Source organism: Streptomyces sp. NPDC053750 (assembly GCF_044544295.1).
In the GTDB taxonomy this organism is placed as follows: Bacteria; Actinomycetota; Actinomycetes; order Streptomycetales; family Streptomycetaceae; genus Streptomyces.
Window position 1 is genome coordinate 1 of sequence record NZ_JBITXB010000032.1, and the last position, 40,731, is coordinate 40,731.

The 40,731-nt window shown below is 70.5% G+C and carries 36 protein-coding genes and 1 tRNA gene; 24 read left to right on the plus strand and 13 right to left on the minus strand.

From position 1 onward, the window contains the following. Positions 1–97: 97 nt before the first annotated feature. The 3 genes from ACIGO6_RS39300 to ACIGO6_RS39310 all read right to left on the minus strand — a co-directional run bounded on the left by ACIGO6_RS39300 (position 98) and on the right by ACIGO6_RS39310 (position 1,946). The gene (locus tag ACIGO6_RS39300; RefSeq protein ID WP_399885213.1) at positions 98–709 is read right to left on the minus strand and encodes a hypothetical protein; all 612 of its coding nucleotides are present in this window, start codon (positions 707–709) and stop codon (positions 98–100) included. A gap of 142 nt (positions 710–851) precedes the next feature. Beyond that, the gene (locus ACIGO6_RS39305) at positions 852–1,241 is read right to left on the minus strand and encodes a DUF6354 family protein (RefSeq protein ID WP_053760165.1); all 390 of its coding nucleotides are present in this window, start codon (positions 1,239–1,241) and stop codon (positions 852–854) included. Between the two features lie 72 nt (positions 1,242–1,313). Further along, entirely contained in the window at positions 1,314–1,946 is a 633-nt protein-coding gene (locus ACIGO6_RS39310) for a hypothetical protein (protein WP_399885215.1), read from the minus strand. 276 nt (positions 1,947–2,222) lie between these two features. Here ACIGO6_RS39310 and tap point away from each other — a divergent pair, with 276 nt between their 5' ends. From tap to ACIGO6_RS39345, 7 genes are all read left to right on the plus strand, one after another. Beyond that, positions 2,223–4,742: a telomere-associated protein Tap gene (gene tap, locus ACIGO6_RS39315; protein ID WP_399885218.1), complete on the plus strand. Its 2,520-nt coding sequence runs from the start codon at positions 2,223–2,225 to the stop codon at positions 4,740–4,742. Between the two features lie 21 nt (positions 4,743–4,763). Then, positions 4,764–5,342, plus strand: coding sequence for a telomere-protecting terminal protein Tpg (gene tpg / locus ACIGO6_RS39320; protein ID WP_030578356.1), 579 nt, complete (start codon positions 4,764–4,766; stop codon positions 5,340–5,342). Positions 5,343–5,379: 37 nt separating this feature from the next. Then, the gene (locus ACIGO6_RS39325; RefSeq protein WP_399885221.1) at positions 5,380–7,794 is read left to right on the plus strand and encodes a Helicase associated domain protein; all 2,415 of its coding nucleotides are present in this window, start codon (positions 5,380–5,382) and stop codon (positions 7,792–7,794) included. 128 nt (positions 7,795–7,922) lie between these two features. Beyond that, positions 7,923–8,597, plus strand: coding sequence for a hypothetical protein (locus ACIGO6_RS39330; protein ID WP_399885223.1), 675 nt, complete (start codon positions 7,923–7,925; stop codon positions 8,595–8,597). Positions 8,598–8,731: 134 nt separating this feature from the next. Beyond that, on the plus strand, positions 8,732–9,013 hold the full coding sequence (locus ACIGO6_RS39335) for an HU family DNA-binding protein (RefSeq protein ID WP_399885225.1): 282 nt from the start codon (positions 8,732–8,734) through the stop codon (positions 9,011–9,013). A gap of 200 nt (positions 9,014–9,213) precedes the next feature. After that, entirely contained in the window at positions 9,214–9,420 is a 207-nt protein-coding gene (locus tag ACIGO6_RS39340; protein WP_030578348.1) for a cold-shock protein, read from the plus strand. A gap of 55 nt (positions 9,421–9,475) precedes the next feature. Further along, positions 9,476–9,549: transfer RNA gene (locus ACIGO6_RS39345), tRNA-Met, on the plus strand. 147 nt (positions 9,550–9,696) lie between these two features. On the opposite strand, the gene ACIGO6_RS39350 is transcribed toward ACIGO6_RS39345, so the two are convergent. Further along, positions 9,697–9,903 carry a hypothetical protein gene (locus ACIGO6_RS39350; protein ID WP_399885227.1) on the minus strand — a complete coding sequence of 69 codons (207 nt, stop codon included), beginning with the start codon at positions 9,901–9,903 and terminating at the stop codon, positions 9,697–9,699. 475 nt (positions 9,904–10,378) lie between these two features. Here ACIGO6_RS39350 and ACIGO6_RS39355 point away from each other — a divergent pair, with 475 nt between their 5' ends. From ACIGO6_RS39355 to ACIGO6_RS39365, 3 genes are all read left to right on the plus strand, one after another. Continuing rightward, a complete protein-coding gene (locus ACIGO6_RS39355; RefSeq protein WP_399885229.1) occupies positions 10,379–10,882 on the plus strand; it encodes a serine/threonine-protein kinase in 504 nt (167 codons plus the stop codon). A gap of 2 nt (positions 10,883–10,884) precedes the next feature. Continuing rightward, entirely contained in the window at positions 10,885–11,916 is a 1,032-nt protein-coding gene (locus ACIGO6_RS39360; RefSeq protein WP_399885231.1) for a protein kinase, read from the plus strand. Between the two features lie 547 nt (positions 11,917–12,463). Next, on the plus strand, positions 12,464–13,990 hold the full coding sequence (locus ACIGO6_RS39365; RefSeq protein WP_399885233.1) for a hypothetical protein: 1,527 nt from the start codon (positions 12,464–12,466) through the stop codon (positions 13,988–13,990). A 60-nt stretch (positions 13,991–14,050) separates the two neighbouring features. Here ACIGO6_RS39365 and ACIGO6_RS39370 read toward each other — a convergent pair whose 3' ends face one another. Then, positions 14,051–15,076 (minus strand): hypothetical protein, encoded by a 1,026-nt coding sequence (locus ACIGO6_RS39370; protein WP_399885235.1) that lies wholly within the window; start codon positions 15,074–15,076, stop codon positions 14,051–14,053. A gap of 359 nt (positions 15,077–15,435) precedes the next feature. Between ACIGO6_RS39370 and ACIGO6_RS39375 the strand changes: the two genes are divergently transcribed. From ACIGO6_RS39375 to ACIGO6_RS39405, 7 genes are all read left to right on the plus strand, one after another. After that, entirely contained in the window at positions 15,436–16,359 is a 924-nt protein-coding gene (locus tag ACIGO6_RS39375) for a serine/threonine protein kinase (protein WP_266552025.1), read from the plus strand. A gap of 47 nt (positions 16,360–16,406) precedes the next feature. Next, positions 16,407–16,982, plus strand: coding sequence for an ABC-three component system middle component 2 (locus ACIGO6_RS39380; RefSeq protein WP_030578332.1), 576 nt, complete (start codon positions 16,407–16,409; stop codon positions 16,980–16,982). A 53-nt stretch (positions 16,983–17,035) separates the two neighbouring features. After that, positions 17,036–19,003: a DNA recombination protein RecN gene (locus tag ACIGO6_RS39385; protein WP_399885237.1), complete on the plus strand. Its 1,968-nt coding sequence runs from the start codon at positions 17,036–17,038 to the stop codon at positions 19,001–19,003. A gap of 241 nt (positions 19,004–19,244) precedes the next feature. Next, a complete protein-coding gene (locus ACIGO6_RS39390; RefSeq protein ID WP_399885239.1) occupies positions 19,245–19,976 on the plus strand; it encodes a phosphotransferase family protein in 732 nt (243 codons plus the stop codon). 195 nt (positions 19,977–20,171) lie between these two features. Further along, positions 20,172–22,235 carry a hypothetical protein gene (locus ACIGO6_RS39395; RefSeq protein ID WP_399885241.1) on the plus strand — a complete coding sequence of 688 codons (2,064 nt, stop codon included), beginning with the start codon at positions 20,172–20,174 and terminating at the stop codon, positions 22,233–22,235. Positions 22,236–22,270: 35 nt separating this feature from the next. Then, complete coding sequence (locus tag ACIGO6_RS39400) at positions 22,271–22,765, plus strand: hypothetical protein (protein ID WP_399885243.1); 495 nt, start codon at positions 22,271–22,273, stop codon at positions 22,763–22,765. Between the two features lie 232 nt (positions 22,766–22,997). Then, the gene (locus tag ACIGO6_RS39405; RefSeq protein ID WP_399885245.1) at positions 22,998–23,180 is read left to right on the plus strand and encodes a hypothetical protein; all 183 of its coding nucleotides are present in this window, start codon (positions 22,998–23,000) and stop codon (positions 23,178–23,180) included. 64 nt (positions 23,181–23,244) lie between these two features. On the opposite strand, the gene ACIGO6_RS39410 is transcribed toward ACIGO6_RS39405, so the two are convergent. From ACIGO6_RS39410 to ACIGO6_RS39420, 3 genes are all read right to left on the minus strand, one after another. After that, complete coding sequence (locus ACIGO6_RS39410; protein WP_399885247.1) at positions 23,245–23,649, minus strand: hypothetical protein; 405 nt, start codon at positions 23,647–23,649, stop codon at positions 23,245–23,247. 352 nt (positions 23,650–24,001) lie between these two features. Further along, positions 24,002–24,361 (minus strand): hypothetical protein, encoded by a 360-nt coding sequence (locus ACIGO6_RS39415; protein ID WP_399885249.1) that lies wholly within the window; start codon positions 24,359–24,361, stop codon positions 24,002–24,004. Positions 24,362–24,369: 8 nt separating this feature from the next. Then, positions 24,370–25,002, minus strand: a complete 633-nt coding sequence (locus ACIGO6_RS39420) for a hypothetical protein (RefSeq protein WP_399885251.1) — start codon at positions 25,000–25,002, stop codon at positions 24,370–24,372. A 339-nt stretch (positions 25,003–25,341) separates the two neighbouring features. Here ACIGO6_RS39420 and ACIGO6_RS39425 point away from each other — a divergent pair, with 339 nt between their 5' ends. Further along, positions 25,342–29,079, plus strand: coding sequence for an SNF2-related protein (locus ACIGO6_RS39425; protein WP_399885271.1), 3,738 nt, complete (start codon positions 25,342–25,344; stop codon positions 29,077–29,079). After that, positions 29,076–30,278: a hypothetical protein gene (locus tag ACIGO6_RS39430; protein WP_399885253.1), complete on the plus strand. Its 1,203-nt coding sequence runs from the start codon at positions 29,076–29,078 to the stop codon at positions 30,276–30,278. The genes ACIGO6_RS39425 and ACIGO6_RS39430 overlap by 4 nt, the downstream gene beginning before the upstream one ends. Positions 30,279–30,587: 309 nt before the next feature. Here ACIGO6_RS39430 and ACIGO6_RS39435 read toward each other — a convergent pair whose 3' ends face one another. From ACIGO6_RS39435 to ACIGO6_RS39445, 3 genes are read right to left on the minus strand one after another with little or no spacing between them, the layout of a single operon-like run. Beyond that, on the minus strand, positions 30,588–32,678 hold the full coding sequence (locus tag ACIGO6_RS39435) for a hypothetical protein (protein WP_399885255.1): 2,091 nt from the start codon (positions 32,676–32,678) through the stop codon (positions 30,588–30,590). Between the two features lie 41 nt (positions 32,679–32,719). Continuing rightward, positions 32,720–34,729, minus strand: coding sequence for a hypothetical protein (locus ACIGO6_RS39440; protein WP_399885257.1), 2,010 nt, complete (start codon positions 34,727–34,729; stop codon positions 32,720–32,722). Continuing rightward, complete coding sequence (locus tag ACIGO6_RS39445) at positions 34,726–35,430, minus strand: hypothetical protein (RefSeq protein ID WP_399885259.1); 705 nt, start codon at positions 35,428–35,430, stop codon at positions 34,726–34,728. The genes ACIGO6_RS39440 and ACIGO6_RS39445 overlap by 4 nt, the downstream gene beginning before the upstream one ends. A gap of 655 nt (positions 35,431–36,085) precedes the next feature. On the opposite strand from ACIGO6_RS39445, the gene ACIGO6_RS39450 reads away from it, so the two are divergent. From ACIGO6_RS39450 to ACIGO6_RS39465, 4 genes are all read left to right on the plus strand, one after another. After that, the gene (locus ACIGO6_RS39450) at positions 36,086–36,625 is read left to right on the plus strand and encodes a hypothetical protein (protein WP_399885261.1); all 540 of its coding nucleotides are present in this window, start codon (positions 36,086–36,088) and stop codon (positions 36,623–36,625) included. Further along, positions 36,622–37,584: a hypothetical protein gene (locus ACIGO6_RS39455; protein ID WP_399885263.1), complete on the plus strand. Its 963-nt coding sequence runs from the start codon at positions 36,622–36,624 to the stop codon at positions 37,582–37,584. The genes ACIGO6_RS39450 and ACIGO6_RS39455 overlap by 4 nt, the downstream gene beginning before the upstream one ends. 401 nt (positions 37,585–37,985) lie before the next feature. Then, entirely contained in the window at positions 37,986–38,282 is a 297-nt protein-coding gene (locus ACIGO6_RS39460) for a hypothetical protein (RefSeq protein ID WP_399885265.1), read from the plus strand. Beyond that, entirely contained in the window at positions 38,279–38,494 is a 216-nt protein-coding gene (locus ACIGO6_RS39465) for a hypothetical protein (RefSeq protein ID WP_399885267.1), read from the plus strand. The genes ACIGO6_RS39460 and ACIGO6_RS39465 overlap by 4 nt, the downstream gene beginning before the upstream one ends. Positions 38,495–38,526: 32 nt before the next feature. On the opposite strand, the gene ACIGO6_RS39470 is transcribed toward ACIGO6_RS39465, so the two are convergent. Then, positions 38,527–38,892, minus strand: coding sequence for a hypothetical protein (locus ACIGO6_RS39470; protein WP_027734645.1), 366 nt, complete (start codon positions 38,890–38,892; stop codon positions 38,527–38,529). After that, entirely contained in the window at positions 38,889–39,152 is a 264-nt protein-coding gene (locus tag ACIGO6_RS39475; protein ID WP_024127329.1) for a hypothetical protein, read from the minus strand. The genes ACIGO6_RS39470 and ACIGO6_RS39475 overlap by 4 nt, the downstream gene beginning before the upstream one ends. Before the next feature lie 120 nt (positions 39,153–39,272). On the opposite strand from ACIGO6_RS39475, the gene ACIGO6_RS39480 reads away from it, so the two are divergent. Continuing rightward, on the plus strand, positions 39,273–40,631 hold the full coding sequence (locus ACIGO6_RS39480; protein ID WP_399885269.1) for a hypothetical protein: 1,359 nt from the start codon (positions 39,273–39,275) through the stop codon (positions 40,629–40,631). Positions 40,632–40,731: the final 100 nt, after the last annotated feature.

Consider the following 40,731-nt stretch of genomic DNA (forward strand, 5'->3'; position numbering starts at 1 on the left):
CCGGTCCGGGAGCAACGGCTCAATCCGCGCCCACTGCGCATCAGTCAACGGCACACCCGGACCAACGACCGACTGATCCAAACGAAACTGCCTAGGGCTACGCGACGCTGCCGACGGGGACATGCCCGGAGACGTGCCAGTCCCACAGCTGGTGGGCGATGTCCAGGCTGGGGCACCAGGTGACCTTGCGTCCGTCGCGGCAGATTTCGCCGGCACCCGGCGCGCACCGGCACACCACCCGGAACTGCCCGGCGCGCGCGGTCACGACCGCCTGCACGATCCGGCCCACGTGCGTGCCGTGGACGACATCCAGACGGATGGCCGCGGCGAGCTGTTCCGCTGTGACCACCTCCAGCCGGTCGACCGAGTCCAGCGCCTGGCAGACACCGCCGTCAGGGAGCGTGTACGACTTCACCGCCACCCACTGCCCGAGCCGGACCACGGCGCCGACCACTGCGGCACGCTCCTGCTCGGGGTAGCGCTGCATGACCAGGTCGCCCCGCCGGATGTGAGGGGTATCCGACAGACGCTGGAGCGAGCTCACCGAGACCTTCGCACTGACGCGGCCCTCGAGCCGCGCGGACTCCACGGTCCACACACCCGGCCCGGGCTTCATCAGCTCCCACTCGCCCGGCCGGCCCTGCACCTCCACGATCTCACCGGCACTGAACATCCCGCCGTCCGGCGGAGAGTTGGGGGTCCAGAGCATGGCCTGAGTAGACGTCACCACTTCTTCCCAGCTTCCTTTCCGTATTCATTCGAGGGACCTCGAAGCCGCGAGCCGTCGGCCCGGCCCGCCTTCTTGGAGGCGGGCCGGGCCGCAATTGGGCAAGCGCGTTTCGCTGGGCCGGTCAGCCTTGGGCCTTCGCCGCCTCGGCGGTGAGCTCGTGGTGCACGCGCAGCGCCGCGGCCGCGTACGCCACGGGCGACGGGTTGGCACCCTGCACGCCCGTCATCGCCGCAAGGAAGCGTGCGTAGAGGGCCTGGTCGGCGTCGTCGACGACGTCCTCGATCAGCTTGAACGCGCTCGTTGCGAAGCGGCGGATGGCCAGCGGTCGGGCCTTGCGGCCGGCCGTGCCCTGCCTGTCGCGCTCCACCACACACTCGGCGTGAGTGTCCGTCAGAGCGAGCACGCGCAGCATCCGCTCGCGGTCGACCATGTCGGGGGCCATGTCCTGCCACAGCTGCCCGACCCGGACGGGTCCGACGGCGGAGGAGACGGGGGAAGGGCTGGTACTCATGAGGAACTCCTCAACAGGGGCGAAGGATTGGTGCCGGGCGGGCGCCCGGGGGCAAGCGGAGGATCGGGGGACTCAGGCCGTGGTCCCGGGGACGGGAGCCTTGAGGATGCGGAGGTTCTCCGCCTGGATCTCGGCGCAGAACCGGCAGATGAGCACCCACAGCGGCATGGACAGCCCGTCGAGCTGGTCATGGAGCAACCGGGCGGCTTCGTGCATGCCGTGCTGGGCGCGGACCACGTCCATCGAGTCCAGGCCGCGCGCTCTGCGCTCAAGGGACCGGCCGGCGCTGAGCAGGAGGTCGTGGGCCTCGCGGCTGACCGTCTCCAGCCGCAGCGGATGCGCTGGGGTGAGCCGGGACGGCGGCGGCGGGGCCGGGTCGAAGGAGGTCGGCCGGGCCGCGCTGTAGCGCGTCGCCCACAGCTCGACCATGTAGACAGCGGCGGCCTGCCAGGCCGCTTCGTCGTGCTCGCCGGTGCGCTCCTGGAACGTCGCGATCGCCCGGTCGAGGAGGATCTCGGCGCGCTCCAGTGCCGTGCCGTGGCCGAGGCGGAAGTCTTCCAGGGCCTTGGCGGTCTCGATCACGTGCACCTGGGCTGCGGGGGCGTGATCGGTGAGACTGCGGCGCATCAGGATGTCTCCGGCCTCCACGACGATCCGCGAGCCCGGCGCGGCGGGCTCCCCTGGTTCGGGGGACAGATAGGGCATGGCTGTCGTACTCCTCAGGTGTCATGTCGGTCGCGGGATGCAGATCCCGGCGGGCCCGAAGACGGGCAAGTCTCGGCGCGTGCCGTGTCGTTGCGGACAAGGCCGCCTTCTCGTTTCTCCTCCGGGCGGCCCCAGCCAACGCTTAGTGACAATACATCTTGAAATCTAATCAGGCAACGATCACAATACATACTGGAATCTAAACAAGGCGCTTGCCTCCGCCGGCTCGGTGCGTTAGATTCGCGTTAGATTTGAACTCTGAGGGTGGAGGTGGAGATGGGGGCCAGCGACCCGGTGACGGCTGTACTCGACCGGATCTCGTTCGACGGTCCGGTGCCGCCACTGCCGGAACCGGCGGAACGGGTCAGGCTCCGGGAGGCGTTCGGCTGGACCGTGACGCAGATGGGCCAGGCCAACGACGTCCGCCGCGAGACGGTGTGGACCTGGGAATCGGACCCGCCCCGCACACCGCGCGGCGAGAAGGGGCAGCGGTACGCCAGGATCCTCGCCTACTTCGCCGCCGAGCTCGCTCGCGTCGGTGGAGAGGGTGGCTCCGCCACCTTGGAACCCGAGCCTGAAGGTGAGCCCGAGTCAGCGCCGGATGCGCTCGCCACGGAGGCGACTCCTCTCGAGTTCGAGTTCGACATCGAGGACCCTCCCGAGCTCGTCTGGCCGGACACCGAGCCCGCCCCGGCCCGCGCGGAGACGGCGGAACCCGAGTTCGACGAGCCCGGCTCCTGGACCGACCTGCCCGAGGGCGTCACCCGGCTGTGCGTCCGGTGCGGACACCCGACGTCCAGCGTCGTGGACGGCCAGCCCCGCCACGTTTACCTCCAGGCCATGGCCGCCATGGGCATGCCCCGCTGCGGCACCCGGCCCACCACGCAAGCCGAGCCCGCCTCCGTCCCGCGCACCGAGACGGCGCCCACGCCCGCCGTTGCCCCTCCCGCCCCCGCGGCGCCGGCGGTCGCCGCACCGGTGGCCACCCCGGCACCGGCCCTCCCCGCTGCCGCCGCACCCGCCGGCCGTCCGCCGGCCGCACCGCGCCGCCCGGCCACCGCTCCGGCCTCCCGCCGTACGAACCGCACGGCGAAGAAGCCGGCCGCGAAGCCGGTGCCGCCGGAGTACGCCGACGGCCCTCTGGCCGTCCTCGGCATCACCGACGGCGCCCTGACCGCGCACCTCGCTGATGGCCGCACCGTTCCGTGCCCGGCCAAGACCCTCCAGGCCCTGGCCGCGTGGGCACTGGACAAGCGGAAGATCCGCCTGGGCGCGGCCAAGGTCCACGACAACGGCTTCGACCAGGACCCGCTGATCATCCTCACCGAGGGCGCCGTCGCCCACTTCGGCCTGCCCACCAACCTCGCGGACCAGGAAGACCTCCGCCTGCCCGCCGACCACAAGGCCCTCAAGAGCCTCACCAAGGCCGGATGGGAACTCACCAAGGCGGGGTTCGGCCCGTGGCCGCGGATCTTCAAGCGTCTCGACGGCAAGCGCCACTGCATCCAGCTCTTCCTCACCCCGTGGGGCGCCCTGGAGAGCCGCGTCTGGGGCCCGGCCAGCGAGCTGCCCGCAAGCGACCTCGCCAGGATGCTTGGCACCTACGCCCGCCTGGTCATCACCCCCCGCGGCACCGTCGCCGTCACCGGCGAGGAGCTCATGACCTCGCTGCGCCCGCCCACCAAGGCCGAGTGGAGCCAGGACGAGGGCAAGTACGTCTCGGCGAAGGTGCCCCACACCCTCCACACCCTCGTCGACCCCGCCCCGTGCGAGGCCCCCGACGAGCACCCCGTCGTCGCCGCCGACTACCCGGAGGAAGGCTCCCGGCCCGCCAGCGAGGCCCTCGACGAGGAAGCGTGCATCTGGGTCCGCCCCGCCGACCTGATCACCGACGCCGAGCGGGCGTGCACCCACGTCGCCGCCCTGGACGTGCAGGTCGCCTTCCTCGCGGCATGCCGCCGGCTGCACGTCGGCACCGGCCCCGCCATCCACTACCCCCGCAACCCCGCCTTCGACCCCGACCTGCCCGGCTCCTGGTATCTCGACCTCTCCCACGTCGAGACCGACCCGCGCCTGCCCAGCCCCTTCACCTCCAGCGGCGAACGCCCCGACGGCCCCGGCTGGTACGCCACCCCCACCGTCGCCTACGCCGTCGAACTCGGCGCCGACGTCCGACCGATGGAGGCATGGGTCCGCGAGACCCACAGCCCCTACCTCCAGCCCTGGTACGACACGCTGCGCGACGCCTACCTGACCGTGATGGCCGAACTCGGCGTCACCCAGGACCTCGACGACGAAGCCTTCCTCGCGGCCATGGCCGTCTACAAGGACGGCGACCCGCTGCTGGTGACGCTGGCCAACGCGATCAAGGCCACCGCCAAGTCGGGCATCGGCAAGCTGCGCCAGCGCCCCAACATGGGCGTCGACCACGTCTTCGGTGACCCGTGGCCGGCATTGAGGCGCCTGACGTGGCGGCCCGACATCCGTGCCATGATCCTGTCGAAGGCGCGGACCAACATGCACCGCAAGATGCACAACCTCGCCATCACGGCGGGCCGTTACCCCCTCGCGGTCAACAACGACTGCGTCGTCTACGCCATCGACGGCCTGTCGCCGCTGCCCCTCCTCCTCGGCCCCGACGGCGAGCCGATCCGCGGCGGGTTCCGCCTCGGTGTCAACCCCGGCTCCGTCAAGCACCAGGGCTCCCAGACCATCGGCTGGGCGCTGGACCTGCTCGCCGACGGAGTGAACATCGCCAACGAGATCAAGGACGCCTCGCTCGTCCGCGTGGCCTGAGACCAAGGAAGCTGACTGACCGTGGGACTGATCGAAGACCGCCTGGACGAGGCCGCCGAGACCGCCTACTCACAGCCGATCCCCAAGACCCTCGGCGCCCGGATCCGTTTCCTGCTCAAGCAGGAGAAGGGCGTCAGCCGTGCTGAGGCCGCCCGCGCGGTCGCTGAGAAGATCGGCAAGTCCCAGCGCACCGTGGAGCGCTACCGCGACGACAAGATCAAGTCCACGAAGCCGGAGACCGCCGCCCTCGTCGAAGCCGAGGTCAAGAAGCTCTGGCAGCCGATCGTGAAGGCTAAGAAGCTCCAGGCCGCCATCACCACCGGCGGCATCAAGGTCGACGTACGTGCCAAGTTCGGGTTCACGTCCCCCAAGGGCACCACCAACGACCCCCGCTACCGTCGCCTCACCCGCCGCCTGGACGCAGCCACCGCAGCCGCCCTCTTCGAGGCCAAGACGGCCGGTGCCTCCGAGGAAGACCTCGCCCAGATCGTCGCTGACGGACTGCGCGACGACTACTTCACCGACGGCGGCACCCGTGCCACATCCCTTCAGCAGGTCGAGCTGACCGGCATCGACCACATCCGCTTCAGCATCACCTGACCGCCGACCGCCCCCGGCTGAGAGGACCGGCCACCCCGTGACCGCGACCACCGCCACCCCGCCGCCCCGGATCAGGCTGCGCCCGCACCAGTCCAAGGCCGTCCACGCCGCGCACACCGCGCTGCGCCACACCGCCCGGACCTCCGTCGTGATGGCCTGCGGCACCGGCAAGACGTACGTCGCCGCGCGCACCGCCGCCCGCGTCGCCCCCCAGGGCACCCGGCTGGTGCTGCTGCCCACCCTGGAACTCCTCGCCCAGACCATCGACGACTGGCGCACCGCCGGCATGAACGGCCCAGTCCTGGCCCTGTGCTCCAAGCGCCCCAACACCGCGGGCGAGCCGGTCGCGTTCACCACCGACCCGGCCGCCCTGGCCGCCACCGTCCGCCAGAACCCCGGCCTGACGGTGTTCGCCACCTACCACTCCCTGCACCGCGTCCAAGACGCCCACCACCGCTTCGCCCTCCCCACTTGGTCGCTGATCGCCATCGACGAAGCCCACCGCACCAGCGGTGACCTGGGAAAACGCTGGGCCGCAGTCCACGACGACGAACTGATCCCCGCGCACAAGCGGCTCTACCTCACCGCCACCCCGAGGATCTGGTCGGCCGGCGAGCCCGATGACGACGAGGACGACTCGCTCGTCGCATCCATGGACAACCCCGACCTGTACGGCGACACCTGCTTCCGCCTCCCACTCGCCGAGGCCATCGACATAGACCTCCTGGCCGACTACCGCGTCGTCGTCATGGAAGTCCACGAGGCGACCATCCGCACCCGGCTCGGTATCTCCGACAAGGCCACCGAAGCCGAACTGCGCCAGGCCGCGCTCCAGATCGCCGTCCTGCGCGCCATGGCCGAGCTCGACCTGCGCCGCGTCGTCTCCTTCCACCACCGCGTCGCCGACGCCCACGCCTTCGCCGGCACCCTCCCCGAGACCGCCGCCCTCCTCCACGCACTCGACGAGACCGGAACCAGCTGCCCCGACCCGGGCGAACTGTGGGCGGCCGGCCTCGACAGCACCATGGACCCCGCCTACCGCCGCGAGCTCCTCGACCGCTTCGACGGCCGCCCCGGCGAGTTCCTCGAGCCGGCCCACCGCACCGTGATCGCGAACGCTCGCCTTCTCGGCGAGGGCGTCAACATCCCCAGCATCGACACCGTCGTCTTCGCCGACCCCAAAGAGAGCATCGTCGACACGGTGCAGGCCGTCGGCCGGGCGCTGCGGCAAAAGCCCGGCCAGGGCAAGAAGGCCACCCTCATCGTCCCCGTGTACGTCGCCCCCGGCGAAGACGCCGACGACCTCATGGGCTCCAACCTGTATCGGCCGCTCTGGCGGGTCCTCCAGGCTCTGCGTGCACACGATGACCGCATCGCCGACCGTCTCGCCGTCCCCCAGCAGCCCGCCCACCCGGTCCCGGAAGACGAGGACGAGGAGTCCGGCGTGCCCGTGGACGTCGTCTTCGACCGGCCCTTCCCCGCCGACACCATCGCCCAGGCGTTCCGGCTGCGTGTCCTCCACCCCCGCGAAGCGTCCTTCCGCCGCGGCCTGGAAGCCGCCACCGCCTACCAGCAGCACCACGGGCACCTCGACGTCCCCCGGCTCTACGACGACGAGAACGGATTCGCACTGGGCCGCTGGATCAACCGGGCCCGAAAGGCGTACGCGGCCGGCACCCTCAAGCCCGCCCAGATCAAGGCCCTCGAACACCTTGGCATCATCTGGAACCTCCAGACCCAGGCCGCCGAACGCGGACTCCTCCACGCCCGCAACTGGGCCGCCCGCCACGGCCATCTCGCCGCCCCCACCGGCGAGATGGCCGGCGACTTCGCCCTCGGCCGCTGGCTCACCAACCGCCGGGCCGCCGCCCGCACCCGCGCGGACAACGGACTCGAACCCGACCCCACCGACACCGCGCTCACCGAGATCGACCCGTACTGGAACCCCGCCTGGTCGATCACCTGGCAGCGCCTCTACTACACCGCCCGCACCTACGCCGACGCGAGCATCACCCTCGACGACCTCCCCGCCGACTTCATCACCGACGACGACGAACCCCTCGGCGAATGGGTCCGCGCCCAGAGCACCGACTACAGCGAACTTCACCCCGACCAGCTCCGGCTCGTGCGCGAACTGGGCATCACCCTGATCGAACCCCCCGAAGAAGAACCGCCGCAGCCCACCGGCCGCGCCGCCCGCCAGCAGCGGCAGCTCGACCACGGCCTGGCGGCCGTCGCCGCCTTCCGCGCCCGTGAAGGCCACGTCCACATCCGCCAGCGCGACACCGTCACCGTCGACGGCGAGGAGTTCAAGGTCGGCCAGTGGCTCAAGAACCTCCGCAAACGCTGGGACACCCTGCCCTCCGAGCATCTGCAAGCCGTCACCGAGGCCGGGCTGACGCCCCACCCACCACAGCCGTCGACCGAGGACACCGCTTCAGCTGGCACCTGACACGGGCGGCCCGGGGGAAACTTGCTCACCGATCCCCGGCTGGGCGACCGTGTCCAATCCGGCCGACGGCTGGTTGTCGGTAGTGACGCACTTCGCGTGCTCCTCGCCGACAGACCGGAAGGCCACTGATGACCGACCAGCACCCCGGTACCGGCGACGGCGTACGCACCGCCGCCGCACACCTGGTAGCGGCCTTCACCCACCTCGGAGCGGAGCACAAGGCCCTGACGGCCGAACAGGAACAGCCCGCCAACAAGGACATCAAGAGCACGGTGCGCCGAATGACCGGCGAGATCGGAGAGACAAGCCGCATCCTCGCCCACGCCACCACCGCGCTCGCCACCGTGCACGGGATGCGCACGCTCGGCATCACCGGACAGATGGCCCGCGACGAGACGGGCGCCCCCTACAGCCCGCTCGTCAGCCTCGCCGATCCCGACGAGCAGCTGTACGAAGCGCTCAGCCTCGTCCAAGCCGCCGCCCGGCACCTGGGCAGCGCGTACACCCCCACCAGGAAACACCCCGAACTGGCCGGCGTAAGGCAGCCCGCGCAGATGCGGACGGTTCTGACCCGCATGCGGGACGCCGTCACCGTACTGTCCGCGGAGCTCGCCGCCCGGGGACGTGGCGAGCCCACCGAGTTCGCCGAGTGCGTCAACTTCCTCGAGGACCTCGCCGAGCGGACGTGTCCCGGCCTTCCCGCCCAAGCAGGGCCGAGTGCCCAGGAGGTGACCGCCGCGATCCTCGCTGATCCCGGTATCGCCCGCGCAGCCGCCGCGGCGCTCGAGCACGTCCCCGGCTGACGCCAGGCCCGGGCCGTGAGCGACCCGCCGCGGCACCGGGGCGCAGCGTTGTCAGACCCCGGTGACAGGATGGCGCCAGAAGAGTCGTGGCCGCCCAGCGGGCACGGCACCCCGAGCATCACGGAGCACCGCCCATGAACCGCAGTGAGCTGATCGCAGCCCTCGCCGAGCGCGCCGAGGTGACCCGCAAGGACGCCGACGCCGTGCTGGCCGCCCTCGCCGAGACCGTCGGCGACGTCGTCGCCAAGGGCGACGAGAAGGTCACCATCCCCGGCTTCCTGACCTTCGAGCGCACCCACCGTGCCGCTCGCACCGCCCGCAACCCGCAGACCGGCGAGCCGATCGAAATCCCGGCCGGCTTCAGCGTGAAGGTCTCCGCCGGCACCAAGCTTAAGGAAGCCGCGAAGGGCAAGTAGGCGCCAGCCTCCCGCGGGCAGCGACCCGGCACCGAAGAGCCCGAGGCCCGCTGGACGGCACAACTTGCACGCCTCACCCGCGCGGGAGCCGGATTGGTGTCCCGCCCACGGGGTAGAACGGACGCCGGACGCCCTTCGATGACGGAGGGCACCACCCACAGACCGACCGGGAACACCCGGCGATTTCGAAGGACAGACGCATGGCCAGCGGCACCGTGAAGTGGTTCAACGCCGAGAAAGGCTTCGGCTTCATCCAGCAGGACGGCGGTGGACCGGACGTCTTCGCGCACTACTCCAACATCTCCGGCAACGGATTCCGCGAGCTCCTCGAAGGCGAGCAGGTCACCTTCGACGTGACCCAGGGCCAGAAGGGCCCCCAGGCCGAGAACATCGTCCGCCGCGGCTGACCCCGGAAGATGCGCGCCGCCCCGCGACGGCCACTGTGTAGAGTGGCGTCACCGACGCGGGGTGGAGCAGCTCGGTAGCTCGCTGGGCTCATAACCCAGAGGTCGCAGGTTCAAATCCTGTCCCCGCTACTGACCGAAGGGCCCGGATCCGTCCGGGCCCCTCGCCGTTTCCGAACCCCGCACAGCCAAGGGGGCCAACGGCCTCCTCGCCTCCTTCCGGCGCAGCTGCCCGGGGCCTCTCCCCACAGTCAGGCGTCATTCCGGCATCGGCGGAGGTCACAGGAGCCGGGCCCGGCCGTACCGGGCCCTGGCAGCATCCGCGCTCAGACCGTGCGGGCGCCCGATCTGCTCCCAGGTGGCGCTCACTTCCCGATCCGCGATCACCGCGCACCGGACCAGCTCGCTGGTCAGGTGCCGGAAGTCCGCGGCCGCAGTGCTGTGCATCCCCGCGTCGGCCCGCTCGTTGCCGACCGCGTCGGCCAATAGCAGCTCCAGGGCCTCACACCGGGCCCGGATCTCGCGCGAGATCTGCAGCAGAGCGATCCGGGCCCGGAGTGCAGCTGCCGCCCGCCGCCGCTCCCGGTACGCCTCTTGCCGGCAGGGACGCGGACGAGGGCAGTACCGGCGCCGCCGCCCGCCGGGAAGCCTGGCGCCACACCACGCGCATGTGTCGTCCATATCCGAAGGATCCCCCCGGAACAAGATGACAGCACCTGGCCCACCGCCTTCCGGTAGGCCCAGCGTGGCCCGCCGCACACGTGCCGCAATCACATTCGCATGCCGTTGACCTGCAAAGACACCAACTGGAGTGCGGGTCGCAGTCCCGCTGCCGGCATCGCTCCGCCCAGCCCCGGCAAGGCGTTTTCGTATGCTCCGCCGCACCGCGGGCACGCCCTCGCCTGCGGCGCGCCTGGAGCCGGCCGGCCCAGCGCCCAACCACGCAGGGCTGGAGGATTTGATGCGCGGCACGACGGTCGCCGGCCGGTACCGGCTGAAGGAGCCGATCGGCAGCGGAGGCATGGGCACCGTGTGGCGCGCAGAGGACCTCCACGAGAACCACGACCTCGCCCTCAAGATCATTGCGGTGGGGGAGGGGGACCCGGTGCGGGAAGCGGCCTTCCGCCGCGAGGCGCAGGTCGCCGCGCGCCTGTCCCACCCGCACGTTGTCGCCGTCCGGGAGCACGGCGCCGCCGACCTCGACGGCCGCCGGATCCTCTTCCTGGCCATGGACCTCGTCGACGGACGGCCGCTGAACACCCTCACCGGCCGCCCGCTCCCCGTCGCCCAGGCCCTGACCTGGGCGATCCAGATCAGCCAGGCCCTGGAGGCCGCCCACCACCGCGGTATCGTCCACCGCGACCTCAAGCCGTCCAACGTCCTCGTCGACCAGGCCGCCGGCAACGCCGCGAACTGTGCGACTTCGGCATCGCGCGTCTTGCCGATGCCACCCACCACACGCTGACCGTGACCGGCGTCGCCATCGGCACCCCCGCCTACATGTCGCCCGAGCAGGCCCGCGGAGACACCACGCTGAGCGCACCCAGTGACCTCTACTCGCTCGGCTGCCTCCTCCACGAGCTGCTCACCGGCCACGTCCCCTTCACCGGCACGGGCTGGCAGGTCCTCAACCAGCACGTCCACGACGCGCCGGCCCCGCTGTCCGCCCTGCGCCCCGGTGTTCCCCGCGAGCTCGAGCAGCTGGTCCTGGAGCTCCTCGACAAGAACCCCGACCGCCGGCCGACCGCGGCCGACATCCGCATGCGGCTCACCCGGCTGAACACCGCGCTGGTCGCCTTCGCCGACGCACCCACCGCGACAGCGCCCCGGCGCACGCCCACGCTGGTCGCCACCACGACCTCCGTCAGCCGCCATCGCGAGCGGGGCGTCCGCAGCAGCACCGTGTGCGCGGCCGGCCTGACCGCGGCCGCCGTCACCGGCGCCCTCTCGCTCACCACCACCGTGCCGACGCCCTGGACGACCAGCCTGGGCACTCTCGCTGGGCTGTTGCTCGCCGTCCTCTACCTTCTCGATCCGCCCGAGCCACCGCACCCCGGGCAGCTGAGGATCACCACGGCCGCCCTCATGACCCTCCTGCTCCTCACCGGCGGCGCGGCGCTCGCCGTTCTCGTCACCGACCTCTCCTTGTGGGCGTACGCCCTGGCCATCAGCGTCCTCGGCGGGCCCACCCTGGTCGCCTGCACCAGCGGTGTGCGCCGCCTGGTCGAGCACACGTTCCACCGCTCGGCCTGGCACGGCGACCTCGCGGCGACCGCCGGTGGCCTGCAGACCGCCGCCGTGCTGCTCGCCGCCGACCATGCCGGCCTTCCGCCTTTCACCCTCATCGCCGCCGGCGCCGTGCTGTGGCCGGCAGCAGCACTTCTCACTGCGGTACTCACAACGCGCCGAACCCGCCACGACCCTCTTGCGCCGGCCCGGAGCGGAATTGCCGGGACCCGGCGTGTCACCGGGCCTCGGTCCGCCGTTACCCGCACATGACCGACGCCACGACCTTCAGCGGCGAGACGATTCCCCGCGCCGTGATCGACCAGCTCCTGGCCACCGCCGACTGCGCCACCGGCGTCCGCGCCCTCGCGAACACGACCCTCACCGAAGAAGCGGGCTACAAGTACGGCCTGGCCTACGGACTGTCCGGGGGCCGCGACCTTCTCGATGATGCCCACGGCGCCAGCATCGACAACCTTCTCGGTCACGCGGCACCGGCAGTCGTGGCCTTCGCGCTGCACCACCTCGGTGCACTGCTGCCCGACCTGACGAGCGAGCAGTGGGAGCGGCTCGATGCCGCCGCCATCGCCCTGCACTCCCGGATCTGCGAGGACCTGACCGGAGCGAATGGCACCGGTGAGGATGCATCCCAGCCCCTCGCACCCGAACCTGATGAACTCCGGACCGCCGGGCGGAGGCGGGCACCGGCTCCCACCAGCGGCCAAGCGATCACCGGCATCAATGTCAGTGGTCGCCCTTATGCTGCGCCGCACAGCGAGGCACGACCCCGCTCACCCTTCACGAGCGGGGAGTTGGACCCATGGCGCGCATCGGCCGACCGCGGAAGGACCCCCGCGAGCCGGAAGAGATCATGCGGGCGGCGGGACTTGAGCCGCTGGAGCCCTACCCCGGCAGCTCCGCCCCGTGGCGGTGCCGCCATACGGCGTGCGGGCGGGAGGTCACCCCCCGCCTGAGCAACGTCACCAAGGGACAGCGCGGCTGCGTCTACTGCTCCGGGAGGGCCCGTATCGAACCCGAGGCCGCGGCCAGCGTGATGCGGGCGGCCGGCCTGGAACCTCTGGAGCCCTATCCCGGCAGCGACCGCAAGTGGCGGTGCCGCCACCTCGCATGCGGACGCGAGGTCACACCCACCTACGTCCGGATCAACTCCGGTACGGGGCCCTGCCGGTGGTGCGCACCGAACGCGCCGGTCGACCCGGACGTCGCCGCGGCCGACATGCGGGCCGCGGGCCTGGAACCCCTCGGCCCGTACCCGGGAGTGGACACGCCGTGGCCCGTCCGCTGCCGGACGTGCGGGGCGCCCGGGGCACCCACGCTGGGCTCCATCCGGCAGGGACAGGGCGGCTGTTACCCCTGTGGCCGGCGCAAGGCCAACGAGTCGATGCGCCACGACGCCGAGACCGCGGCCGCGGTGATGCGGGAAGCGGGCCTGGAGCCGCTGGAGCCGTACCCGGGGACCGCGTTCCCGTGGAAGAGCCGCTGCGCCACGTGCGGGTCCATCGTCTCCCCCCGCCTGGGTTCCCTGACCGGCCAGAGCCGGCGTCCGGCCTGCAAGCGGTGCGCCGACCGGGCCAACGGCGAGGCGCAGCGCCACGACGAGGACCTGGCCGTCGCCGAGATGCGCGAGCACGGATTCGAACCCCAGGAACCGTACCGCGGGGTCAAGTACCCCTGGCGGTGCCTGTGCCATGGCTGCGGCAGTATCACCTCGCCGACCTTCGGATCCATCCTCGCCGGCCAGAGCGGATGCCGGCGCTGCGCCGACCTCCGCGCCGGCGCCGCCCGACGGGAAGACCCCGAGCGCGCCGCCGCCTCCATGCGCGGGGCCGGCCTCGAGCCCCTGGAGCCCTACACCACGACCATGACGCCCTGGCGCTGCCGCTGCACCACCTGCGGCCGCACCTCGACCCCCACCCTGGCCAAGATCCGCAGCGGCCGCGGATGCAAGTACTGCGCCCGCTTCGGCTTCGACCGCGCCGCGCCCGCCCGCGTCTACGTCGTCACCCACGCACAGCACGGCGCCGTCAAGATCGGCGTCGCCGGCGCCCTTCAGCGCAACGACCGCATCGCCCAGCACCGCCGCCTCGGATGGACCCTGTTCTACGAACACCACGTGCCCACCGGCGACGATGCCCTGGCCGTGGAGCAGACGATCCTGCGGCGCCTGCGCGCCGCCGGGCACGGCGTCTTCCTCACCGCCGTCCAGATGCCCAACGGCTGGACCGAGACGTTCGACGCAGCCCGCGTCACGGCCGCCCAGCTTCGGGACGCGATTCGAGAACACCAGCCCACGCCGACCCCTCCCGAGCCGCTGACCCTGTTCTAGCGGCCCAGCCGGGCCGGGGAGCAGGCCAACCTCGGCGGGTCGGGGCGGTGATGGGGCGGGCTATGCCGCGCCCTGGAGGGGGAGGGCCGCCGCGGCGGCCTGCTTGGCGGACTCCAGCGCCTTGGTGAACGTCGAGGCGACGACGGCGGCCTCGTCGGTCAGCGCCGCAATCTCGGCGACCGCCAGGTCGTCGACCGTGGTGCGGGCAAGAAGGTCGAGGAGTTCGTCGCTGCCCGCGTCCAGCCGCTCAATCTCCCGTACCTCGGCGTAGCGGGCGTCGGCCTCGGCGACCTGTGAGGCGTAGGCCTCCAGCGCCGCCACCCGCCGCTCGATGCCCTGCAGGCTCGTCGCGAGCACACGCCGGCGAGAGGCGAGCAGCTCGGCCACCGTGGCGTTGTCCGTCTCCCGGGGCGCCCCGTTGTCCTTGCGGGCCACGCGGCTGTAGTTCCGCAGGTCTTGGGCGATCGCCCACTCCTGACGGGGGAATGCCGCCTTGTTGCGCTGGGCGTCGAGCCACTTCTCGCAGTGCACCCTGGAGTCGAGCACGGCCGTCATCGCCCCCCGCGCACGTGCCAGGAGTTCCTGGGCCTCGGCGGTCAGCTCCCTCGGATGAACGAGGTGCTGCTGGACGGCGGCGAGCCGGCGCAGCTGCCCGTTGTAGAGCGCCCGATCGGCGATCAGACCGGAGCAGAGCACGGCCACGACGCCGGCGGCCAGCGGCCACACGGACAGCAGCGTGTGCGCCAGGTCGACGGCCTCCTGCAGCTTCCGGTCCAGCGTGCCGACGAGGGTGGAGGAGTCGGCGGCGGGATCCGCGATCTCGAGGCCACCGGTCCACCACCACACCACACCGGCAACCGCGACGCCCACTCCGCCGCGCGCAAGAGCGGGGACGGCCGCCCACAGCGGGTTGGACGGGCGGCCCACATAGCGGCGAGGGTCCTCCAGGGCCTGCCGCAGGACCTTCCGGGTAGCGTCCGAGAGCTCCGCATCCGGGTCAAGGACCGGGCGCGTCGCGCTGTCCACGGGCTTCTTGGACTCCGCCACCGCTTCCTCCCCCTGCACGAACACAACCCGCTCGGCCATGCTCCGCCTGTCCCGCGGCGACCGCGCGGTCGCGGGCCGACCTATCAGTCGGCGCCACGGTACGTGATCGCCTTCCGGCGCCAAGGCGATTGGACTTTCAAGTGCTTCACGCTGGCCCGATCCCAGTGGACTGCCGCCGTCTATGCGCGCCAGCCCCATCCACCGAGCCACTGCCGGGATACCGACCGCAAGCACCTTGATCGCATGATTCCGTAACACGTACGCTGACGGCCGTTACTGTGTGTGGCGCAGGGTGAACAGTCCGCTGAACGCGGTTCGCTTGGGTTGCCTGCGGGATGCGGGGGTGCAGGTTGGACAACTTGCCGGTGGCAGCTGGTGTTCCGCCCATCCATTTCGGAGTGCACGAACTGCGGACCGGAAGCGCGGACGGGGCACGGGCCGACTTCGAGAAGATGCTCGCGCAGCTCGCCAGTGCGACCAATCCGAACGTCCGGATGATCGCCGCGAATCCTGGCGACTGGGGAATCGACGCTTTCGCCGGTGACCTCGGCGGCGCCATCACGGTCTGGCAGTCCAAGTACTTCATGCCGAAGACCACAATCAGCCAGTCGCAGCAAATTCGTGAGTCCCTCGCGAACGGGCTGAAAGCCGCGGCGGCTAACGGTCACACCATCACGCTCTGGATCCTGTGCATCCCCTCCAGCATGGACGGGCCGGCAGCTCAATGGTGGGATGGCTGGAAGAAGCGGCAGGAGAAGGCGCATGGCCTCGTCATCGAGCTGTGGGACGAGACCAAGCTCATGAAGAAGCTGTTGAGCCCCGAAGGTGACCAGGTACGCCGTGCCTATTACGAACCCTTCACGGCGCCTGCCGCCCCCGCTCAGGAGCAGATACGCCTCGTGCTGGACGTGGAGGAGGACAAGGCGGCGGCGCTCGACTCGGCTCTATTCGTGCGCCAGATGACCGAGGCCGGCCACGTCGAACTGGACTCGGCGAAGCGGCAGTTCTTCAACGCCGACCTGGTGGCGCGCGAAGTCGCGCACAAGGGTGTGCCGGCTGAGGTTGCCGCACTGAGCTCTGCTGACGCCACCCTTCACGGGGTGTGGGAGATGCAGTTCAACGAGTGTTCGGCCGAGGGCACCCTCGCTGCTCTGCACGGCCGGGTATGGCGCGAGGTGCGCGGCGAGCACGACAAACTGCCCAAGGTGCTGCGTCTGGAGGTGACGCACAGCTGGGGTCTGGTCCACCGGCTGGTCGACAACCGTCGGGCAGGGTGGGTCACGCACTGGCGGCAGATCGCGAGCGGTCATGCCGACGATTGAGGTTTCGCGTCCCTCCGTACCGCTCGACCACTGATGAGGAGCATGCCGTGCAAGCAGACCGGCCGGTTGTGATGCCCGAGGACGAGGTACCTTTCCGTCTCGCTCAACTGCTGCTGCTCCTTGACGCCGTTGCCGCGCAGGACGCAAACGGGGCCACCCTGGAACGCATCGGGTACTACGACTTCCTGTCCGCGAACCCCTTCCTCGTAGTTCCCTCCGAGGGCCGGGACGCGAGCCTCCTCCGGCTGGCCGGATTCGACCCGCAGGTCCTTGCCTACGCGTCCTCTTCGCAGCGATTCACGAGCCGGCGAGAACGGATCCAGCACGACTTGGCGCTCCTGGTGGCCTATGGGTGCTGCCAGGTCCGAAACCGCAACGGCTCCCTCACCTACTCGATCACAGAGGCCGGTCAGCACCTCGGTGGGCAGTTCACCGCCACGTACGCCACGTCCTTTGCTACCGCCGCAGACATCGTCGTCCGGCAGCTCCGCAAACTCAGCGACAAAAGGCTGCGCGAGCAGACCGCACGGTGGCTCAGGCCGGACGGACCCGACGGGCCCGCGGCTGCCCTCATGAGCGTCCTGGGGCCAGGCCCGTTGCTGGAAACGTCCTGGGAGGGATGATCACCATGGAGCCGCTTCCCGGCATCCGGATCCGCCGTCTGCGCCTGGTCGGCATGGAGCGGTCCTACGACGTCGACTTCACCGCCGAACAACGGGTACGGAACCTCTCCGTCATCGCCGGGGCATTCAGCTCCGGCAAAACAGCGGTCCTGGAATTCATCGCCTACGGGCTCGGCGCGAAACGGCACCCCCGTCACCAGGAGGTGCTGCGAAGGGTCCGTTCATGCCTTTTGGAGGTCGAGCTCTCCGGTGAGCCGCACGTGATCGAGCGGTCGGTCGGAGAGCCCTCGAAGATCGCCTTCGTACGCCGCGGAACGCTCGACAGCAGGCCCACCTCCAGGGCCGAGAGCAGGCCCATCGACCCGCCCGGGGCACCGGAGAGCCTGTCCTCTCTCCTCCTGAGTCACTGCAAGCTCGAAGGCGTTCAGCTACGCGAAGCGCCCACCAACAGCGAATCCCGCACGGACCCGCTCAGCTTCCGCGACTTGATGTGGCTCGCCTTCCTGCCCAACGAACGCGTCGCGGACAAGAACTTCCTGTTCGAGAACGACTACATGCGCAAGCACAAACTGCGACAGGTCGTCGACGTCGCCTTCGGGGTCCACGACGATCGCGCCGTCGAACTCGGCCAGCGCATCCAGGAACTCGGTGGCCGGCTCAACCGCGCCAAAGCCGAACTCGCAGCAGCCCGTGCCTTCGTCGTGGAGCAGGCTCCCACCGCACTGGACGGTGAACCCACACCTGCCGTCCACGAACAGGAGCTGGCTGACATCACGAGCCAGCTCACGGAGTTGGACCGCCGGGCGCAGGCGGGAACGGAATTCGCGGCTCAGCTGCGCCACCAGCACAAAGAGGCGGCCCAGACTTCTCACCGGGCGGCAGCGGTCCTGCGGGACTGCGAAACACAGCTCCAACGCCTGATGCCCCTCCGCGCACAGTACGCCGACGATCTCCTCAAGCTCGGCATGCTCGGCGAGGCACAGCAGATCTTCGACCCCCTGAGCGTCACCACCTGCCCCGCATGCCTGAACCGGCTGTCGGCTCCCCCCACCGCCGAAAACGGACGTTGCAGCCTCTGCCGCCACGAACTAACAGCTGCGAAAGGGGCGTTGGTCCTGGGCGCTGCCGACACCGGCAGTCAGGCTGGAGGCAACCGGGTGGACGTCGCAGCCGAGACCCGGTCCACCAAGGCCCGCCTCAAGGAGATCACCACCTACATCGACGAGCTCGGCGCCTCGCTCGTCACACTCAAACTTCGAGCGGAAGAGGCGGCCGTCCGGGAAGAGGAAGCCGCCGCCGCGCTGGACGCCGCGACGTCGCCCTCAGTCTCACCGTTCCTCGCCGCCCGCGACGAGCTCCACCGAAGGCGCGAACAGGTCCTGCGCCAACTCGAACAGGCCGAGAGCGCGGTCAAACTCCGCGAAGGACTTGCCAAACGGGCCGACGCCGTGGAACGCCACGAAGCCCAGATCGCCCGTCTCCGCGAGGAACTCGCACGACTCGGAGACGCCTCCCACGACCGCGATCGGGTCATCGCCAAGATCAGCGGCCGATACGGCGAGCTCCTGCGAGCCTGGCGCTACCCCAAGGTCAGTACGCCCTTCATCAAGACCGACCTCACCCCCTTCGTGCGCGGTGAGCCGTACCAGGAAGCCTCCTCCGGCGCCCGCACTCTGCTTACCCTCGCCTGGCAGCTGGCCGTATTCGAAATCGCAGTCGAAGCAGGGGCCGCGCACCCGGGATTCCTCATGATCGACAGCCCCCAGAAAAACCTCGGCCACGGCGGCACCCTCGATGCCGTGATCGCGGACGCAGTCGCCATCGACGACTTCTACCACCACCTCTCCCTCTGGCTCGCAGAGCGCGGTAGCCGAGCACAGCTCATCGTCGCCGACAACAGCCCGCCACCGCTGGTGGAAAGCAGCGTAGTGGTGCGCTACAGCCGCAACGAGGACCGTCCGCCGTACGGGCTGATCGAGGACGAAACCAGTGCGGACGAAGAGGCAGAAGCCGAGGCGTGAAACGCCCTCCCAAACACGGGTCCTGTCCTCGATAGCAGGCTGACCCCAAAGGCGCAGCGTCGCGGATCACTCACTCAGCAGTTGAAGGGCGGGCTCGACTCCGACATCCGCCCGACAGCCGCGTGTCGGTCGGCATCAGTGGCTGCCGGAGCTCGGACGGGTGGGCGGACCCTGGCGGGGGAGAATCGTGGTCTTTTGCCACTGACGACTGACCGAGGGCCCGCGCGTGCAGGATGTAGCCATGAAGAACGAAGTGCCCTTGTCCGGTGGACGCATCACTTCGGGTGTGGTCAGGATCGGCGATACCGTCCGTCGGCCAGTCACCGCGTCGTCCGCGTTCGTCGCCGAATTGCTCGGTGACCTTCGACGGCAGGGCTTCACTGGCGCTCCGCGTCATCTCGGGTTCGACGAGGCCGACCGCGAGATCCTCAGCTACCTTCCCGGCTGGGTGCCCGCCCGCTTCCAGCGCTGGACAGACTCTCAGGTGGCTGCTGCCGGCTCCCTGCTCCGCGCCTTTCACGACGCCACTGGCGCGAGCCGCTTGGCGGGTAGGCACCCCGTCGTCTGCCACCACGACCCGGGGCCGAACAACACGGTCTTCGCAGACGACGTTCCGGTCGCCTTCATCGACTTCGACACCGCCGCCCCCGGTGATCCGCTGGAAGACCTCGGCTACATGGCATGGACCTGGTGCATTTCCTCCAAGCCTGACGCTCCACCCGCCGCCAGCCAGGCCGCACAGGTACGCATCCTCGCTGGTGCCTACGGGCTCGACGACGCCTCCCGGTCACGTCTCATCGATGCCGCGCTCGACCGCCAGATGCGCAATGCCCGGTGGTGGCGCCACCACCTCATGCTCCCGTCTCCGCACGTCGCTGACGACCACGAGATCGCCGAGCGCATCCGGTGGTCCGAACGGGAGCACGCCTACACCTTGGCCAACCGCACGACCTTCGACGCAGCCCTGCACTGACATCCGACACGAGTCCGACCCGCCTGCGCGATCAAGGCACGCTGGCACACTCCCGCGTCCGCCAGGTCGGTGACACTAGGGAGCCTTCGCCCGGCGTCCGAACGATCCCGGAAACTCGTCCGCTCTGACTGTCACACCGCGCGCCGTCCGCACACCTGTACCAGGTGACAGCGGACTTCACAGCGGGAGCAGCACGTGACCCACACCAACACCCTCACCCCGAACGCGCCCCGGCGACAGCAGGGCCTTCGCACGACCGACACGGCCGTCCCCCCGGTCGCCCTGCGCCAGATGGCCACGGGCGAAACCGAAGAGACGGCCCGAGACGAACTCCCGGAGGCCGAGCACCTCATCCCGACGCCAGCGCCCGAACAGGCCCGAGGCGAGGCACGGATCTTCCATGCGCTGATCACCGCCTACGGCCGTCACCGCCCCACCCTCACCGGCGGCCCGTTCGGCATCCGCAGCCTCACCCCCCGCACCGACGAACTGGTGGTGCGGATCGCGTCCGCCCAGATGGACCGGTGGATCGACGCCCTCGCCCACCGGCCGGGCGGGACAGGCGTCGCAGGCCTGCGCTGGGCCGGCCTGCGAGAGGGGATTGCCCTGACGCTGCCCGGGATGAGGCTGCTCCTCGCCGACATCAGCGAGACCGACTGGCGTGCCGCACTCGGCCGCCGGTCCGCCGACCCGAGCAGCCTGATGCCGCACTGGATCCCCCAGTTCCGCGGCGAGCCCGAGTACGCAGCCGCCCAGGACGCCGAACTCGCGAGCCTCGCCGACCACCTGTGCGCCACCTTGCGCCGGATCCGGCTCCTCGACGCCCTCACCCGTATCAGCGGTCACGTCCACCTGTTCACCACCCGCCACCACGGCAGCCTCCACCTGATCGAGGCATGCGAGGCAACCCCCACCGCCCTGCCGCTGTGGACCTCCCGGTCCGTCCCCCTGGCCCTGTGGCCCGCCGGACCGATCCCCGCTCCGGGCCCTGCAGACCCACGCGCAGCTGTCCTTGACCTCCTCACCGAGATCGAACCCGCCCGCGCCCCGTCCGGCACCGCCGATCACCCCGCTGCCCGCGCCCTCTGCCACATCGCCGGCCTCACTACGGACCCTGCTCTGGTCCAGGCCGCCGAGCACGCTCTCGAAGTCGCCACCCGTGTCCTCGCCGACCCCGCCCACGCCAGCGTGTACGCCGCCGGCGGCTGGGCAGGCAGCTGCCGCACATACCCCGAAGGCACGGTCCACGGAAGCGACCCCTGCCTCCCGCCCGGCGCCGAGGCCGTCACCGACCTCCCCGAGGAAGCCGTCCAGCGCCTCGGCCAGCACTTCTCCAGCCGGCCCTCGGACACCTCCCGCGCCGACCTCGCCGGCGCCGGCCGGGAGGAGCTCGTCCACCTTCTCGACTGGGCACTCGCCGTCGCGACCCGCCCCGCCAACCGGCCGGACTGGACCCGCGACAGGACCGACGGCACGCTTCAGCACACCCAGCCGCTGCCCGACCGCGACGGCCTCCTGACCCTGACCGCCACCACCACCGGCGTCTACCGCGTCAGCCTGGACGCACTGGGTCTGAGCGACCTCGCCGACGAGGACGACACCGTGGAATGGGAACGCGAGGCCGCGCCCTCGCAGAGTGCCGCCGTCCTGCTCGCCGAACACGCCGCGATCGAGGCCGCCGTCTGCCTGCCCTTCCAGCGCGAACACCGCAAGCAGCGCCTCCTGCTGCCCGCGGCGGTGCCGGCCGAGCCGACGATCCGCTCCGTCGTCGCCGGAGCCGACTACGTTCTTGGGTTCTTCACCTTCGCCAGCGTCCTCGGCCGCCTCCACGAGCGCGTGGGCTCCACCCAGGGAGCAGCCGACGGCCACTGGCGAACCGACACCCCGCCTGACGGCCCGGCCACCCTCACCGCTCTCATCAGCGACTGGTGCGCGCTGCCCTCACCCCACCACGGCGAAGCCGCCAACACCGCCACCGTCGACTGCCCCACCTACCTCCGCCACCTCGCTGCCCACCGCGCCGCGCTCGACCCGTTCGTCACCCGCTACCTCGCCGCCGCCGACAGCCTCCCGGGTGTGCGCACCTTCGAAGAGCGGCACGTCGCCGGCTTCGCTGCCCTGCGCACCACCGACCTGTCCGCCCTCGCCCGCACGGAGGTACGCCCCACCGGCGAACGGCTCCTCCGCCTGGTCAGGTCCATCCCACAGGACCCTGCCCAGCTGACCGCCTGGTACGAACACCACCTCGACCAGGCCTGAACCCCGCCGACCCCGGAAGAAGGAGCAACCGCACGATGAGCGATCAACTGCCGGACCTGACAGCGTTCGTAGGCGCCATCGGACGCGGGAAGGCGCCGCTGTCGGGTGACGCCGACGCCGACCAGTACACGGCCGTGCTCAGGCGCGCCCTGCACATCGTCGAATGCCGCGGACTCGGCCCGGAGGCCGCCGGTCAGAAGTTCGGACCGTTCGCGGACACCTCCGACGACCGTGTGACCGTGCTCGTGGACGAGCACCAGATCCGGGACCGCTACCCCGGCCACGACGAGCTCCACCACCTGGCGCACGCGGTCCGTGAGCGAGGACCAGCGGTGGACGTCGTCATGGTGCTGCCCAAGCCGGCCACGCTGTTCATGGACGAGATGGCCCACGTCGTCAGCAAGGTCGACGAGCCCGCCTGCGGCCCAGAGCCGGCCGGGCCCACCCGCTGGGTGTACGAGCCGAGCCGCCCACTGCGACCGCTCCGGTGGTACCCGGGGGGTGAGCGTGAAGCGGCGGACGAGCGGTAACGGTTCGGGCCGGAGGCGGTGCTCTACGCGTTCGCGTCGGCGGACGTGAGCACGGGCGAGCGTGCCAGGAGCGGCGGGCGGGTGGTCGGTCGGGAGCGAGGCAGGCTGACATGGGAATGCGGCCCGAAGGAAATCTCCTCGGGCCGCAGTTCGGAATCTGTATACGCTTTCGCAGCCGGCCTGCGCGCCGGCGTCCAGCCGGGCCCGGCCCGGGACGAATCAGGGGGACCAGATGACCACCACGAAGACCTCACCAGTGCCCAGCCGTACGCCGGGCGCCCCCGTCGCCCTCTTCAGCGACGAGGCGGTGACGAGAGCCGTGCCCGGCGCGGCCCGAAACCTGCCGCGGCCACTGGACACCTTGACCTGGCAGGAGCCCCCCGCCATGGAGGACGCGGACGACGTCGCGCGGTGACCGCATGGCCCGGGCCACGTCGCCTTTCGCCGCTCGGCTGATCCGTCCAGGTGCCCCACCACGATCACCGGTTGTGCCAAGCAGAGTGGTCCTCGTTCCACTGCTCCCGGGCCCGGGCCCGCTCCACTTCTGCGTCGAGACGCTCGACGTGCGTTCCGTCCTTGATGTGGACATCGGCGTGCGACGAACCAGCGTGGTACCGGTGGCGCTGGCTGACCATGACCACGGTCCGGGCGATACCCGCCTGGTTCGGCATGGCCATCGCCGTCGACACGAAAGGCCCCGCCGGGCCGCCCGGCACCGAGATCCAGTCGTCCTCGTCGGCCTGCCAGGGGAAGATCAGGTCTCCTTCCTGAGGGCCGGTGCCAGAGGGAAGACCTGCGAGCGCCGGTTCAAGACCGGCGGTCTGCCTGGCGAGCGCCTCCAGTTCGAAGACGGCCACCTGGAAAATGCCTCCGATGGCCGCCATCTGCCCAAGCATGGCGAGTTCTGAGGCCACCCGGCGCCAGTCCTCCGCGCGGTCACCGGTGATGCTCCGGTCCGTGCACAGTGTGGTGAGGGTGCGGGTAACGAAGACGTGACGGGCGCGTTCGCGGCCTGCGTTGCCTCGCATGGCCGGGGGCAGAGGGGGGAGGCGGTCGGCGAGGCGCCGGGCGCGGAGTCGGGTGTCCGGGGCGGGCATCGGGGTCCTCGAAGTCGAAGGGCGTTCGGGCGGGTTCTGGCTTGCCGCTGCTCGCCGGTCCGGTGCCGTCGCGGTTAGTAGGACGGCACCGGACCGGGCGGAGTGGGTTCGGCGGGCACCGGCCGGGGCGGGGAGGGGGCTACTCGCCCCGGGCGCTCCACCCGAAGAAGCACCAGGTCGGTTCGTCTCCCAGCGTGCGCAGCAGCAGTGCGGCGGCGCCGGATCGGACGATCGGGTCGTAGTCCTCGATCAGGCGGTCGGCGAGCCAGTCGGCGTCGTCCTCGCACAGCGGCCCGCCGTCTTGGCCGTCGAAGCAGCCGTCGGCGCGCAGCCGGTCTCGGCCGTCGGCGACGTTCACCTCGGTCACCTTCGACAGGTCCGCGCGGGGTCGGAACGGATCGTGGGGCTGTTCGCGGTCCTTGGCGGCGAACGCGGTGAAGGCCGCTTCGGGCGTGGGCCCGCTCGCCGTGAAGCGGAACAGCATGGGGTCCGTGATCATGTCGGTCCTCACATTTGGGCGCGGGGCGCCGGGTGTTCGGTCTGCTGGCCGGGGCCGCTGTTGAGGGCGTGCACGAATCGGCCCAGCGCGACGGGGATTGTTCCCTCCAGCTCCGGTGCGCCCTCTCGTCCGGCGACCGACAGGCGGGGCTGCCCGCCGCGGGCCCGCACGATGTGGAAGGCGAGCTGGTTGAGGTCGACGGCGTGGACGATCCGGACTTCCTGGCGGCCGGGCAGGAGATGGTTCACCCGTTCACCGCTGTCCCGCAGCATGCGCAGTTCCGGCGGGAGTTGGACGTTCTTCGGCTTGTTCCACCCCTCGAACATGAACCCAACAGCGAAGACGGAGTCCTCATGCACCTCGCCGGGAATCAGAAGGGACGGTACGGGCGGCAGCGCCTCTGCGTGGTGCCGCAAGGCGTCGGCGGGGTTGATCCCCACCGGGTTCCAGACGACCTCCGGGATGAACTCCACCTCCACGCGCGGGGGCCGCAGACGGAGCATGAACAGGCGGGGAGGAAGGTCCCAGCCCTGATGTTCACCGAGGCGGGATTCGATGTCCGCCAGGACGGAGGCGACCACGTCGGAGGCCAGGTCGTGCGACGGGGGCGCAGAGGGGAGGGGCTGGAGGTCTCGGGGCATGGAGGAGCCACCTTTCGTGCCGGCCGCGCAAGAAGGCGGCCGCAGCGAATGCGATCAAGGGGGAGGAAGAAGAGGGCCGGTCTGACCCGGCGACACGAGCAATCTACATACTGAAATACGAATACACAACATCTGTGTTCTGTGTGTATGGCGCCGACCTGACGCGCCGGCAGGTCACAATGTGAGTGGTCTCGACGGCGTCCGGCTACTGGGGGAGTGTCTTTGTCCATCGACCGCCTGCAGCCCATCAGTCCCGCAGCGCTGGCCGCCCGGACACCCCGAGTCCAGATCCCGCCCTCCCGCGCCGACGCCTCGGTCGAGAGCACGGCCTTGGCCCTGATGGACGCGGACGCCTTCCGCAGCACGCTTCAACGCGTCGTCGCCCATGGCACATCCGCTGCTGCGGTCGCGTCCGAAGCCACCCGTCGCATCGCCCGGGGCCACCTCGACGTCGCCGCCCTGCGGACGGTGCTGTTCGAGACGGCCGGAAAAGACGTCTGGCCGCCCGTACAGCAAGCCGCCATCACTGCCGTCGCTGCCAGCCCGGCTCTGGCGCCGAGCATCATCTCCATACACGCCCAACTGCTGCGCACCCCCTCCGCGACCGTCCGGGAGGGACAGGGGGATGACGGCCAGCCGTTCTTCGTCGCACAGGCCACCTTCGCACCAGCTGGCCGTGACATCACTGGCAGCGCCCAGCGGGCCCGCACCCGTAAGGCGGCGCGGCAGCAGGCCATGACCACCCTCATCGCCGCGCTCGCCGACCTGCCGGACCCCCTCGCCGATCGCGCGGTACCCGAGTGGAACTGGGACACGCCCGCCGCCCAGCCCCAAGCGCCCGCTCCAGCAGTCGAAGCCAACCCCGTGTCGGCCTTGAACGAGTTCCACCAGGCCGGCCACATCACCCGGCCCGACTACCGGCCCCCCACACCGGCGCCCACCGGCTTCACGGCCACGGTCACCGCCATCCACCGCGGTCGGCAGCTCACCGGCGAAGGAGCCGGCCCCACCAAGCGGCAGGCCCGAGCCGAAGCAGCCGACCGGCTCCTCCAGGCCCTGCAGAACGCCCTCGGCGCCGACGCCGAGCCCCCGGCTGCGACCGAACCGGCGGCGGCCGCGCCCGTCCAACCCGCGCTCCCCATGCCGCCCGCGCCGACAGAGAACCAGGAGCCGCCGCGCGCCCTCCCCGCCGGCCCAACTGATCTGTTCGCCGCTCACCGCCTTCTCGAGCAGGCCCTCGCCGACGGCGCCGCCCTGACCCTGCTGCCCTCGCGCCACCCCGGCCGGACCGCGTGGATGCTGTTCCAGCCCGACGGCGCACCCTTGCTCGCTCCCGGCCACCTGCCTCCGCCGCTTCAGCCGGTCGCCCGCGACCTCGTCCTCGCCAGCTCCGGCGGCATCATGCCGCGCCGCGCCACGGTGACGGGCATCGCGGTTCCCGTCGGCCTCGCCCTACCCGCACTCCTCGCCCCCCGCGAAGGCGAGCACCCCTCCGTCACCGGATGGCGACCAGGCATTCGCCTGGCCGTGGAGTGCGTGGCCCAGCAGCGCGTCTATCCCGCCCTGACCGCCGACGGCCAGGGCTGCTGGCGCATCGGTCCGATCACCGATCCACTGCGCACCGCCGTCACCGAGGCCGCCGCCCGGATGGCCCCCGAGGGACACTGCCTCCTCGCCGGCCACAGCCCCCTGCGCGTCCCGGCGCCCGAGCACGCCCTCTGGCCCCTGCTCGACGCCGTCGCCGACGCGATGGTCCGAACCCCTGGTGCCGCCCCCCTCCTGGGCCCCGGCCCGTTCACCAGCACCCCGGCCCCCGACACCGAGCCCAGCGCGGAGCTGTGGGCCTGGGCCGACGCGATCGAGGACGCCGCCGACCCCTGCCCCGCTGCCCGCATCACAGTGCGCATCAAGGAACCCGAGAACACCGAGCACGCCCCCACCGCCCAGGCCGTCCTGCTCCTGGCCACCGACGACCACGACGAACCCGTGCCGGCGAGCAGCATCTGGGACGGCCACCCCAGCCATTCCACCCTGACCCCCGCCGTGCTGCCCGGGGTGCGCCGCGCGCTGCGCCGCGGCGCCCGCCACTTCCCGCCGCTCGGCGACCTCGCCGCACAGGACCGCCCCCGCCGCCTCACCCTCTCTGCCGAGGACCTGGCCCGCCTTCACGACCACGCCGTCTCCCCGCTCGCCGCGGCCGGCATCACCGTCCACTGGCCACCCGCGCTCCTCGGCGCGCTCACCGCCACCGCCGTCATCGGCCGCCGCCACGACGCCGACGACGAGTTCACCCCCGGCAGCGGCTTCCTGGCCCTGGACCGTCTGGTGGACTGCCGCTGGCACATCAGCCTCGACGGCGAACCGCTGACCGAGGACGAGATGACCGCCCTCGCCGACGCCGCCTGGCCGCTGATCCGCATGCGTGGCCGCTGGCTGCTCATCGACCCCGACACTGCCCGCCGCGCCCGCCACCGCGAACTGGCGCCCCTGCCCTCTCTCGACGCGCTCGCCGCCGCCCTGTCCGGCACCCTCACCCTCGACGGCGAAACCCTCGACGTCCGGCCCGCCGGCACGCTGTCAACCCTCGTCGACGCCCTGCGCCAAGCCCCCGACGACCCTCGCCCCGTACCACCGCCGACCAGCCTGAACGCGAACCTGCGCCACTACCAGCAGCGGGCCCTGACCTGGCTCGCCCACACCCTCGACCTGGGCTTCGGCGCGCTCCTCGCCGACGACATGGGCCTGGGCAAGACGCTGACGACCATCGCCTTGCACCTCCACCGCGCCGAAACGGCCGGCGAAGCCGCCGGCCCCACCCTCGTGGTCTGCCCAGCCTCCCTCATCACGAACTGGCAGCGCGAGATCGCCCGCTTCGCCCCGGACACCGCCGTTCTCCGGTACCACGGCACCGGCCGCACCCTCGACCCCGATGCGCTCGGCCACACCACGGTCGTCATCACCACCTACGGCACCCTGCGCCGCGACCCCGACCTCGCCGCCACCCAGTGGGGCCTGGTCGTCGCCGACGAGGCCCAGCACATTAAGAACCCGGCCTCCGCCACCGCCAAGGCACTGCGCGACCTACCCGCCCGGTCCCGGCTCGCGGTCACCGGCACCCCCGTCGAGAACAACCTCACGGAGCTATGGGCCATCCTCGACTGGACCAACCCCGGCCTCTTCGGCACCCGCGCCGCGTTCCGCGCCCGCTACGGCGCCGTCGAGAAAGACCCGGGCGCGCCCGCCGCCGCAGGGCTCGCCCGACTCATCGCCCCGTTCATGCTCCGCCGGCGCAAGAGCGACCCCGGCATCGCCCCCGAGCTGCCCGGCAAGATCCACCACCACCGCGTCGTCGCCCTCACCGACGAACAGACCGGCCTGTACGAGGCGATCGTCCGCGACACCATGCACAAGATCACCACCAGCAGCGGGATCGAACGCCGCGGCCTGGTCCTGAAGCTGCTCCAGGCCCTACGCCAGATCTGCAACACCCCCACCCTCTACCTCAAGGAACCCCTGGACGACGCCGATCCGGCCGAACTCGCCCACCGCTCCGGCAAGCTTGCAGCCCTGGACGACCTCACCGCGACCCTCGCCGACCGGGGCGAAGCCGCCCTCGTCTTCACCGGATACGTCCAGATGGGACGCATCCTCGAGCACCACCTGCGCGCCCGCGGCCGCTCCGTCCGCTTCCTCCACGGCAGCACCCCGCCAGCCCGCCGCCAGCACCTCGTCGACGCCTTCCAGCACGACCCCGACCCCGCCCCGGTGTTCATCCTGTCCGTCAAGGCGGCCGGCACCGGACTGACCCTCACCCGGGCCGAGCACGTCATCCACTACGACCGGCCCTGGAACCCCGCCGTCGAGGACCAGGCCACCGACCGCGCCCACCGCATCGGACAGCACCGCACCGTCCAGGTCCACCACCTGATCACCGAAGGCACCGTCGAGGACCACATCAACGAACTCCTCGCCCGCAAACGTGCCTTGACCGACGCCGTCCTCACCTCCGGCGAAGGCGCCCTCACCGAACTCGACGACACCGAGCTCACCGCCCTCGTCACCCTGGGAACCCGATGACCGGCACCGCCCGATCCCTCGCACCCCTGGCCGGAGCGTGGAAACAGGCCTTCCACCTCGCCACCAACGGCTCCGGCTCCTACGGCAAGGGCCTCAACCTCGCGCGCAACGGCGCCGTCGCCCAGATCCAGACTCAGCCAGGCAGAATCAGCGCCCCCGTCGCCGCGAAGAAGGCCACCCACCAGGCCGCGATCCACGTCCCCGAGCTGACCGCGGCCCAATGGGACACGCTGGCAGCCAAGCTCGCCGACGACCCTCAGGCCGTTGCCGACCTCGTCGCCAACCGGATCCCCGCCAAGATCGCCGACTCCGGGCACGCCGGCGGCATCTCCATCGCCCCGCCGGCCGACGGCATCACCTTCTCCTGCTCCTGCCCCACCGGCCGGACCCACCGCGTCTGCGACCACAGCGCAGCCCTCGGCCACGCCATCGCCGAACGCCTCGCCGCCACCCCCTCCTTGCTGCTCGGCGCCCGCGGCATGACCGCCCGCGCCCTCGCCGCCCACGTACGCGACCTCGTCGACGGCGCCGACCCCGGCCCTCTCCCCGCAGACACCAACGGCACCGTGCGCGCCACCCAGCTCTACGCACTGGCCGCCCACCGTCCCCCACAGCCCCCGTCGGACCTCGACCTCGATGCCGTCAGCAACCTCACTTGGAGCGACCCACCCCTTCCCGGGCCCCGATCCCAGGACCTGATGTGGATGGCCACCGATGCCGCCGTCCGCGCTCGGACCCTCCTGGCCGGCACCGCCGCTGCGCCCCACGACGAGCTGGCTGACATCCTGCGCACCCTCGCCAGTCCCGACGGCGCGGACCATCTGGAGGTCGCCCAGTACGCCACCGGCATCCCCGAAGCCACCCTGCGGGCGATGATGATCGGCTACCGCCACGGCGGCCCGGCCGGCGCCCACGCCACCCTGGCTGCCACCCCAGCAACCATTGACGTCCTCGAACGGGCACGAGAGACCGTGCACGCCTCCCGCGCTGTCGGCCTCGGGACCATCACCATCGACGGCGGTTCGCTCACCGACACGACCGCCGGAGTCCAGATCCGCCCGGGCCCCGACGGCCGCTGGTACCCCTTCACTCTCTGGCGTGCCGACGAGTGGCGTCCCGCGCCCGGAGCCTGCGACGATCCCGCCGAGGCCTTCCGCGCCGCACGGCGCGCCCGCGCCGCACGACCACTCAGGCGATAGCCCCACCGGCGACCTGAACCGGACGTCACCGAGGTCGAAAGACCCACCACATGCCGTTGGATCCGCAGACCGGCGTACGCGTCTGCCACTTCATCGTCGACCGGCTCGAGGAGCGGCGCCGCGAGCAGTCCGCCCGCGCTTGCGCGAAGACGGCTCGCCTCGCTGGTGACTCACTGGAAGCCGTCGTTGAGGCCGCGCAGACTGCTTCCCACCGGGGGCTGAACGCGGCCCGTCCCATCCATCAGGGTCTCACCTCTGCGAGCGAGCCGGTGTGGATGATCAGCCGCTATGCCGAGGCCCGCGAGGCACTCACCGACCCGCTTGCCCCGCCGAGCGTCGTAGGCGTAGGGAGTGCGGGGTCGGACGTGCGGTCGGGAGGACGCCGGCCACGATCAGGCGGGGGATTTCAGTGGCACTACGGGCATGTCTGATGATCCAGATGCTGTCTTCGATGTCGCGGTAGCCGCCGGAGTGGTCGCTGGCGTCGCCGACGAGGAGCAGAGCGAAAGGTGGTCCGGTGGCGGTGTAGTTCGCGGCCTGGGCGAGGTAGTCCCGCTCGACGGTTTGCTGGGTCTTCCACGGCGTGGTGCGCCATTTGATCTCGGAGACGAAGCGGCTGCCGGGCTCCGGCGTGTAGATGACGTCGGCGCGCCCGCTGGCGACGTCCCACTTCTCCCGCTCCACGGTGCCCGGTGGGAAGAGAGGACTGAGGTGCTGGTGGAAGTCGTCCTGGAGGTTCTTCTCGTTCCAGGGGACGACGGTGCCGTCGGCGTCCTTGCGCGCCGGCCCGAGGTAGGCGGTGCGCTCGCCGTAGAGGTTGGCCTGGGCATCGAAGCGGTCGTAGAGGAAACGCAGGAAGTGCTCCAGCAGGGGGGTGAAGTAGTGGCTGTCGCTCGGCTTCCAGGCCGGGCTGGTCTTCAGGATGTCGAGCAGGGTCTCCAGGTGGGTGTCCACGCGGGCATTGCCGGTGGGGGTGTAGCCCCTGGCGAGCTGGTGCGCGAGCTGCTCGAGCCGGTCGAGCTTGTGCGGGTCGAGGTCGTCACGCAGGCCGGTGGCGTCAGACTGAAAGAGCGCGGCAAGTGCGGGACGGCCCTCCAGGGCTTTTCCCGGCACCCCCTCCTGCCGTGCCGCTTCACCAGCCGACTTCTGGCGCCGTTGGCGTACAGCGTCGTACAGCGTCTGGGCGTCGGGGTGGTCGGTGAACTGGGGGTCGTGGGCGAGGGCTTGCTCGAGCTGGTGCAGCAGGCCTTGACTGCGCACGAACGGTGCTTCCACGGCCGGGCTGATCAGTGCCGTGAGGCCCGGGGAGTCGTTGGCGGGGGCGTGGATGCTGCGGCTGGCGAGGTAGATCTGCAGGAGGTCGCTCAGGGCGTCGGCGGGGCTGTACCAGCTGGGCTGGTCCAGGTGTGTCTGTGCGGCGTTGAGGGTGGTCACGAGCTTCGACCAGGCGCTTTGGGTCAGGCTGCGGGCGCTGAGCCAGTCGAGCTGGTGCATGCGGCCGGTCCAGGCGGCGAGGTGCGCGGCCGTGGTGTCCAGCTGGTCGGCTGCGTCGGTGAGTCGTTGCCGGGCGCTGTTGTCACCCGTCGGGTTCTGTTCGAGGTCGGCGAAGGCGAGGACGGCTTCGATGGCGGCGGCGTGGGCGCGGGCGTCCAGGCGTGCCTCGTGGGTGCGGTCGAGCTCGGTGAACCGCATCAGGGCTCGCCGCAGTTGTTCGTCGGCGGTGTTGGGGTCGGCGGCCTCCAGCGCGGTTCGCTCGTCGGCCAGGGCAAGTTCGAAGCTCGCGTCGGCTCGGGTGGCCGGGTTCAGGTCGGGCTGATTCTCCAGGGCGCTGAGGACGTCGAGGAGGGGATCGGTGTCGGCGAAGTGGTCGCGGGCGATGCCGATCAGGATCGGCAGGCGTTCGAGGGCGTCGGCAGGCTCGCTGCCGGTGATCTCGGTGAGGAGCGCGAGCAGACGGTGCGGGGAGCCTCCGGCTACCGCCAGGCGCAGCAGGCCGGCGATCGCCGGCTGGGCGAGGGCGGCGTCGCAGTCGCCGGCGAGCGCGTCCTCTGCGAGCGTGGCCAGATCTCGTACGGTTCGGTTGCCCAGGCGGTCGGCCAGTTCCGGCTGGGTGCACACGACGTCGAGGGCGTCGGTGAGGACCCACGCCGAGTGAGGGCGGCGCAGGCCCCGGGCCGCGGCCGAGAGCAGGGGAGCAGCCTGGTCGGCCGGGATGGTGTCGAGGCTGTGAGCCAGCGCGGTGAGAAGGTAGGGCAGTTGAGGCCCGGCGGCCAGCGTGTCCGCCTCGGCCGCGACGGCGTCTGCTCCGCCGAGGTCCTCCAGGCGGGGTCCGGCGTTCAGTTCGTCATCGCTCGCCCGGCTGGCCCACGCCTGGAGGGCCTGGTCCACGCTCGGAGCCACTGTCCTCTCCTCTCTGCTGGGCCGCGCCGGAAGCGAGCAGCTTAGAACAGGTGTTCACTATCGCGGGTGATGAGGTGGTCGGCAGGCAGATCGTCGACGAGTTCGGGCTGGGCGGTGGTCAGCACGACCTGCAGATCCGGCAGGTCCTTGGTGATGGCCTGCAGCTCGGCGATCAGAGTTCGGGCCGGTACTTCGGTGACCTCCTCGGCGGCGACGGAGTCAATCAGCAGCAGACCGGGATGGGCGGCCACGCCGCGGTCTGCACCGACACGCAGCAGCGCGATGACCGTGGCGATCCGCATGCGCAGCCGGTCACCGCGGCTGAGGCGTTTGAACGAGGTCTTCACCCCGGCCTTGACGGCGTTGACCCGGCCGGAGCGGTCGAGCCGGACGCTGTCGAGGTTCTGAACCCCGAACCGGGTCGCCAGCTCAACGATCTGCGTATTCATCGCCGGAAAAAGCCGCTTGGCGGCCGCGTCGACGGCCTCTCGTACGGCGTCGGTCACGGCCTCCAGGACCTGGGCGGACACGGGAACGGGCGGCTCTTCCGGCCCGGAGCCGGTGGCGGCGAGGCGTCCTTCCAAGCCGGCTGCCTGAAGCTCCAGCTGGCGAAGGCGCTCATGGTTCTGCGATGTCGCCAGCGCCGTCTGCAGCGCGGCCGCGGCCGCCTGCTGCTCGCCGACCGCGGCGTTCACCGCGGCCGCCGCGGCATCGCGCTGCCGACTCGCTGCGTCCTCCGCCTCCCGCGCGCTCTCGAGCTGCTGCTCCAAGTCCTGCAGCAGTACTTCGGCGGTTTCTTCGTCGACCTCGGGCAGCGGCCGGGTGCACACGGCACAGGAGGCCTCCTCACGCTCCTGCTGGCGACGGTCACGATCGAGAGGCTCCTCGCATCGCGGACAGCACACCGGATCGAGCCGGCCCAGCACCCGCCGCGCCTGCCAGGTCTCACGGGCGTCCAGCAGCGCCTGGTCGGCGCGCACCCGCGCCGAGTTCGTCTCGGTCAGGCTCTGTTCGGCCTCATGGAGCACACCCTGCGTGTCCCGAAGCCTTGCTGCCGCCTGGTCGGCGGCCTGGAGCAAGGGGGACACATCCCGGCTCGCCACGTCCCGAAGTTCGGCGATCTGCTGGGAAAGCTGCTCCAGTTGCTCCTGCCACGCGGTGCGCTCGGCCCTGCGGGCGTCGGCGTCTCCTTCCGCACGGCGCTTTCCTTGAGCGAGGGTCTTGCGCTCGCGCTTGTCGGCGACCGACAGCTGAGTGAGCACGGTGCTGTAGGGGATGTCGACGAAGAGCTCCATCAGCCGGGCGGACAGGCCCACGGCGTTGACATCCCCGAGAAGGATCTCATCGCCCCCCGGGTTGAGATAGCACGCTCCGAAGTACGACGCCCACCCATGGACCTGAGGTGCGCCCTCGCCGTCGGCGCCGCCGCCGGCCTGCCACAGGCTCGTGTGCCCCATCCGCAGCGCATCGAGGAAGAAGCTGCCGATGCTACGGTCCACCTCGTCAGCTCCGGAAGCCTGCTCCAGCAGCCGCAGACCCTCCCCGCCGTCGCCCGCGGCAAGCAGTTGCTCCACGGTGTCCGCGGTGAGGATCCGCCCGGTCAGCGCCGGATGAGCGCCGGGATCGACATCCAGGACAATCCGGATGGGGCGTCCGGCCACCGCGACGTCCATGCTCAGGTGCCGCACCCAGGAACGGACGTCCAAAGGCAGATCGCGAGGTTCTCCACGAAGCGGCCAGACCAGGAATTCCAGCAGGCTCGTCTTCCCCGCGCTGTTGTCGGGGTGGACGATCGCCCACACGCCGGCCGAGAAGTCCCGCTCCACACTGAAGGGATCGCCCGAGTGCTTCACCCCGTGGACCCGAAGGCGCAGCATCCGCAGTCGGCGGTCGGCCGCTGCCGGACTCTTCAGGGCGATATTGGCCTCCGCGAGCGACCGCTCCACCTGCTCCGGGGTCAGTCCCAGCTTCTCGGCGACACCCTGCAGAATGTCGCCGGCCCGCGGAACCTCGGGGACCTCCGGGGTGGTTGTCTCGGGCGACGCGGTCACGAGGCCTCCTGGGCGACGTCGGACTCCGGCATCTGGGCGGCAGCCTTCAGCTGACGCAACCGTGCGCGGGCCTGCTCGGTGATGGGCGAGATGTACTGCCTCCACGGGGTGTCGGCGTAGTCGCTCAACAGGTACTGCCGGTTCTTGATCTGTGTACCGCCGAGCCCGTCGACCAGCGCCACGACCAGCTGGGTGCGCTTGACGTACCACTCCAGCGCCGGGGCGTCCTGCACCAGCGACCGGGCCACCTCGCGGCCGCGTTCGAGGAGGAAGTAGACGTGCTCGACGACGCGCTTCTGGCCGCTCCTGCCAAGAACTTGCGTTTTGCGGATCAGCCCGCGCTCTACCAGCGGCGCCAGTGCGTCATCCAACTCTTCAAAGGCACCAAACTTGTGACGCAGCATCGGAAAGCGCCTCAGGTCCGGCTCCTCCGAGTCCAGGATGTCCGAGGCGAGACTGAGCAGTCCCTCTTCGTCCGGCGCCGTCTCGTACTCGTTCATGAGCTCGAAGGCCAGATAGTCCGGGTAGCGCACCCAGAAGTCCAGCTTCTGCAGGCGAACCTGTGTGTGGACCACGCCCGCCGTCGCTGCGGGCACATCCTCGCCCTGGGCCGGCGGCTTGGCGGCCGCGTCGATCAGCAGCAGTAGCCGGACGGAGTCCTGCCAGCGGCTTGCCTTGCGTACCGCTAAGGGTGCGACCATCGTGCTCCTTCACACCAGCCGTCCGCTCCGTCACCAGGTGTCATCCTGGCAGGTGGACGGTCCGGCAGACCAGATGCCGTCAAGGGAATTCGCCGTCGCCCGCCGCCCTTTGTCGGCCGCAGAGTGTCCTCCCGCACACATAGACCCATCCCAGCGGGCCGACGGGCCCGCACCTACTGACGTCTACCGTGGGGCCGGCGCGCAGACAAGCAGGATCACCCGAAGGTGTACCGGCGCTGCGCCTGCCCCTGCCAGGACCGGGCAGCGTCAGTGTCTGAGACCGACCGCACCGAGTCCGCTCCCGGGCTCCGATACGACCCGAAAACCTTCGGGGGCGTGAACGTCGCGCCTGTACCGCAGCGCTGCCCGCCGCGTGCTCTGCCCCCGCTCACAGCCGACACGGTCGCTGGCACCAGGCGCTCGTGCTCCACCGTCCACCGTGACCAGCGGCCGTCCGCCCGGCGGGCGGGTCGGCACGCGAACGCCGCCAGCCTCACACAGCACTTCATCAGCCCTTTACGACAAAGATCACGCCAGCCTGGCCCAACGCTGAATGCCATGAACCCGCGGGGGCGATACTCGGTCTGCCGCCTGACCACACATGATCACGGCCTGAGCGGGGGAGATACCGCGCTGGAGAAAGAGGGGGGAGCCAGTGGCCGCGACGGAACGCGACCTGCACGAGCAACACCGGGCCATGACCTCGGACCTGGCCGCCCGGCACGTCCGCGTCAAAGAACTCGATTTCGACGACCCGGAGTTCGACGGCCAGTACACCGCCATGGTGCAAGGAGCCGAGGAACTCCTCGCGTTCGAGCAGACGCTGCCGACACGGCTGGCCGAGCCGCAGCGGCTGCGGAGCGCGAAGATCGTGCGCTGGTCGTGGCGAGGTCAGACCGCAGTGGCCATCGCGCTCATCACCGCCGTCTTCGTCCTCGACCGCACTGCCTGGTGGCTTCTGCTGCTCATACCCCACTTGCTGGCCACGCTGCTGGGGTGGTCGATCAAGGTGACCGTGCAGCAGCACAAGCAGCAACGCGGGATCGCCTTCGCTCTGCACGCCCTGTGCGTTCTCGTGATCCTTGTCGCCCTGGGAGTGCTGTCCGCCTGGTGGTGGATCATCGCGGTCCTCATCGGCTGGGCCTTGATCGGCGGAGCCTCTGCAGATGCTCCACAGCAGGGGGCGAAGAAGTGACCGAGGACCTCGACCGCCGCCTGCGGGATACCGACCGCCGCCTCCGCGATCTTGACCACCGAATCGACGACCTCGACAGCGACCACCAGAGCCTGAAGAGCAAGTTCGGCTATACCGAGGACCTCGACTACGAGCTGCGCGACATCCGCAGCGACATCTCCGGGTGCGACGACAAGATCGACAAGGTTGAAGAGGAGCTGGGCGACCGCATCGAAGACACAGAGCAGGCCATCAAACGCCTCACGCAGCACGTGCGGCTGCTCGACGGCCAGCTCAAGGTCTCTGGAGGAGTGCCCGCCGCGGATCTGGACACCTACACCAAAGACCAGCACGCCCTCGCCCGCACCATGCTGAAGGGCTGGAACGCCCGTAGCCTGCTCCTGGGCGACCACGACCGCCACACCCACCAGGTGCGCGTCCGGCACCATCGGGAAACAGCCGACAGGCATCGGACAGCGCTCGCAGCAGTCGTCGACGCTATCGGCGCCTTCACAGCCAGCCGCTACGGCACCACCGGTCATTCCGAGGCCGCGGGTCGGCTCCGCACCGCAATCGCCGGCGAGGCAAGACTTCGCCAGGACCTTGCCCGACAGGCCCCACATGCCGAGGAGTCCGCGACCGCCCTGGCGGACGACGCCTCGGCCCGCGCGGACAAACAGCCGGCGATGTCGGCTGGCGACCGCGCTGAGAAGCGCCTCACGATGGCTTTGCGTAGCCGCCTGGCCGACGCCGTCAGCAGCCGCGCACTGCTGCCCGCCTGGTTCGTCACCGTCCTCGGAGCAGCACCACCCGCCCGAGCAACGGACCAGTGGCTGGAGACCGCCACCCGCGTCCTGCTCTACCGCCTCACCTACGACATCACCGACCAGGTCGTCGCCCTCGGCCCCGAGCCCTCGGACGCCGACCGGCATCGCCGTAGCTGGTACGAACAGCTACGCAAAGACCTGCGGCGCTGGTGACCGGCTCCTGCCCCCCACGCCCCGAAGGGTGACCATGCTCCGCGGCGCCACCCACTCCCAGCCCTCCGGCCACTTCGACCGCTGGATCGGCTCGCTGTGCGGCGGCCGACCCCTACCGACGTGTTGCGCACCTGCTCGCGCGAGCGTCCTCAAGCATCGGACATTCGCAGAATGCCGACTCCGCCCTGGAAGCCCTCGGTGCCGCAGAGGCGATCGCCGACCAGGCAGGTACCAGGGCCGGCCAGGAGTGCCTCGTCGGGCTCCGTTCGGCCAACGTGGCTGCTGCCAGCCGCTGCGGGCGGCGAAACCGGTTACGTCGGCTGGCGGTTGGAAGGTGCGATGCGAGGCGTAGAGGAGAATGGGCAAGGCACGGATCGCTCGCGGCGCCGGTGAGGAGAAGAATGTTGGATCTGCAGGCCGGTGTAGGCGTCTACCAGTTCGTTCGCGACCGACAGGACGATCTCCGGGACGAACAACACCCGGATGGCCACGACGCGTACGTCCAGTCCTGGCGCGACGCCCACGAACTCAGCCAGGGGTTCGCTACTGCGGTTCACGCGGGCAACACCGACGATGCCCGCCGCCTTCTCGACGCGCTCATGGCCATGGCCGACCAGTGGAAGAGCCACCCTGACTTCCCCGCCGCAACCCGCGCCGTCCGCGCTGTGCACGACGCGGACACCCCAGCGGAACCGTGATCATGAAGGGCTCTTGGCTTCTCATGTCGGGCGCGGTCGTCGTCATGCTGCTCCTCACGCCCCTTGTGATCCGCCTTCGTATCACTTCGTGGACTGTGGGGTGGCTGGCCATCCTGCTGGGCTCCATCTCCGTGATGGCCCTGCTGGGTCTGACGGCACGCCTCACCGATACGGATGGCCGGCCGACGCTCGTTGATGACCTGGATTCCTGACTCGGTACGGACCGCGTGCAGAGCCTGCTCGATCAGCTCGTCCAGGTCTTGATCTGAGCGGCGACCTCCCGCACCGGTAGACCGTCCCGGGCGGCGCGGGCCAGCGGGAGAACGGTGTCCAGGCCAGGGCCCACCGGCATCCCGCACGCCGACAGGTAGGCCGCGGTCACCGTGGCCGCGAACAGCAGATTCCGCATCTCCAGGCTCGGGTTTCTCGCCAGCTCGCACAGCAGCGCCGCAGCCTTGTGATGAGGTTCGGGGTAGACCTCGTGGTCAAGGATCTCCGCCCGGTGACGTGCTTCCGCCGCTACCGGGACGCCGTAGTCGACGACCTGGGGGTCTCCCGGAATCTGCTGCGCCACTGCCAGGATCCACGCGAGGTCAATCCGAAGGTTCACGCGGCATCCCTCGGTGCCGTCTCCGCCGGGGCATCCGGGAGACCGGGGTACCGGTCCTCACCGACTTCCGCATCGAACACGTCCGTGTACGCGGCCAGGAACGATGCGGCGCCGGCCATGAAGGCCGCGCGGGACTGATTCACGTCCGCCTCGATCAGGTCGGCCACGTACCCCTGCAAACTCAGGCCCCGGCGCTTGGCCCGGTCCTCGGCGGCTGCTTTGACCTCTTCATCCAGGCGGATGTTCGTCTGCTTTCCCATACCAGCACTGTAGCTATGTGCTGGTACCAGTGCATAGCAAATGGGGACGTCGGCCCGGGACCGGAGCGGTGGTGAGATCATTCCGGGGGGCAAGTGGGACGGGCGCGCCGGAGGGGCAACATGATCGACCTTGAAGAGCGCGTGAACCGCGTGTTCAATCCGGACCTGCGTCCCCTCGTCCGCGAGGCGTACCGGTGCTACGTCTCCGGCTCGGCCCGCGGCGCGATCGTCCTGACCTGGACAGCTGTCTGCGCCGACCTCATCGCCAAGGCCCAGATCCTCCATGAAGAGGGCGAGAGCCACGCGAAGGACCTGGTTGCCGATGTGGAGCGAGCGCAGGGCAGTGCGGAGTCGGAAGCGATTCCGATCATGCTCGCCCTGGAGAAGGCTCTGCTCGACACGGCGGAGAAGCTCGAGCTGATCGACTTCACCCAGCGCAAGCAGCTGGAGCGGATCCGCGACGACCGCCATCTCTGTGCACATCCGTCCATCCGCCCCCTCGGCGAGCTCTACGAGCCGACGATGGAGTACGCCCGCGCCCACCTCGTGGCCGCGCTGGAGGCCGTTCTCATCCATCCTCCGAGCCAGGGCCGCAAGATCGTCGGCAGCTTCCTCAAGCACGTCGTAGACCCCGGTTTCGTCTACGACACTGAGTACCTCACTCACACCTTTTTCGACCGCGTTCGTCCCAGCGCCAGGTCCAAGGTCGTCGAGGCCGCGGCCAAGTTCGCTGTCCTCGCGATCGAAGACCCCGCGATCAAAATCAAACCGGAGAAGTTCGCCGACCGGATGGCCAAGTGCCTGCGCAGCTTCGCCGAACGCGATGCCGACCTCGTCAAGAAGGCCGTCGCCAAGCAAATGGCCCGCCTTGAGACGGCCGAACCCTCCGTCCAACTTCAGGCACTCGGTCGGCTCGGCGACCTCCCCGCCTTCTGGGCCTCCCTGGGCACTCCCGTGCGCAATCTCCTGAACGCGAAGATCGAGACGATCGGGAACCGGGCGCCGTACAAAGAGATCACCACCGCCGAGGCCCAGGCCCTGGCCCTGGTCGCCCACCCCGAGCTCCGTGCGACGCTCCCCGCGCTCATCGAAGCGTTCTCCAAGCTCTGGTACATCCCCCGTGCAGACATCATCGCGCAGCGCCCCGACCCCTACTTCACGCCGTTCCTTCCGGCCCTCCTCAAGGACGTGGGCTCCTTTGACCGCGGGCAGGAAGTTGCGGAGAAGGCCGTCCTTCCGTGCGCAGGCTTCCTGACCTTGCCGGAGTTGGAGCAAGTCCTTACGGAGTGGAACGACAACGACCAGTGCTGGGGGCGTGCCATGCCCGGCTACCTCGTCGAGCTCTACACCCTCACGAGCCACCTCGGCGAGGGGCGTAGGCGCCAGTGGACGCCGATTCTGGAAGACGTCCGAGGAGACGAGCGGGTCTTTAACCTCATCGCCTCCGGTATCGGATCGACCGAGGCTTCCAGCGCCTGACGGCTGGCAGTTTCGTTTGGATCAGTCGGTCGTTGGTCCGGGTGTGCCGTTGACTGATGCGCAGTGGGCGCGGATTGAGCCGTTGCTCCCGGACCGGACT

Bases quoted from the DNA above. Each gene is read 5' to 3' on its own strand.
- ACIGO6_RS39390 (WP_399885239.1), top strand. From the start codon at position 19,245: ATGAAGAACGAAGTGCCCTTGTCCGGTGGACGCATCACTTCGGGTGTG.
- ACIGO6_RS39425 (WP_399885271.1), top strand. From the start codon at position 25,342: ATGGACGCGGACGCCTTCCGCAGCACGCTTCAACGCGTCGTCGCCCAT.
- ACIGO6_RS39400 (WP_399885243.1), top strand. From the start codon at position 22,271: ATGAGCGATCAACTGCCGGACCTGACAGCGTTCGTAGGCGCCATCGGA.
- ACIGO6_RS39445 (WP_399885259.1), bottom strand. From the start codon at position 35,430: ATGGTCGCACCCTTAGCGGTACGCAAGGCAAGCCGCTGGCAGGACTCC.
- ACIGO6_RS39460 (WP_399885265.1), top strand. From the start codon at position 37,986: ATGTTGGATCTGCAGGCCGGTGTAGGCGTCTACCAGTTCGTTCGCGAC.
- ACIGO6_RS39310 (WP_399885215.1), bottom strand. From the start codon at position 1,946: ATGCCCTATCTGTCCCCCGAACCAGGGGAGCCCGCCGCGCCGGGCTCG.
- ACIGO6_RS39475 (WP_024127329.1), bottom strand. From the start codon at position 39,152: ATGGGAAAGCAGACGAACATCCGCCTGGATGAAGAGGTCAAAGCAGCC.
- ACIGO6_RS39370 (WP_399885235.1), bottom strand. From the start codon at position 15,076: ATGGCCGAGCGGGTTGTGTTCGTGCAGGGGGAGGAAGCGGTGGCGGAG.
- ACIGO6_RS39385 (WP_399885237.1), top strand. From the start codon at position 17,036: ATGGAGCGGTCCTACGACGTCGACTTCACCGCCGAACAACGGGTACGG.
- ACIGO6_RS39300 (WP_399885213.1), bottom strand. From the start codon at position 709: ATGCTCTGGACCCCCAACTCTCCGCCGGACGGCGGGATGTTCAGTGCC.
- ACIGO6_RS39480 (WP_399885269.1), top strand. From the start codon at position 39,273: ATGATCGACCTTGAAGAGCGCGTGAACCGCGTGTTCAATCCGGACCTG.
- ACIGO6_RS39365 (WP_399885233.1), top strand. From the start codon at position 12,464: ATGGCGCGCATCGGCCGACCGCGGAAGGACCCCCGCGAGCCGGAAGAG.
- ACIGO6_RS39335 (WP_399885225.1), top strand. From the start codon at position 8,732: ATGAACCGCAGTGAGCTGATCGCAGCCCTCGCCGAGCGCGCCGAGGTG.
- ACIGO6_RS39405 (WP_399885245.1), top strand. From the start codon at position 22,998: ATGACCACCACGAAGACCTCACCAGTGCCCAGCCGTACGCCGGGCGCC.
- ACIGO6_RS39430 (WP_399885253.1), top strand. From the start codon at position 29,076: ATGACCGGCACCGCCCGATCCCTCGCACCCCTGGCCGGAGCGTGGAAA.
- ACIGO6_RS39410 (WP_399885247.1), bottom strand. From the start codon at position 23,649: ATGGCGGCCATCGGAGGCATTTTCCAGGTGGCCGTCTTCGAACTGGAG.
- ACIGO6_RS39330 (WP_399885223.1), top strand. From the start codon at position 7,923: ATGACCGACCAGCACCCCGGTACCGGCGACGGCGTACGCACCGCCGCC.
- ACIGO6_RS39420 (WP_399885251.1), bottom strand. From the start codon at position 25,002: ATGCCCCGAGACCTCCAGCCCCTCCCCTCTGCGCCCCCGTCGCACGAC.
- ACIGO6_RS39305 (WP_053760165.1), bottom strand. From the start codon at position 1,241: ATGAGTACCAGCCCTTCCCCCGTCTCCTCCGCCGTCGGACCCGTCCGG.
- ACIGO6_RS39340 (WP_030578348.1), top strand. From the start codon at position 9,214: ATGGCCAGCGGCACCGTGAAGTGGTTCAACGCCGAGAAAGGCTTCGGC.
- ACIGO6_RS39355 (WP_399885229.1), top strand. From the start codon at position 10,379: ATGCGCGGCACGACGGTCGCCGGCCGGTACCGGCTGAAGGAGCCGATC.
- tap (WP_399885218.1), top strand. From the start codon at position 2,223: ATGGGGGCCAGCGACCCGGTGACGGCTGTACTCGACCGGATCTCGTTC.
- ACIGO6_RS39415 (WP_399885249.1), bottom strand. From the start codon at position 24,361: ATGATCACGGACCCCATGCTGTTCCGCTTCACGGCGAGCGGGCCCACG.